The following is a 56831-nucleotide window of genomic DNA, read 5'->3' on the forward strand; positions in this document are numbered from 1 at the left end:
CGCAGGTCCTCCACGACGGAGAGGTGAAGCCTCGGCCGGGCGCTGCCGGAACCGAGCCGCACGAGGAAGAAGCAGGCGACGAAGACCGTGGGCAGGATCCACGGGGTGCGACCGACGAGCGGCAACAACGCCAGCAGCACGACGAGGTCGGACACGGTGAGGGTGACCGCCACGATGTCGGCCCGCCGGAACGGACCCCGACGTGCACCGTGACGGACCTTGGCCAGTTCGACGGAGCGGTGCAGCTGGCCGAGGTCCTGGACGGCGTCGCGGACGTCGGTGACGGTCGTCGCGTGGACGACACCGGTGACGGGTGGGGCGTCGCTGGTGACCCGAGCGCGCCGTTCGTCGACTTCCAACACGGAAATGCATCCCCCAGGAGTGTGTGCGGAAAAGGCCGCGGTGACCGCCTCGACACCGCTGGGGGATGAACGCGGGGGAGTGGAAACCGTGATGGTTCCGGTCGCTGTTGACCGGTGGAAGCGGCGTGGTCATCGCATTCCGTCACACGGACTGTACCCGCACAACGAGGCGAGATGTCACCGTGTTCGTCGAGGTTTTCTCGAACCATGCTTCGAGCAACGACTGACATCTGACGGGGCGCGAACAGCCGAGGTGCCCTCGAACATTCGAAACATCCGACCGACCCGAAACCCGGTCGCGTGTCTTGTTGGAAATGCGCCGATCGATTCGGCGGTGGTGTTTCGGGAATGCGATTCCGGGTAGCCTCCACACGTCGGGCCTCCCCCGGGCCGCCTCGTCCGACCGACCTCTCGAGGGATCCCGCTGTGACCATCCGTGCCTTGACCGTTGCATCATGCATCGGTCTCGTGGCTGTCTTCGCCACGGCCGGATGCGGCGCCGCGCCCGGGGCGCCGCGCACCGTGCCGGCTGCGGCCACCGACCCCGGCACCCTGCTCGCTGCGTGGGCGGCGCGGGCGCTGCCGCCCGGAGCCCGGCTCACGGTCGGCGACACCGCCTCACGGGTCGTGCTCGCGCTGGCAGGGGTGGCCGCGACGGTCTCCCCGCCCGCCGCGGCTCCGCACGGCACCACGCTCTTCCGGGTCTCGGCCGACACCGCACCGAGCCTCGACGTGCGGGCGTTGTCGTCCGCGCTCACCGCGGTACCGGTGGCCCGCTTCGGCAGCGCCGGATCGTCCTACGTGGTCGACGCCGTCGTGACGGGACCCGTCGCACGGGTCGGTGCTGAGGTGGCCGAGGACGCTGCGCGCCGCGCCGCCGCGGGGTCGGGGTTGTTGGCGAACCCCGCGGTCACGGTGTGTGCCGCGTGCACGCCGGGACTGACGGCGGGCGGGCTCGACCTGCGCGCGGCGTCGCTCGTCGCGGTCCTCGCCGCCCTCGGCCCGGTCAGCGTGCGAGCGGTGGTGGCGGACCCGGCGGAGACGCGGGCGGGTCGGCCGGCGCGCACGGTGGTCGTCGGTGCGGTCGCCCCGGGCACCGTGCGAGCTGTCGCGGGTGCGACCGCCGGCACCTACCGGCCCACGATCACCGCAGTCACCACGACGACCACCACCCTCACCTGGCCCCTCACCGCCACTTCCACCCTGACCGGAGTCTGACCCGTGGACCACACCTCGTTCCGTCACCGCCTCGCCAACACTCTCGGGTTCGCGCTCGCCCTGGGAGTCGTGGGCGCCGCGATGGTCGGGCCGGTCGCGGCTCCCGCCGTCGCGACGCCCGCCACCGCCGCCGCGCCCGCGCTCGTGCGCAGTGGGCACTTCTCGCCGGACGTCGCCGCCGTCGACGTCTACCTCACCGCCTTCGGTGGTGGCTCGACGGCGCTGTGGATCTCGGACGAGGCCTACGGCGAGGTGAGCGGGTACCGCCAGGTGGCCGCCGGCGTGTACGTGGTGTCGATGCGTCCGCACGGCGCGGCGGCGGACTCGCCCGCGTCGATCACCTGGACCGTCGACGCCGCTCCGGGCCGGGCGTACACCGCCGCGGCCGTGGGGTCGGCCAGCGCGCTGCAGGCTCGGATCCTCTCCGACGACACCAGTGCGCCGCCCCGCGGTGAGGGGCGGGTCCGGGTGATCCAGGCCGCCAGCCTCGCGCCGACCGCGACCATCACCGCGAACGGCGGCGTCACGGTGGCGGACGCGGTTCCCTTCGGCACCACCACCGGCTACCGGTCCGTCGCCGCCGGCACCTGGGACCTGCGCGCCGTGGCGCCCGCACCGGGCCTGGTCGCCTCGGGCGCCGTGTCGGTGCCGGCGGGCACCGCGTCGACCGTCGTGCTGCTCGACACCACGGCGGGTGGGCTGACCCTGCGGACGGTCGTGGACTCCGCGGGGTCCGCGGTCGTCCCGGTGGGATCCGTCGACGCCGGCGGCGGCGGTACCGCGGTGGCCCGGTCGTCGGGGACCACCCACGCCCCGCTCCCGGCCGTCGTCGTGCTGGGGTCCGTCGCGATCGCCGTGCTCGTCCTGGTGGGCCGGCGCGGACTCCGACGCGCCGGGTGAGGCACCGCTCCGCGGACCGGCGTCGTGGCCACCGGCGGCTGGTGGCCGGGACGTTCGTCGTCACGGCAGCGTTGGCCGTCGCCGGCGTCGCGGCCGTCACCGTGACGGCCCGTCCCCACCCCGCCGCCACCACGGCCGGTTCACCCCCACCGCAGCAGGTGGTGGCCCCGACGCCGACGACACCGTCGCTGCCGCCGCTCGCCGCCACGCCCCGACCGGTGACCCCCTCGGTCACCAGCCGGCCGGTCCACCTCGACGTCCCGGCGATCGGCGTCTCCACCGACCTCGAGGGTCTCGGCGTCCTCGCCGACGGCACCCTCGCGTCTCCCAGCGCCTGGCAGGTCGCGGGCTGGTTCGATGCCGGGGTGCGTCCGGGCGACGTCGGGCCCGCGGTCATCGCGGGTCACGTCGACTCCACAGCGGGTCCCGCGGTCTTCTACCGTCTCCGTGACCTCGCCGTGGGCGACACCGCGACCGTGACGCGGGCCGACGGGTCGGTGGCCACGTTCGCCGTCGACACCGTGGCCCGGTTCCCGAAGGCGGCGTTCCCGACCCAGGCCGTGTACGGCCGGGTCGCCCAACCGGTGCTGCGGCTGATCACCTGTACCGGGGACTTCGACCGGGCCCGGCGCAGCTACGTCGACAACCTCGTGGTGTCGATGCACCTGACCGGCACGACGCGGTCACCCTGACCGCTGCCCGGGTGCGGCCCCGCCGTCCTCGCGGCGCACGGGATCGCCGAACCCGCGGTGCGCCCGGCTGCGGTTGCTGCTGACCGGGGTGCCCTCGACCCGGAGGTCGACCTGCAGCACACCGTCGGACACCGTCGCGACCCAGCGCCGCGAGACCGGCTGCGTGATACCGAAGTGCTTGAGGAACGCGGTGGCGGAGACGACGAACGGGCCGTCCTCCCGCCCGCTGAGCGAGCGCACCGGGTAGGCGTGGTCGGCGGCGCTGTCGACCGCCCGGACGCCGACGATGCGACGGACCGGGTCGTACATCAACTCGACGGTCGCCGGTGACCCGAGCAACTGGTAGGCGGGGACGTTGATCGACAACATCCCCCGCTTCTGCACGGTCACGAACGGCTGGGAGGTCATCGGCACCGCACGGTTGACGAAGATCTGGAAGTCCGGGGATTGGTCTGCCGACATCTGAGGCCCCCTCGAGGGCTCATGAGCGTGGACCCGCCGGCCGCTGGTATCGGCCGTGAAGGGGCGGTCGCACGGCTGGGCGTGCCCGCCACGAGGTGGCTCTGAACCCGTTTCGAACCTCTCCGGGCAGACGGTTCCACCGAAACCTCTCGAACTCCAGAGGTGCTCCGGACAACGTTCAGCGAGCGGACGCCTCGTCGGCGGGACCGACGAGATCGGACGCGACCTCGAGCAGTGCCCGTCCGGTCGCCTGGGCCCGTCCGCGCAGCGCGGTCAGTGCCCCGTCGGCCGCCACGCCGTCGGTCGACATGAGGATGCCGGTCGCCGTGGCGATGATCCGTCGCGACTCGATGCCGTCGCGGGCGTGGTGCAGGCGGATCTCGGCCCACGCGAGACGCAGGAACAGCTCCACCGCAGGCACCAGGGCGGTGAGGCTCTCGGCCACCTCGTCCAGGGCGTGCGGCCGCGTGGCGCCGACCAGCAGCGCGCCGCGGCTCGCGACGTGCAGGGGGAGGACGGCGAGCGCCCGGAGGTCGTGCGTCGAGGCGGACAACTGCTGCCCGAACGCGGGCCAGCGGGGATCGGCGAGCGTGTCGGCGAGGTGCAGCGCGCCCGGGGTCTTCGCACGACACACGTCGCGGACCGGGCCCGCGCGGGCGACGGACTCGGCGGCCAGCGCAGCCGAGAGTGTGCCGCCCGGGTCGCCCTCGGGGAACGGCCGGTCCACCCGACCGCCGCTGCGCAGGACGGGGAACACCACGGCCGCGGCGCTGCAGCCGGGCACGGACTCCGTCACCGCGGCGGCGACCGTCTCGGCCGCGTGGCCGGCGGCTCCGGTGACGAGGTCGGGCGCCGCGCGGACGAGGGTGGACAACAGGGCGTCGAACCAGGGCGGTGGGAGGGACACGCGATCTCGCAGCCGGGGTCGGATGTCTCGGTGCTCCCGGGTGGTGCTCGTGCGCGACGAGGACGTCGTCGACCCGGAACCGCTGCGTGTTCAGCACGGTCAGCCTACCCGCGCCGCGCGCACCACGGCGGGCCGCGACGGACGCGGGTTCTCTAAGCTCCCGCGGGTGACGCATCCACACCGCACGTTCCGCGAACACCTCGTCGAGTTGGCGGAGAGGGGCCACGAACCCGAGTTCCAGCTGGTGTCCCTGCCCCCGCTGGTCGAGTTCGACCGGGTGTTCGCGAGCGTCGACTGGTTCTCCCTCGACGTCACCAAGTCCCTGGACGCGGACGGCCTCACCCGCACGTACCAACTCACCGGCGAGACCGTGGCCGCCGAGGGCGACGAGCCGACGCCGTTCACCGCGGCGTGGACCCCGACGCTGCCGGGGCAGGACCCGTACGACGGGTTCACGCTCGGCACCGCGTCGGTGCTGTGGGGCGGCGTCGCCGAGGTGCCACCGCCGGACGGCCCGGTCACCGAGGCCTGCCTGCTGTTGGTCACCACGGACTTCGTGCACCTGTCGGCCACCCGGGCGCAGACCCCGCCGCTCGTGCGCGGCGCGGTCGAGGGTCCGGGCGACGGCTACGAGTACGTGCAGCTGGCCCGCTGAAACCCCCGGGCGACGGCCGTCAGAGCGCGTCGAGCGCCGTCTGCATGCCACGTTCGGCGTCGTCACCGATGCCCTCGAGCGCGCCGCCCAGGAACGGTGAGGCGAGTTTCGCCGCACCGTGGAAGGTGAACTCGGCGCGGTAGGTCACCTGCGTGCCGCCCTCGGGCGTGGCCGCGAACCGCATGTCCTCCACCACCGACACCGTGCGGTTCTCGCCGTGCAGCACGAACCGCTCGCGCGGCTCGACGTCGGTGACGACGTACTCCAGGTGCGTCGTGCGCTTCCGGAACACCGAGGTGATGGCGTACTTCGAGCCGACCTCACCCTCGCCCTCGACCAGCCGCGAGTCCGGGGTGTTCGGGTCCCACTGCGTGACCGTGGTGAAGTCGGTGAGGTAGGGCCACACGACGTCGAGCGACGAGGTGGTGACGACGGTGCGTTCGACGACGGGCACGTCGCGTGAATTTACGCCTCTGGTGTCGTAACGCGTGGGGTTGACCACCGGGTGTCCGAGGGGCGCCCTTAGTCGGCTCGGTGCCGGCGCGATACGCAGGCACTTCTACTGCGGAGACGCCTCTTTACTTCCAACGGCGGGCGAGCTCACTAACCGAGGCGGTCATTGGCTTCTTCCGTAAGGCCGCCTTCCGCAGCCTTTCTGCTGTCGCAGCCGTCGGTTCGAAGAGCGAGGACAGGGAAATTCCTATCGGCACCAGCACCGCTGCAAGCAATAAGAGAGCGGAGGGGTCCGACCTCGTCCCTACCAACCATACAATCCCGCAGGCAGAGGTAATTGCGCCGCCTACTACAAGGAGGTTCGAGAGCGCCCGCGGGTCAGCAGAGAAGCGGTACTGACGGATTCGGTAGACACTTTTTGGGTTGGCTCTTCCTCGGACTAGCGTCGAGAGAAGGAACGTGAGAACCAGTCCGCCGATTACCGTATAGAATCGCGCAAATTCGTCAGCTCGCAGTCTGCGCGGGTCGATATAGAATGGCAGAACCGCAAGGGCGCTTAGTCCAAGAGCCTGCAGGCGTGCCACCGCTGCACGGCGACCAACGGCATCATTGAGCTTGAAGAGCCTGGAGAGATCCTCGGTGTTTACTTGGCTCGAACGAATGCGGGTGAGCTGCGTGATAAAGCAGTAGGCCCCGAGTAGTATCGAGAGGGTAATTTGCAGGCCGCCATCGATAGCTAATTTTCCGGCACACTGCGCGCCATGCTCCGCTGCCGGCAGTACGGCGCACCCACTTGCTGCCTACCAAAGCCGATGATGCAAATCAGCGATAGCGCAGGCTGTGGCTCTCCGTGGAACGTGAATGCTTGGAAGAGGGCTCGGCCGCCCGCGAGTCCGGCGAGCGCAAAGGACGCGGCTAGGAGGAATGCAACAGCGGCGAGAAGGCGTCCGATTTTGTCGTCTTGATGCTTCGTTGCGTCCAGTACCTCGGCGTATCCGTCTTGCAGAAGATTAAGGCGCGTTGGCTCAGCCATTCTCTGTCCGGAATCGAGAGGTGCTAGGCGCTTTGGTTGTCGGTCTTAAGGTCTCCGCTTGGCACGCCCGGAGCTGGTAGCCAACCTTTAGTACGAATCACGCTTTCAAGCAGGCCGCAACCCGTAGCGACGTATTTGGCCAAGGCTTGACGTCCACTTGGCTCGTCCAGGCCGAGAGTACGGGCCCGTGTGTAGTACATACGCAGCTGCTTGCTCCACCAGCCGTCGTCAGCGAGAGCGTCTTCGAAAGTGTGCTTGTCGTCGAGGTCCGTACCGAACTTGGCAATTTGATAGCTGCGCTCGCGCGAAAGCCATGAGAAGACGGTGACGGCTAAGGCTTCGGAATCCACGGGCTCCCCGGTCTCCGGTCCTGACACGTCCAATGCTGGGAGCGAGACGCCAAAGCGGTCCCAGCCGCGCGCCACAATTTCCGCGTCGGCGGCCGCGCACTCGTCGAGCATGCTTTGGACTGACCGTGGCGAGCCGTCGGCCGCCACCACTTGACGCCCGTGTCGCAGGCCAACCGATATTTCGACTCGGGCCCCGCGGCTGAACGCCCAACCAGGCACGGGTGCGATCGTTGCGGGGAAATTCGTGAGCAGTCGACCCCACAGTGAGTCGTATTCGTCCTGAGTCCAAGCCGGCGAGCCGTGAAATTGTGCGGGGTTCACAACGAGATGGCTGAGTCCGACAGTCTCGCCAAAGACACGGGCGTACTTCGCCGCCTCTGTTTCGTTGGCCTGGAACACCTCGGTGAGCCAGCGGCTCTTGTAATGCGTGTACAACTCTTCACGGTTCGCGACGCCTAGCTCGTCCATGAGTTCGAGCTCTCGGCGCCCGGTGGTGATGGGCGTGCTGACGTAGAACAGCCCGTTGCCGGCGCCCGCCGCTGCGAAGGCTTGGACGGCACTTTCGATCTCAGCGTCGAGCACGACGAGTTCACGCTCCTCGATGACTGTCATGCGCACAGCATGAGGGTCGGGTCTGACACTTTCGGGACGACGATAGGCGCTCGGTGTCCCGCTCGGAGCGCACCAGGGTCACAAGTTCGAGACACAGGTGACCAGGCGGCGGCGGTCGGGCTTGCCGCTGACCAGCAGCGGGATCGCGGCGACGCGTTCCACCCGGCGCGGGGCGGCGGGCGCTCCGAGCGCGGCGCGGACGGCCGCGCGGACGGCCTCGGCGTCGACCTCGCCGACGACCCACGCGGTGACCACCGCGCCCCACTCGGGGTCGGGCACGCCCGCCACGCACACGTCCCGCACGCCCGGCAGGGTGGCGATGACCGCCTCGACGGCGAGCGGGTGGACGTTGACCCCGCCGGAGATGACGACGTCGTCCGCACGGCCGAGCACCTGCAGCCGGCCGTCGTCGAAGCGGCCCAGGTCGGAGGTGACGAAGCGGCCGTCGACGAACGCGGCGGCGGTCAACTCCGGTTCGCCGCGGTACCCGCGCGCCAGCGTCGGGCCGCCGAGCAGGATGCGACCGGTCGGGTCGAGGTCGACCGTGGCCCCGCCGATCGGCCGGCCGTCGTAGAGGCAGCCGCCCGCGGTCTCGCTCATGCCGTAGGTGGTGACCACGGCAGCACCGGCGTCCCTCGCGGCGGCGAGCAGCGACGGTGACGTCGCGGCGCCACCCACGAGCACGGCGTCGTAGCCGACGAGGGCGTGCGTGCCCGCCTCGGAGGCCAGCAACCGACGCAGCTGGGTCGGGACCAACGCGGTGTACCGGCGACTGCCGACGAGCCGGGCGCTGAGGGCCGTGAACGAACCCGGGGTGAACCGGTCCGGGCCGTGCACGACCGGTTCGGTGCCCGCGAGGATCGACCGGATCAGCACCTGCAGACCGGCGATGTGGGTGGTCGGCAACGTGAGCGCCCATTGGCCTGGTCCACCCAAGGCCAATTCCGTTCCGGCCACCGAGGCGCGCGCCGCGTCGGCGGACAGCTCGACCAACTTCGGGGTGCCGGTCGACCCGCTGGTGGGGACGAGCAACGCCACGTCGTCCGCGGGTTCGTCGGGTCGGGCGACGTCGAGCAGGGTCTGGGCGAGCGCGGCCTCGGGCGGCAGCGGCAACACGGCGGGTCCGCCGGCCAGGGCGTCGCGCAACGCGTCGCGCAGTTCGGCGACGGACGCCGGGGTCGCGGCGGCGGCGACGGTTCTCACGGTTCGGGCCCGCTCAGTAGTGGTACGGGTAGCCGGACCAGTCGGGCTCCCGCTTGCCGAGGAAGGCGTCGCGGCCCTCGACCGCCTCGTCGGTCATGTACGCGAGCCGGGTCGCCTCGCCCGCGAACACCTGCTGGCCCATGAGGCCGTCGTCGACGAGGTTGAACGCGAACTTCAGCATCCGCTGCGACGTCGGGGACTTGCCGAGGATGATGCGGCCCCACTCGATCGCGGCCGCTTCCAGCTCGGCGTGCGGGACGGCCCGGTTGACCGTCCCCATGCGGTAGCCGTCCTCGGCGCTGTACGTCTGGCCGAGGAAGAAGATCTCGCGGGCGAACTTCTGGCCGACCTGCCGGGCGAGGTACGCCGAGCCGTAGCCGCCGTCGAACGAGCCGACGTCCGCGTCGGTCTGCTTGAACCGGCCGTGCTCGACCGAGGCCAGCGTGAGGTCGCAGACGACGTGCAGGGAGTGCCCGCCGCCCGCCGCCCACCCGTTCACCACGGCGATGACGACCTTGGGCATCGTGCGGATCAGCCGCTGCACCTCGAGGATGTGCAGGCGTCCGGAGCGGGCCGGGTCGACCGTCTCGGCGGTGTCGCCCTCGGCGTAGCGGTAGCCGTCGCGGCCCCGGATGCGCTGGTCACCACCCGAGCAGAACGCCCACCCGCCGTCCTTCGGTGACGGTCCGTTGCCGGTCAGCAGCACACAGCCGACGTCGGAGCTCATGCGCGCGTGGTCGAGCGCCCGGTACAGCTCGTCGACCGTGCCGGGGCGGAACGCGTTGCGCACCTCGGGCCGGTCGAAGGCGATGCGGACGACGCCGAGCTCGACGTGCCGGTGGTAGGTGACGTCGACCAGCCCCTCGAACCCGGGGACCTCGCGCCACGCGGCCGGGTCGAAGGTCTCGGACACACCGGGCAGGCTGCTCACGCCGACCGACCCTAACCGGCACGGCGTCAGGGCTCCCGCGTGGCGGCGAGCAGCCGGATGAGGACCCCGACGGCGACCATCGCCACGAGCCCCGCGAGCGTGAGGAACAGGGGGTTGTCGGGGGTGTCGCCGAGGGTGAGGTCGACGAGCGCGACGACGGCGGTCAGCGCCACGGCCGGCAGGCACCGCCGGAGCCACCGCCGCACCACGTCGGTGCCGACCCGCGCGGTGACCGGCAACGCGGCCGCGGCCGCCGTCCCCGTGTGCAGCAGGTAGATCCCGGCGGCGGCCAGCAGGACCCGGCCGTCGCCGACGTCGTCCGGCGTCGCCGCGATGAACGCCCACACGGCCGCGGGCACGGCCAACCACACTCCCGCCCGCGCCGGCCGGACGACCGCCAGCACCACACCGAGCAGCAGCACCACGGTCGGACCCGCCTCGGCGGCGCCCGCGGCGACCAGGACGAGGGCGGCGCCCACCGGCACGAGGGCGCGGGCGGCGAGCGGGACGGCCGCGGCCGGGGTCAGCGCCACGGCCGTACCGCCACCCCGACGTCGACGAGCCGGTTCACCGTCGCGTCGCGGTCGAGCAGCAGCAGGCGGCGGGCGGCGAGCAGGGCTCCCCGGTCGACCTCGCCGAGGGTGTCGACCACGGTCGTCGCCACCCCGGCCTGGGCCAGCCGGGCGACGGCCGCACCGACCGCGGGCCGCAGCACCGGGGAGAGGACCACGACCATCGCGCCGGGCGCGGCCCGTTCCACGACCGCGGGCAGTCGGCCGAGGTCGACCGGCACGGTGTGGCGCATCCGCACGAGTCGGTCGACGACCCGCTGCAGCTGGCGCCCGCCCGCGGCCGGGCGCAGCACCCGGGTGGGGTCGCCGAGGTCGACGACCCCCACCCGGTCGCCGTCGCGCAGGTGCCGGCGGGCGAGACCCGCCGCGGCGCGGACCGCGACGTCGAGGGTGGTGGCGTCGAGCGGTCCGAGCTCGGAACTGCTGTCCACCGCGAGCAGGATCGAGGCCTCCCGGTCGGCCGCCGTGGTGGTGACGTGCAGGTCGCCACGGCGCGCCGTCACCCGCCAGTGGACCTGCCGCAACCGGTCGCCCGCGACGAACGGGCGCACGCCGGTGAGCTCGCTGCCGACGCCCGGACGCCGGGAGACCCGCGGGCCGGTCACCCCGGTGCGGCGGGTCGGGACGATCGGGACCGTCGACTCCGGCACCGGTTCGACGACCATCTCCTCGCCCATCGCGATGACCGGTGCACTGCGCAACAGTCCGTGGCCGGCGAACGCGACGGCGTACGTGCGCCCGGCCTGGCCGACGCCCCAGTGCGCGGCGTGGGCGGTCACCCGCCGGGTCGCCGCAGCCGGGGTCTGCGCCACCGGGAACCGCTCGGCCGGCACCTCGAGCAGGGGCTCGGTGCCGGTTTCGGTGAGCACGAGGTCGGCATCGGCGTCCGCCTCGACCGCGAGGTCGAGCTCCAGGACGTCCCCCTCCCGCGCCCGCCCCACCGTCGGTCGGATGTCCACGGCCACCGGCGGTCGGACGACCCGGCGCACGGCCCAGGCGACCTCGGCCAGCAGCGGCGTCGCGAGCAGGACCAACGCCGGTCGGTGGGTCACGCCTGCGAGCACGAGCAGCACCGTCCCGATGCCGGCGGCGCTGGTGAACGCCGTGGTGACCCGCCACCGGCTCCGCGGCCCAGGCGTCGTCACGCGGGGGCGACCGTCGGTGGCGCGGGGACCCGGCCGAGCAGGTCGGTGACGATCGACTCCGGCGACCGTTGCCGCAGCCACGCGTCCGGCGTCAGGGTCAGGCGGTGGGCGAGCGCCGCCACGGCGACGGCCTGGACGTCCTCGGGCAGCAGGAAGTCGCGGCCCGCGATCAACGCCACCGCCCGCCCGACCAGCAGCAGTGCGAGGGCCCCGCGGGGTGACGCCCCGACCGCGACCTCCGGTAGCCGCCGGGTGGCCCGGGCGAGGTCCACGCAGTACCGGCCGACGGTCGGGTCGACGCTCACCCGTTCCACCGCCGCCTGCAGCGCGAGCAGCCCCGCGGCGTCGACGACCTGCCGCACCGGGTTGGCCTCGGTGGCGCGGTCGACCCGTGAGCGCAGCACGTCCCACTCCTGCTCGGCGTCGGGGTAGCCGAACCGCACCCGCAGCAGGAACCGGTCCAGCTGGGCCTCCGGCAGCGGGTAGGTGCCCTCGTACTCGATGGGGTTGGCCGTGGCGAGCACGTGGAACGGCGCCGGTAGACCGAACGTCGTCCCCTCCACCGAGACCTGGCCCTCGGCCATCGCCTCGAGCAGCGCCGACTGCGTCTTCGGCGGCGTGCGGTTGATCTCGTCGGCGAGCAGCAGGCCGGTGAACAGCGGCCCGGGCCGGAACACGAACTCGCTGTCGCGCTGGTCGAAGACGAACGACCCGGTGACGTCCGACGGCAGCAGGTCGGGTGTGAACTGCACCCGCCGGAACTCCAGACCCAGGGCCGCGCCGAACGACCGGGCGGCGAGGGTCTTGCCCAGGCCGGGGTTGTCCTCGATGAGCACGTGCCCGCCGGCGAGGACGGCCGCGAGCACCAACGTCAGGGCGTCGCGTTTGCCGACCACCGCGGTCTCGACGGCGTCGAGGACGGCCCGGGCGGCGGCGCCGGCGTCGGACGGGGAGGCGGCTTCGGGTCGGTCGGTCACACGTGCTCCACTCGGGTCAGCAGCTGCTCGAACTCCCGCAGCGGGAGCTTGGTCGTGATCGGTGGGCCCGTGACGAACGTCCAGAGCGGCTCGCCGACCACCTCGCGGGCCGACGGGTCACCGAGGGCGAGACCCCGGCGGGCGAGACGTTCGACGACCAGCGCCCGCAGCCGCGGTCGCAGCGAGTTCTGCACCTCGGTCGGGTCGTCGAGCTGGCCGAGCAGCCGGGCCTGGGCGATGTCGATCGTGCGTTCGTCGCCACCGGGCAGGAGGCGGCCGTGGACGTCGTGCGGCAGCTCGGCGTCGCGCTCGCGCGGTCCGGCCGCGAGGGCCACGAGCGCGGCGACCGTGAGCGCGAGCAGCCCCAGCCCGATCGGCTCGAGGCGCACGAGGAACGCGACCAGGGCGAGGGCCGCGAGCAGGAGAACGGTGGGCGGGAGTCCGCCGGTCGGGCGTCTCACGTCCGCGTGCCGATCAACGTCGCGAGGGCGGCGCGCGCGTCGGCGCGTTGCCGCTCGGACATGGGGTGGGACGAATAGCGGGCTTCGTGGAACAGCGAGGCCAGGCGGTCGACGGCGGCCCGCTGTTCCCCGCTGCGCGGGTCCCGGTCGTCCTCGAGCCGGTCGTCCTCGAGCCGGTCGTCCTCGAGCCGGTCGTCCTCGAGCCAGCGGCGCGCGACGTCGGTGGCGGTCTCGGCCGGGCGCCGACCCCGGCCCGCAGCCTCGGCGGCGGCCTCGAGCCGGACCCAGCAGGCGACGACGACCTCGCGCGGGTCGCCGCCCGCCTGCAACTGCGTGGCGGCGTCCTCGAGGGCGGCATCGGCCTCGAGCAACCGGCCGCGCGCGACCCGTCTGGTGCCGCCTTCGCGTCGCTCGGCGTCGTGCCCGCGTCGGCGGGCCCGCAGGTGGCGGACGGCGAGCCACACGAACGGGCCGATGACCACGACGATCGCGACGATCCCGAGGACGACCAGCCACCACGGCGTCGCCGCCGGTGTGGGTGCGGCCGTCGTGTCGGTGAGCCGGGTCGGGGCCGTCGCGGTGCTCGTGGGCGAGGCGGTGGTGCCCGTCGGGCGGGGCACGTGCGCGGCGACGGCGGCGACCGCGCCCAGCAGCGCCACCGCGAGGCCCGCGGTGACGGCCGTGCGCACGTCGCGGGCCACTCCGGGACCCTAACGGCGAACCGTGGTGTCGTGGACCCCGGCGGGTCGCGGTCGACCGCGGTGACGATGATGGCGGGGTGCGCCACGTCATCGTGTCGATCCCCATGCGGACGAAGTTCCGCGGCATCACCGTGCGCGAGACGACCCTCATCCACGGCCACGTCGGCTGGGGCGAGTTCGGCCCGTTCGTCGAGTACGGCGCGGCCGAGTCACGCGGGTGGTGGCGCGCGGCGATGGAGGCCGCCACCGTCGGGTTCCCCGACCCGGTGCGCGACCGGGTCCCGGTGAACGTCACCGTGCCCGCCTGCGACGCCGAGACCGCCGCCGCGCGGGTCAGCGCCTCGGGGTGCACGACCGCCAAGGTCAAGGTCGCCGAGCGCGGCCAGGACGAGCGCGAGGACCTCGCCCGGCTCGAGGCGGTGCGCTCCGCGCTCGGCCCGGACGGCCGGGTGCGCATCGACGTCAACGCCGGCTGGGACGTCGACACCGCGCTGACCCGGTTGCCGCGGTACGCGCGGGCCGCGGGCGGCCTGGAGTACGTCGAACAACCCTGCGAGTCCATCGAGGACCTCGCGAAGGTGCGGCGCAAGCAGGACGTCCCGGTCGCGGCCGACGAGTCGATCCGTCGAGGCGAGGACCCGATGCTGGTGGTGCGCCGCGAGGCGGCCGACGTCGTCGTGCTCAAGGTGGCGCCGCTCGGCGGTGTGCGCCGGTGTCTGGAACTGGCGGAGGCGGTCGGGGTGCCGGTCGTGGTGTCCTCCGCGCTCGACACCTCCGTCGGCATCGCCGCGGGCGTCGCGCTCGCCGCCGCCCTGCCCGAACTGCCCTACGCGTGTGGGCTGGGCACGGTGTCGCTGCTGGCCGACGACGTCGCGGCCGACCCTTACCTGCCGGTCGACGGCCACCTGCCGGTGCGCACGGTCGCGCCGGCCGAGGACGCACTGACCCGGTTGGCCGCCGCGCCGGAGCGGCACGCCTGGTGGGAACGACGCCTGGTCGAGGTCACCGGCGACGCCAACTTCGAGAGCGACTTCAGCCGGGCGGCCGGCACCGCGACCGGCCGGCCCGAGGTGGTCCGGTGAGCTCGGCCGAACTGGCTGCCGCGGTCGTCGACGAGCTGGTCCGGCTCGGGGTGCGCGAAGCGGTGCTCTCACCGGGATCGCGCAACGCCCCGCTCTCGTACGCCCTGGTCGAGGCGGAGGCCGCGGGCGGGCTGCGGTTGCACGTGCGGATCGACGAGCGGGCGGCGGGCTTCCTCGCGCTCGGGCTCGCGACGGCCTCGGGGTTGCCGGTGCCGGTGGTGACGACGTCCGGTACCGCCGCCGCGAACCTGCACCCCGCCGTGCTCGAGGCCTCCCACCGGGGGGCACCGCTGCTGGCCCTGACGGCGGACCGGCCGCCGCACCTCGTCGGCACCGGAGCCAACCAGACCACCGACCAGGTGCGGCTGTACGGCGACGCCTGCCGCTGGTACGTCGGCCTGGACTCGCTCGATCCGTCGGCGGCGCGTCCGGCGGTCGACCGTGCGCTCGGGTGGGCCACGGGGGCGATGTCCCGTGACCCGGGGCCGGTGCAGATCGACCTGGCGTTCCGTGAACCGTTGGTGGCTGCAACGGTCGATCTCTCCGACGATCCGCGGATGCCCACCGCGGTCGGCACGATGGACGTGCTCGGCTCGGTCAACGGGCCGGAGCCGGTCCCGCGCACCCTCGTGGTGGCCGGTGGGGCGCCCGGGCCGTGGACGGCCTACGCCGCGCTCGCCGCCGAACGTCGCGGCTGGCCGGTCGTGGCGGAGGCGTCGGCCGGCTTCGGCGTGATCGCCGTGCCCCACGGCGGACTGTTGTTGGATGCAACGGAATGGCTGGACGCGCATGCGCCCGACCAGGTCGTGGTGGTCGGCAACCCGACGCTGCACCGCTCGGTGCAACGGTTGCTGGCCCGGCCCGACGTCGAGGTCATCGTGGTCTCGGCGACCCCGCGGTGGCCCGACGCCGCGCGCGCCGCCACCAAGGTCGTCGCGCCGGGGTGGCTGCGTGCCGTGGCCGATCTGCCCGGTCCGGTCGACGAGCACCTCAAGCAGGACTGGCTCGACGCCGGTGCGGCTGCGGCCGCCGCCGTCGCCTCGGTCACCGCTGCCGACGGTGCGCTGGGGTGGCCGGCCGGTGCCGCCGTCGCCCGGGCCGTCGTCGCCGCGCTGCCGGAACAGGCCGTGCTGCAGGTGGCGTCGTCGAACCCGGTGCGCGACGTCGACTTGGCCGCCGCACCGCGCGCCGACATCGCCGTGCTCACCAACCGCGGCCTCGCGGGCATCGACGGCACGCTGTCGACCGCCTCCGGTGCCGCCCTCGCGCTGGCCCCGCGACCGGCGTACGCCCTCATCGGCGACCTGGCGTTCCTGCACGACCTCAACGGTTTGCTGATCGGGCCGGACGAACCGACCGTCGACCTGACCGTTGTCGTGTGCAACGACGACGGCGGCGGGATCTTCGCCACGCTCGAGCAGGGCGGTCCGAACGCGCCGGCCGGGTTCGAGCGGGTGTTCGGCACGCCGACCCGCGCGTCCGTCGAGTCGTTGGCCGCCGGCGTCAACGCCGCTCACGAACGCATCGGGGACCCCACCGCCCTCGCGGCGGCCCTCGCGAAGCGGCCGTCGGGGGTCACGGTGCTGGAGGTGTCGACCTCCCGTGCCGAACGCGCCGCGCAGTCGAGGGCCCTGGTCGGGGCCGTCCGTGACGCGCTGGGACTGGCAGGCTCGACCCCGTGACCACCGCCCGCACCACCCCGACCCGATTGCGGGAGAAGGCCGTGGGTGACCGCGCCGCTCTCGACGCCCTGCTCGACGAGGCGCTGGTCGGGCACGTCGGCGTCGCCGACCACGCCGGCCGGCCGGTCGTGCTGCCGACCGCGATCGCCCGCGACGGCGACCGGGTCCTGGTCCACGGCTCGACCGGTTCGGGGTGGATGCGCCGGGTCGCGGACGGCGCGCCGGTGAGCCTCGCCGTCACCGTCCCCGACGCCCTCGTGGTCGCGCGCTCGGCCTTCGAGTCGTCGATGCGCTACCGCAGCGCGGTGCTGTTCGGCGTCTGCACCCCGGTCGCGGCGGACGGGCGACGGGCCGCGCTCGACCTCATCACCGAGCACCTGCTGCCCGGCCGCACCCGCGAGGTGCGCCCGGCCACCGACCGCGAACTGGCGGCGACCCTCGTGCTGGCGCTGCCGATAGAGGAGTGGTCGCTCAAGGTCTCCGACGGCTGGCCGGAGGACCCGCCGGAGGACGTTGCGGGTGATGCCTGGGCGGGCGTCGTGCCCCTGCTGTCGGGTCGCGGGCGTCCGCAACCCGCGCCGGACCTGCGACCGGGCATCCCGGTGGCCGCGTCGCTGGCGGCACGCGCGTGAGCGGGCTGGGCGCAGCCTTCACCGGGATCGCCGCGTACGCCGACCAGTGGCTGGCGTTCCGGCAGCGGTACCTGCGGATGCCGGGCGTGCAGGCCGCGGTGTGGGTCGACGGCGAGCTGGTGCTCTCGACCGCGCACGGTCACGCCGACGTCGCCGGTGACGTCGCGTTGACGCCGGCCCACCTGTTCAGGGTGGCCTCGCACTCCAAGACCTTCACCGCGACCGCAGTGGTGCAGCTCGCCGAGGCCGGCAAGCTCCGGCTCGACGACCGCGTCGACCTCCACCTGCCGTGGACCACCGAGGCCGGGGTCGGTGACCGCACGCTCGCGGACCTGCTCGGCCACGGTTCCGGCGTCATCCGCGACGGCCGCAACGCCGACCACTGGCAGCTCGCCCGCCCGTTCCCCGACGACGACGCCCTCCGCGCGCTCACCGCCGCCGGAGGGATCATCCCGGCCGACGAGCGGTTCAAGTACTCCAACATCGCCTTCGGTCTGCTGGGTGCGGTGGTGGCCGCGGTGTCGGGCCGGTCGTACCGCGAGTACGTCGCCGCCGAGGTGGTCGCGAGGGCGGGGCTCGCCGACACCGCGCCGGACCTGGTGACCGACCGGCTCGGCGACTACGCGCTGGGCTACAGCTCGCTCGCCTACGCCGACCACCGGGTGCCGATCGAGCACATCGACACCGGTGCCCTCGACGCCGCCACCGGCTTCACCTCGACCGCGGCGGACCTCGTGCGCTGGGGTGCCGCTCACCTGCCGGATGACGAGCGGTTGCTGGGTGCAACGTTCCAGCGCCGGATGCGACGGCCGTCGTTCGACGTCGACGTCCACGACGACGCCGCCGGCCGCTACGGTCTGGGCTTCGACCTCCGCGAGGTGCACGGCTACCAGACCTTCGGCCACGGCGGCGGCTACCCCGGCCACAGCACCCGGCTGACCGTCGTCCCTGAGGAGCGGGTGGCGGTCTCCGTGTGCACCAACGCCATCGACGGCGCGGCCGGTCCGCTCACCAACGGCCTGCTGGCGTTGGCACATCTCGCCGCGGGCGATCCCGACGGCGCACCGGTCGACGCCTCCGCGGACCGTGTCTGCGGCCGCTACGCCTCGCTGTGGTCCGTGGTCGACGTCGTCCGCCTGGGTCGTCGGTTGCTCATGGTCAACCCCGCCGCCGACGACCCCGCCGCCGCCGTGGTCGCCCTGGAACCCGACGGCGACGAGGCCTTCCGCGTCGTCCGCGCGCCCGGCTACGCCTCCTTCGGGGAGCGGCTCAGCGTCACCCTCGACGACGCCGGCGCGGTGCGGTCGGTGCAGGGCCCCGGCGGCATCACGATGTGGCCGGTGGATCAGATGGCGGCCTTCGTCGAGGATCGCGACCTCGTGCGGGTCGGCGACCTCGCCGACGGCCCCGCCTGAGCGGTCGTCAGCGGGCTCAGGACGGGTGCGGCAGCCGACCGAGGACGGCCGTCACGACGAGGATCCCGACGCCGAGCGCGGTGATCGTGACGCCGGCTCCGACGACGTCGGCGACGGCTCCGGCCAGCACGGGGCCGAGGCCCTGCACGCCCATGATCCCGGTGCTCACGAGCCCGAAGGCCAGCCCCTGGCGTTCGGCGGGGACGGCGGCGAGGAAGGCCTGCTGGCCGCCCAGCTGGTACGCGCTGCCGGCGCTGGCTGCGGCGAGACACGCGACGGCGACCGCGACCGGCGGGTGCCACGCGAGGGGCAGCAGCCCCACGCCGACCAGCGCGAGCAGCCACGGCACCGAACGCCGGCGCCACCGGGCCGGTAGCCACCGCCCGACGAGGAGGTCGCCCACCGCTGCACCGGCGGGGAACGCGGCGAGCAGCAGCCCGACGTCGGACGCCGGACGACCCTGCTCGCCCACGTAGGCGACGATGAGCGATTCCGCCGCCACGAGCAGCATCACCGGCAACCACCAGGACAACAGGATCCGGCGGATGCGGGAGTCGGCGAGGAGTCCGGCGTTGCCGCGCCAGGTGTCGCGCGGGTGCCACCGGGCCGTCGTGGGTGCCACGGCGCCGGTGGCCGGCAGCAGTGCCACGGCGACGAGTCCGAGGGCCTGGATGCCGGCGGAGACCCCGAACGCGGCCGGCACGCCGAGCGCCGCGACCACCGTGCCGCCGACCGCGAGCCCGGCGAGCTGCGCCGCGGAGCCGAGCACCGTGAACACGGACCGGCCGAGCACGTAGAGCTCGCCGGTGAGCAGGCGGGCCACGAGCGCGGACTGCGTCGCCGACGGGACCGGTTGCACCACCGCGGCCGCGGCGACGACGGTGATCGCGACGGCGGGTGGCAGGTCCGTGAGCGCCAAGGCCGCGACCACAGTGGTGCGGAGCACGGCGCCACCGACGAGCACCGGCCGCGCCGGCCACCGGTCGGCCAGGGACGTGAGCACCGCGCCGCCGAGTAGTTGTGGCAGGAACCCGGCGGCGAACGCGACGCTCGACCACAGCGCCGACCCGGTGCTGGCGTACACCGCCACCGACAGCGCGAGGATCTGCAACGAGGTTCCGAGGGTGTTGGCGAGCGTCGCCCCGTACAACTGCGGCACGCCTCGCGTCGTGAACAGCGCGCGATAGGTCGCCGGTGCCACCGCGGGGTGGTCGGTCGTCGTCACGTCGGGAACCCTGCCGCCCGGTCCGCGACGCCGGTACTGTTTCGCCGAGGGACGAAAGGTGGCGACGGGTGCTGCGCATCGAGGTGGGCCCGGACGACCTGGCCGCGAGTCGGTTCGCCCTCGCCCCGCTCATGGAACTCGAGCACCTGCTGCGCAAGCTCGACCGGGGCGGCTCGCAGGCCGGGGTCGCGGTCCGCCGTACGCGGTGGGGTCGGCGGGAGGCGGCTCTCCGGCCGGACTTCCGGGCCCGGGTGCTGCGCGCGCTGCGACCGACCGGCTGGGGTGTCGACTTCCTCGCGCCGCCGCCGACGGGGATGGCCCGCGACGTCGAGCAGGATCTCGCCGCCGTGCGGGCCACCCCGCTGCCGCTCGCCCGCGCCCAGATCCGCCGGGCGCTCACCTCCGACGTCGACCCCGAGATCCGTGCCTACCTCCGCGCGCCCGACGTGTCCGCTCGACTGGCCGACCTGCTGGCGTGGGCGTGGGAGGCACTCGTGGCTCCGGACTGGCCGCAGTTGCTGGCGATCGCCGAACGTGACGTCCTGCACCGCGCCGACCGGCTGGCCCGCGCCGGCTGGGCCGGGGTGCTGGAGGACATGCACCCGTCGTTGCGGTGGGCCGGGGGAGCGGTGACGGTGCGAGCCCGCGCCACGCAGCACACCGCCCTCGACGGGCGCGGGTTGTTGTTCGTGCCGTCGGTCTTCCTGCACCCGGGCCTCGCGACCTACCTCGAACCGCCGTGGCAGCCGACCATCGCCTACCCGGCCCGCGGCAGCGCGGCGTTGTGGGAGGGCAACACCGCCACCCCGGCGGCCCTGGCCCGACTGCTCGGACCCGCCCGTGCCGAACTGCTGCTGCGGTTGGACACCCCGGCGTCGACGACGCAGCTGGTCGGTCTCACCGGCTTCAGCCTGGGCGCTGTCGGAGATCACCTCAAGGTCCTGCGCGACGCCGGCTTCGTCGACCGTGGCCGCGCCGGCCGTTCGGTCGTCTACCACCGCACCGCCGTCGGTGACGCTGTGGTCGCCGGCGCCGCCGGAGACTGAGGGACCGGGTGATGCATCACCGTTTGCATCACTGTTGCAGCACGCAACGGTGCGCGTCAGAACGGCGGGTCGCCCAGAACGTCAGGAGTCGCCGGTGCTGCTGGCGGTTCGACCGGGCGGGGCGTGGGCAGGCGGGTCGCCGCTTTGACGTGCTCGGTCCCGCTCGGGTCGGTCCAGATGCTGTCGCCGGTGTCGGCCTCGCGCTGATGAGTCCAACCCGCCTCGTGTTTCAGGCGGTGGTGGTTGCGGCAGAGCGGGTCGAGGTTGGTGTCGCAGGTGCACCCACCGCGTTCCCAGTCGAGCCGGTGGTCCAGATCGCACATGACCGCGGGTTTGTCGCACGTCGGGAACCGGCACTGCTGGTCGCGGGCGATGCAGAAGTCCTGCAGGTGTTGCGGCGGCGCGTAGGTGCGACGGCCGTAGTCGAGCAACTGGCCGGATTCGGGGTCGACGAGGAGCCGTCGCCAGGTGCTGGTCGGGTCGAACGCGATCCGGCGGGCGGTGGCGGCGTCGATCGGGCCGTAGCCGGTGAGGTCGGCGGGGGCGTCGTCGGCGCCGATCAGCGTGGACCAGGCGACGGTCACGTGGATCTCGGCGCGGCGGCCGTGCGCGGTCGGTTCACTCGTGGCGTCGGTGGCCGCGGAGTCGTCGCCCGTCGACCCGCAGTCGCAGGCGTCCCCGTCAGACGTCGGAACACCGACGGCGGGCGCGCCGGGGCGGCGGGTGACGAGGTCCACCAGCGCATCGGTGCGGCGTTCGTCGAGCGTGCGGTCGTCACCGGGGACGTTGCGGGCCTTCGAGGAACGGGCGTACGCGTCGAGGGTCTTGTGCACGAGTTGGCCCTGCTCGGCGCTCAGCAGCGCCCAGAGGCAGCTCATGCCGTCGGGCTCGGCGCGGAGGGACACCCGCCGGCCTCGGCGGGCCCGCTCGTGGCGCCGCGCCGCTCTCTCGGGGTCGACCTCGTGCACGACCCGTGCGAACGCCCGCTCGAGCTGGCTCGGGGTACGCCAGGCGGGGTCGGACATGACGGCGGCCTCGACGGCGTGGGCCACCTCGTCGTCGAGGACCGCTGCGTCACGGGCGACGACCCGGGCGTGGTGCGACGTGATCGCGCCGACCCGCAGCGCCCCGGTGACGGTGGGCAACTTCTCGACGAGCGTGACGGCCGTGTGCATCCGGCGGTGCGCGGCCGACCCGGTGACGCCGAGCGCGAGTCCGACCTGTTCGGCGCGCCACCGCGCGGAGCTCTGCTGGTGCCAGCCGGGCCCGAGGAGCTCGTCGTCCTGCTCGATCGCGGCCAACAGGTCGTTCTGCTCCGCGGTGAGCCACGACAGCATCCGCTCGTACGCCGCGACCGCCGCCAGTTGCTCGTCGAACTGCAGGTCGCACGGCACGAGCGAGGTCAGCGTGCGCAGCAGGTCGAGCGACGGCACCATCTCGTCCAGCTCGACCATGCGTTCTAATCTATCACCAACAAGACGTCACGTCGAGAGAATCCCCAAATTTCGTCGAGTGATTCTTGCCGGCGAACCCGGCACTGGCCATCGCACGCGACCGCAAAGCGCACTCATCTGAACGCGCGACCGCCGGAGCGGGTCCTTGCTCAGCGGGACGGCCAGGCGCGCACTAGGCCCGCCGTGTACGACACCCGCGCGCCGTAGGAGCCGGCTGTTGCTGCGCGGGACCGTCACCCGCGGACCCGCTGCCTGGCCCCACACCCTTGCGCGGCAGAAGCAGGTTCTTGATCAGCGAAACGGCCAGGCGCGCACCGGGCCCGCCGTGTGCGACACCCGCGCGCCGCAGGAGCCGGCTCTTGCTCAGCGGGACGGCCAGGCGCGGACCGGGGCCGCCGTGTATGACACCCGCGCGCCGCAGGAGGCTGTTCTTGCTTAGCGGAACGGCCAGGCGCGGACCAGGGCCGCCGTGTACGACGCTCGCGCGCCGGAGGAGAAGGCCCTTGCTCAGCGGGACGGCCAGGCGCGGACCAGGGCCGCCGTGCACGACACCCGCGCGCCGCAGGAGGCTGTTCTTGCTCAGCGGAACGGCCAGGGCTGCCCGCTCGCTCGGCGGAGCGGGGTCCCACCGCGCGGCGCGCCCCGGGTTCACGCCGCCGCGCGGAGCTCGCCGACGTCGGTGGCCGAGCGGAGGAACAGCAGACCGGCGGAGGTGGTGAGCGCCGTGATGGCGAAGGCCAGCAGGAGAGTGAGGATGAGCGTCAACCACGAGAGGCCGACCGTCACCGTCGCGGTGGACGAGACGCGGCCTGCGGCATCGACGACCTCGTACCCGGCGACGGTCCGGCCGAAGAAGCCCACAGCAGCAGCGGTTCCGACGATCGTTGCCAGGAACAACGAAGGAATCAGGGGGAGCAGCATCTCGGCCAGGACGGCGCGGGCCACGACACGGCGCGGGGTGCCGGCGGCGACAACCGCGCTGTAGGTGCGGCGGCGGGCGACGATCCCCTCGGCCGTGGCGACCAGCAGTCCGAGCGCGGCGAGCACGGCGCCGATGACCAGCACGAGGTCGACGAGGTCGTAGGCGTTCGTGTAGAACACGTCGCCGCTGCCGTGCTGGTCGGCGACGGTCACGTTGCGCAGGTGCCGAGCCCCAGCTGCCATCAGCACGGTGACCGAGAGGACCGATGTGGCGCGCGCCGCGTTGAACGGGTCGGCGATCATCCGGCGGCCGGCCAACAACAACGCCGGCCGCGACGTCCTCCTGACCAGCAGCCGCCCGACGGCCTGGGTGATCGCGCCCTGACCGCCGAGCAGACCCACCGAGGCGACGAGGAATCCCCCGAGCAGCAGGGCGATGAGCACCGACGACGGCAGGCTAGCGACTGATTCGGCCAGCCCGGCCGCGAGGAAGAACATGCCGACGCCCACGACGATGAGCACCAGCGGAACCACCCGGGGCGGTTGGGTGCGGACCCGGCGGCTGACGCCGAACGGCGTGAACGCGACGCGTCGTAGTGCCAGGAGCGTTGCACCCGACACCAGTACCGGGACCAGCACGACGATGACCGCCATCGCCCACCACGGCGGCAAGACGTCAGTGGGCACCCGCAACGCGCTGGGGACGGGGACATCGGTCTGGTAGACGCCGTTGGCGTCGGAGACCAGTTCCGACCGCGAGAAGTTGCCGTGCACCGGTGTCGAGAACAGGGCGCGGAGCAGGAAGAACACACCGAGACCGAGCAGCGCGCCCAGACCGGAGCCCGCGGCCGCTTCCGCGGTGGTGACGCGGGCGACCTCGCCGGGGGTGGCGCCCCCGAGCCGCATCGCGGCCAGCCGTCGGTCGCGCGCCGGCGCACCGATCCGGCTGCACTGAGCGAGGAGGACGAGCACCGGCACGCACAACCCCAGCAGGGCGACCACCACCCCGGGGTGCAGACCGCTCTGGTTCAACAGCTCCGAGGTGTACGGGCCGTCGCCCGGGCCGACCGCGGCCACGGTGGCGGCCGAGAGCAGCGCCAGCGTCGCGAGCAGCGCACCGAACGCCGTCAACGTCATCCGGACCCGGTCGACCCGTGATCCGGCGATGGCCAGCCGCAGGACTGTTGCAGAACGCACCGGTCAGACCCCGACCGGGAGCTCGTACCCGGCCACGACACCGTCACGCACGACCACCTCGCGGTCACCGTGGGCTGCGACCCGCGCGTCGTGCGTCACGAGCACGACCGAGGTGCCCGCCTCGCGCACCACCCGGACCGACTGCCCCAGCACGCGATCTCCGGAAACGGTGTCGAGTGCACCGGTGGGCTCGTCGGCGAACAGCACCTCGGGCTCGGTGACCATGGCCCGGGCGACGGCGACCCGCTGGGCCTGCCCGCCCGACATCTCCGACGGCCGGGTTCCGGCCAGGTCGGCGACCTCGAACCGGTCGAGCCAGTCGGTGGCCACGGCCAGAGCCGGTCGGCGCTTCGAACCCTCCAGGAGCAGCGGCATCGCGACGTTCTCCGCGGCCGTCAGCTCCGGCACCAGTTGACCGAACTGGAACAGCACCCCGAAGCGGGTGCGCCGCAGGCGCGACCGGAGCGTCTCGGACTCCTCGCTCACCGTCCGCGACGCACCGTCGGCCCCTCGCAGCACCACCGATCCGGCGTCGGGGCGCAGCACGCCCGCGAGGCAGAGCAGCAGCGTCGACTTGCCCGAGCCGGACGGCCCGGTGACCGTGAGGATCTCGCCGCGCTCGACGTGCACCGACACCCCACGCACGGCCGGGGTCCCGCCGTAGGCCTTCACCACCGACCGGGCGACGAGCACCGGGTCGCGCATCTCGGTCGGGTCGGTCTCGGCGGCGTGCCTCATGGTGTCTCCTCCAGTTCGCGAGCAAGATCGCCCACGCGGGTCTCGGCGGCCTCGAGCCAGCGCAGGTCGGCCTCGAGGTGGGTCAGGGCGTAGTCGGCGGCGAGGACCTCGGCCAGGGGCGCGTCCGGGTCGGACGTCAACCGCACGAAGTGCCGCATGCGCGCGAGGTGCGCCGAACGTTGGGCGCGCAGGTAGCTCGCGGCCACCGCCTCGTCGGCGGCGAGCAGCGCGAGCGTGACCTTGAGCTGGAACGGGTTGCCCGCGTGCTGCGCCGGCGGCTCGACCTCGGCCAGCCAGCGGTCGAGCTCGGCCCGCCCGCCCGCGGTCATGCGGAACGACGTCCGCTCCGCGGCGCCGGCCTTCTCGACGACCGCGGCCTCGACCAGTCCGCGCCGGGCCAGGGCGTCGAGCGCCGCGTAGACTTGCCCGAACGCCAACGGTTTCGCGGCCGGGAAGCGGGAGTCGTACTGCCGCTTCAGCTCGTACCCGTGCCGCTCACCCCGGGCGAGCAGCCCGAGCAGCACGTGTCCGGTCGCCACGGGACGGGAGTATTCACACTGTGAACACTCCGCGTCAAGCGGTGAGGACCAGGGCGGTCAGGGTGCGAACGCCGTGGTGGCGTCGAACCAGGACATCCCGCTGTCGATCGAGGACGACAGCACGAGCGACCCGGCGATCGCCTCGAGGTCGGCCGACGTCACGGCCGGATAACCGGACTCCCCCGCGGCCAGCGAGTTCCCGATCCGGATCGAGCGGTCCGGCCCACGCCAGGTGAGTGTGCCGGCGGCGGTGTCCAGCAGCCAGGTCCGGCCGTCGATCTGGACCGGCGTCCCGCGGTACGTGAACCGGTTCGCCCACGCCGCGCCGACGCACTCGACGGCCGCGCCGGGCGTGCCACCCGAGCCCGCTGGGGTGTCGAAGGTGGCGGTCACGTCGATCTGGCCCTCGGTCATCGCAACGCAGCAGTACACCGACTCGGTCGTCACCCCGGCGAACGTCCACCCGCTCGGCAGGCTCGTGACCCGCATCGGCACGAAGCTGGGCGTGGCATCGGCGAGGTGGGTGGCCGCCGCGATCGCAAGCAGCAGCTTCACGTTCGGGTTGGTGGCTGCGACCGTGAAGACGAGGCCGGACGGATCCGTCCACTGCACCGCGTCGAGCGCTTCGGGTGGCGTGGTCGAGTGCGGCGTGTTCGACAGGTACCGGACCATCACCCACCGCGCCGGCGTGCCGCCGGTCAACGTCACCGGCGCACGACCGGCGATCAGCGGGTCGTGGCGCGTGCCGGGCGTCGACACGACGAGCCGTGCCACCGGGATGGGCACCGCTGAGTCCTTCGAGAACACCGCCAGTTCCTCCGCGGTCGTCGAGGAGTCCTCGCCGGAGAGCGAGTAGGGCGTCCCGGGATCGACGGCCGCGACGAACGCGCCGGCCGGTAGGGCGGCGGCCGTGGGCGTCGGGCTCGTGGTGGCCGACGAGGTGGGCGCCACCGGCGGCTGCGGTGCGGAACGCCCGCCCGGACGGTCGTTCACGACGGCCAGCACGACACCGACCACGAGCACCAGCGCGAGGGCGGCGACGGCCGCCACGACCAGGGGTCGACGACGACCCGCCGGGCGCCGATCGCCAGCGCCGGCCCGGTCCAGCACGCGGTCGACGACCGAAGGATCGACCGGTGCACGGAGCAACGTTCGCAGATCGTGCTCACTGCGTGTCATGGTGATTCCTCCGCGGAAGCTGCGAGTTCGGGACTGACCCGGAGCGCGGCCAGCGCGCGCGAGGCGTGCACGCGCACGGTGGCGGGCGCGCACCCGAGGTCGGCGGCGATCTGCTCGTCGGACAGGTCAGCGAAGTACCTCAAAGCGATCACGACCCGTTGCCGGGCGGGCAGCTTGCGGATCTCGGCGAGCAGCGCGTCGAGTTGCGCGTGACGATCGGTGGTGTCCGCGACGGCCGGCAGCACGGGATCGGCGTGCGGCACCGACCGCGCCCACTTGCGGCGCCACGAGACCACCTCGTTGACCACCATCCGGCGCACGTACGCGTCGGGGCGTCGAGCAGGGAGATGCGGTCCCAGCGGGCGTAGGCCTTGGCCAGGACGTCCTGGACCACGTCCTCGGCGGTGCCGAGGTCACCGCACATCGCGCGGGCGGCGCCGAGCAGGGCGGGGACGTGCCCCGCGGCCCAGCTCTCGAACGTCACACCCTCCACAACGCACCAGAACCGCGGTGTGTGTACCCGGACGTCAGCGCCGCAGCAGCGCGCTCACCCGTTGGCGCGACACCCCGAAGAGCCCGGCGATGGCCTCCATCGACAGGCCTTCGTCGTGCAGGGCCTGCGCCTCGCGGCGGCGCCACTCCCCGCCGGCCTGGTTGAGCCGGTCGTTCACGCGGGCGAGCAGCGACACGATCATCGGGGGCTCCTCGGCCGAGACCAGGGCGGTGTAGCCGACGCCCGCAGCGCGCTGCTGCTGGATGTGGGCGGCTCGCACCTTGATGGCGGTGAGGTCGCGTTCGGTCTCCTCGACCGCGACCAGCAGGTCGGCGAGGGCGTCCAGCGACGGGTCGGGGGCGGACATGCGCACATCATGCCGCAACCCCCCTTTCCGCAACAGCCATTGCCCCGCGAGGGGGTTGACCTGCAGGTGTGGCAACGGCGGTTGCTGCAACTGGGGTTGCAGCAACGGCAGTTGCCGCCTATGGTCTGTCTCGCGGTCGGTCTGACGCCCCTCGTCCAGCAACGTGCGCGGGATGGTGCCCTCGGGCTCCGACGTCACGCCGTCCGCGTGGACGACGGGTCTCGTACCCCCCGAACGGGACCCGTCGTCCGCTCACGTCCGGGAACGGGCGAGCCCCGGGACCAGCCTCAGTCCGAGGCGAGCGCGTCCAGCATCGGCAACAACTTGGCGTTGCTCTCGGCCAACTCCGCCGCGGGCACGGAGTCCGCGACCACGCCGCAGCCGGCGAAGATCCGGACGTGGCGCGGGTCCTGCGGATCCAACTGACCGCTGCGCAGTGCGATGCCGAACTCGCCGTCGCCGGAGGCCCCGACCCACCCGACGGGCCCCGCGTACCGGCCGCGGTCCATGTGCTCGAGGTCGGCGATGACCGACTCGGCGACGTCTCGCGGAGTGCCGCAGACCGCCGCGCTCGGGTGCAGCGCCGCCGCGAGTGACAGCGCCGAGGACCCGTTGGCCACGACGCCCGTGACGTCCGTGGCGAGGTGCATGACGTTGGGCAGGTGCAGCACGAACGGGGCGTCGGGGACGTTCATGCCGGTGCAGTGCGGGGCGAGCGCGCCGGCGACCGACGCCACCGCGTACTCGTGCTCCTCGAGGTCCTTCGACGACCGCGCCAGCGAGCCGGCCAGGGCCTCGTCACGGGCGCGGGAGCCGGTGCGGCGGATCGTCCCGGCCAGCACCCGCGAGGTCGCGAGTCGGCCGTCGAGGCGCACGAGCAGTTCGGGGGTGGCGCCGAGCAGGCCGTCGACGGCGAAGGTGAACGTCGAGTCGTAGCGGGACGCGAGGCGGCGCAACGGCCAGCGCAGGTCGACGGGCTCGGTCGCGCGGACGTCGACGTCGCGGGCGAGCACGACCTTGTCGAGGCCACCGGCGCGGATGCGGGCCACGGCGGCGGCCACGGCGTGCGTCCACTCCGTCTCCGACAGCGCGCCGTCGGCGGCGTCGAGGTCACCGGGCGTGGAGGGGGCGGGGGCCGCGACGAGCTCCGGCGGCAGCGGTGGCAGGTCGCCGTCGACCCCGACGGTCGTCACCCACCAGTGGTCGCCGCGGTGTCCCACGACCACCGACGGCACCACGAGCACCGAGTCGGACCCCGAGGCGAAGCCGAACGAGGCGAAGGCGACCAGGCCCGAGCCCGGACGTCCGACCTCGTCGCGCACCGCGGCGCGGCCGGCGATGTCGGCCCACCAGGCCTGCGCCTCGGCGAACCGGTCCGGACCCGAGGGGCGCAGCACGGCGGCCTCGCCCCACCCGATCAGGCCCTCGCCGCGACGCGACCACACCAGGCCGTCGGACGACGGCAGCAGGTCGACGAGCGCGACACCGGGATCCGGGACGGCCACGGTCCGGACCGCGAGCGCGCCCGCGGTCTGGCCCAGCAACGCCCCGGTCACAACTCTCACAGTAGGACGCGAGGGAGGCAGGACTGCCCGCGAACCCCGTGACGGACCCGACAGGCCGGGCGGGCGGGGAGTAGACAGTGCGCATGGACGCGGTCGACCGGGCCCTGCTCGACGCCCTCCGCGCGAACGGACGCGCGACCTTCACCGAACTCGCCCGGGAGGTCGGGCTCTCGGCCCCGACGGTGCACGAACGGGTCGGCAAGCTCGAGGCGGCCGGGGTCATCACCGGCTACCACGCAGCCGTCGCGCCGGAGTCCCTCGGCTACTCGATGGGCGCCATCATCTCGGTGTTCGTCAACGGCGCGCCCCCCGGGCAGACCCCGCTGCAGAGCAACGACACCGTCGAGGACGCGGTGGCCGCGATCGACGCCGTCGAGGACTGCTGGTTCGTCGCCGGCGAGGAGAGCCTCATCATCAAGGTGCGGGTGCCCGACGTCGGCGCGCTGGAGCGGGTCATCCGTCAGCTCAACGACATCCCGGGTGTCGGCCACACCCGCACCACCGTCGTGCTGTCGACCCGGTTCGAGGGCCGGGTGCGTTCGGCCCACATGCCCGACGAGGACGCCGACGTACCCTCGTGACCGTGAGCGACGACCGTCCCGCCGGCAGCACCTGGCTGCAGGGTTACCGGGCCTTCTGGATCTACACGCTCGCGCGTTTCGCCCTCTTCGGCGTGCTGTGGCTGATCCTGTGGGTCGTCGGGGTGCCGTGGCTGTTCGCCGCGCTCATCGCGATCGTCGTCTCCGTGCCGTTGTCGTGGTTCCTGCTGGCGAAACCCCGCCAGGCGTTCGCGGCGACGATCGAGGCGCGGGTCGGACAGCGGCACGAACGGCAGGTCGACCTCGGCAAGCGCCTCGACGACGACGGTGACGCCGGAGACACCGGCAGCGCGCTGCCGCCCGGGGTCCGGGAGATGCCGGCGAAGGGCCGCACCAAGCGGCGCTGAGCCGTCATGCGGATTGGGTAGGTTCCGGGCATGCCCACGAGTTCCGACGCCAAGCCGACCGCCTTCGTCCTCTACGGCGCGACCGGGGACCTCGCGAAGCGCATGGTGCTCCCGGCGTTCTTCCAGCTGGCGCAGCACGACCTGCTCCCGGAGAAGTGGTTGCTGATCGGCAACGGCCGCGGCGACGTCTCCCACGAGGACTTCCAGCAGCACGTCCACGACGCGCTCGAGGAGTTCGGGCCGAAGCCCGAGGACGGCCCGTGGGACGACTTCCGCCAGCACCTGCGCTTCGCCGGTGGCGGGTTCAAGGAGGACGACCCGGGCTCGCTGCTCGACGTCATCGAAGAGGGCAAGAAGCACCTCGGCGGGGACGACGCGCAGTACATCCACTACCTCGCGATCCCCCCGACCGCGTTCATCGAGACCACCAAGGCGCTCGGGGCGCACGGTCTGGCCGAGAACGCACGGGTCGTCTACGAGAAGCCGTTCGGCACGTCGCCGTCGAACTTCCGGGAACTCGACGAGGCCGTGCACGCCGTCCTGGACGAGTCCCAGGTGTTCCGCATCGACCACTTCCTCGGCAAGGAGGGCACGCAGAACCTGCACGCGCTGCGCTTCGGCAACGGCCTGTTCGACCACGTGTGGTCGCGCGAGCACGTCCGCGCCGTGCAGATCGACGTCCCCGAGACCCTCGACATCGACGACCGCGCCGAGTTCTACGACGGCACCGGCGCGTTCCTCGACATGATCGTCACGCACCTGTTCCAGGTCGCCGCCGAGGTCGCGATGGAGCCGCCGGCGTCGATGGCGGCCGACGACCTGCAGGCCGCGCGCGAGGCCGTCATCGGCGCGTTCCGTCCGCTGTCTAAGGACGACGTCGTGTTCGGCCAGTTCGAGGGCTACCGGGACACCGAGGGCATCGCCGACGACTCCACCACCGACACGTTCGTGGCCGCCCGGCTGTGGATCGACACCCCCCGATGGCGCGGGGTGCCGTTCCTGCTGCGCACCGGCAAGCAGATGGCCCAGAGCGAGCAGCAGGTCTCGCTGATCTTCCACCGCCCGGACGACGGCCCGTTGCACGGCGAGACGCCCGACCTCGGCAACGTGCTGACGGTCAAGTTGTCGGGATCGGGCGCGATCGACCTGCGGATGGTCGTCAAGGAACCCGGTCCGGAGTTCACGCTGACCTGTGCCACCACCGACCTGCCGCTCGCCGACGTCCACGACGCCGACCCGCTGCCGCCCTACGTCAAGCTCATCAACGACGTGGTGCTCGGCGACCGGTCGTTGTTCACCCGGCCCGACGGCCTCGGTCACGCCTGGGACGCGATCGCGGGGATCCTCGACGACCGTCCGAAGCCGTTGCCCTACGCGCGCGGCTCGTGGGGTCCGGAGTCGGCCGCCCTGCTCGCCGGCCCGGACGGCTGGCTGCTCGGGGAGTGACCGGGCGGCTGCACTGACGTTGTCGGTGGGGTGCGGGAGGGTGGCGCCTCACCGACGAACCAGGAGGATCCGGACATGACCGAGATCGTGCTGTTCCACCACGCCCAGGGCCTGACGACCGGGGTGCTCGAGCTCGCCCGGTCCTGGCGCGAGGCCGGGCACACCGTCCACACGCCCGACCTCTACGAGGGCAAGACCTACGCCACCCTCGACGAGGGCATGGCCCACGTCCGTGGCGTCGGGTTCGCCGAGATCACGCAGGCCGGGGTCGGCTCGGCCGCCGACCTGCCGTCGGAGCTCGTGTACGCCGGCATCTCCCTCGGCGCGCTGCCCGCGATGGCGCTGGCGCAGAACCGGCCCGGGGCGAAGGGCGCAGTGCTCATCTCCGGGTTCGTGCCGCCGGAGGAGTTCGGGACCTGGCCCGAGGGGCTGCCGGCGCAGGTCCACGGGATGGACGCCGACCCCGAGTTCGCGGAGTCCGGCGACCTCGCCGCCGCCCAGGAGTTCGCCGCGTCCGAACCGGCCGTCGAGGTGTTCACCTACCCCGGCGCGACCCACCTGTTCGTGGACTCCTCGCTGCCCGACTTCGACGCCGCCGCGGCGTCGGCGTTCAGCGAGCGCGTCCTGACGTTCCTCCAGCAGCGCGGCTGAGCGCACCGCCCGGCCCGGGCCGGCGCCCTCAGCGCCGGACCCGGGCGAGGCCGGCCTCGACGGTGCGGAGCACCAGGTCGACGGCCACGCCGTAGGTGACGTGCGAACCGCCCTCCCAGATCCACCACGCCTTCGGCAGCCGGGTCGGCGGCTCCTGCAACCCGGCGGCGGGCAACGTGCTGCCGTGGGTGGCGGCGAACAGGACCGCGCCGAACGCCGCGCCGTGGCCCGCCCGGACCACCGGGTAGCGGCGCGCCAACACCGCGTAGGCCACACCGGCGCCGAGGCCCATACCCCAGTGCAGAGGGCCGGCGACCTGCTGGCGTTGCTCGTCGGACAGTTCGCCGCCGGTCACGGTGTGCTGGACGCGGTCGGCCACCTCCGAGGGCGGCATGTTCTCCGGGTGGCCGCCGGGGTCCGCGCCGAGTCCGCGCTTGTCGGCGGGAGACGGTGGCAGCAGCTTCTCGGCCCACGGCTGCAGCACCCCCTCGGCCTTGGTCTTGACGACGGTGCCGACGGCGGCCGCGGCGGCTCCGGCGAGCAGGGTCAGGGGCAGCGCGGTCTGGTTCACCTGGTTGCCCTACCCGCCGCGGGGGAGGCCGGACCCCCCACGTGACGCGGTCAGGACCAGTCGACGGTGGCGAGCTCGGCCAGCAGCCGTCGTCCGCGGACCGGGTCGAGCGCGGCCAGCCAGGCGACGCGCCCGGTGAGCCGTTCGCGGAACCCCTCGGCCGGTTGGCCGCGGAGCTGGGTCCGCCAACCGTGGGTCCGGCAGTTGTGCACCGTGGCCCTGAGGGCGTCGCGTTCGGCGCGGGTGAGTGTCTGGTGGTCGTTGACGACCGCGCCGAGAACCAGCTGCCGACCGGACGACCGTTGCACCCGGGTCTTCGCCGCGGCCAGCCGGAACCCCTCGTCGGCCACGATGGTCCGCGCGTGGGCGATCAGGGCCGCTACCGGCACCGAACGTGGGCCGCTGAAGGTGAGGTCGTCGACGTACCGGGTGTAGGTGGTGCCGAGGCGGGCGGCCAGGGCGGCCAGGCGCAGGTCCAGGACCCGGCAGATCCGGTCGGCGAGGGCCGGTGAGGTCGGGGCGCCCTGGGGCAGGTGGCGGGTCGCGAGGTCCCGGTCACGGCGCCAGGTGCGATCGATGCCCTGTGCACCGGTCAGTGGTGGCAGCCCGGCGCGGACGTCGATCGGTACGGCGTTCGTGACCAGGCGCCCGAGCAGTCGGGCCGGCTCGTCGGCCACGCCCTGGTGCGCGAACCAGCCGACCACGCGGGCCACGGTGAGGGTGGTGAAGAACCTCTCGATGTCGAGAGACACCACGACGTCACACGCGGTGTGCTGCCCGATCGCCGCCACAACTCCTCGCCCGGGACTCGTGCCGTACGCAGCCGGGTTCACCGGCGCGGCGTCGAGGATCCGCCGTAGCACTCGACGTTGTACCTCCTTCAGTCGTTCCTTCGGCACCTCGAGGACCCGGACCCCACCGCCGCGGGTCGGCCGCACCAGGTAGCGGTAGTGCCTCGCCCGGTCCGGCCCGGTGTCGGCGGCGGGACGCTGCCAGCGGGCCAGGTGCTCGAGTTCGTCGGGGAGCACGTCGAGCCGCACGGCCAGGGCGGCGAGGTCGGTGAGATCGGCCAGCGCTCCGGGCGACCGGGTGACCGGTCGGTGATCCGGTTCGAACGCGACCGACTGCCACCAGTGCACGAAGACCGGCGTGCTCAGCAACGCGCGGATCTCGTCCTCGTCGGCGCCGTCCGGGAAGGCCTCCACCAGGGCACGGGTGAGCCGTCGGTCGGCCTCGGTGGCCAGCAACCGACCGCGGTGCTGCGCGAGCCGGATGGCCATCGGCTCGACGCGCCACGGACCGTTGCAGAGGACAACGACCAGGTCGGGGTCGACCGGGTCGGCCGGGTGGGTCATGCGGGCGACGGGTGACGACGGCCCTGCCGTGCTGGGCGCGCCGTCGTCTGCGACGTGTCGCAGGGCTCAGGCGCGCCGCGGGATGCCGTGCTCGGTGCACTGCCCCCGGGGTGACCCCGGAGGGACCGGGTCGACCCGATCGTCCCGTCGCCCACCCGTCGCCGCACGGCCGGACGTTACGTCACCGCCCTCCCGTGCGTCACCCTCGCGCGACGACGGGTTCCTCAGCCCCGTCCGGGGTCGCTACGGTCGGGTGATCCCCACGGCCATCGGAGGTCTTCCGTGATCCACCGCCTGCTCGCCCAGGCCACCGTGTCCGACCTGCCGGCAGCGAGGGCCTGGTACACCGCGCTGTTCGGCGCCGAGCCGGACGCGAACCCGATGCCGGGACTGCTCGAGTGGCACCTCGCCGACACCTTCGGGGTGCAGGTGTGGTCCGAGGCCGGGCGGGCGGGACACGGTTCGATCGTCCTCGACGACACCGATCTCGACGCCGCCGCCGCGAGGCTCACCGCCGCCGGCGTCGACCACGACGGCATCACGCAGGCGACGTCGTCGCGGATCCTGCAGCTCACCGATCCCGACGGCAACCGCGTGGTGCTGACGGGCGCCTGACGCGGCGCTACGGCGCACCCGGGTCGAGGCCCGCGAGGTAGCGCTTCGCCCCACGGGTGGTGACGACCTGCAGGACGAGGAACCCGGCGAACAGCACGGCGGTGGCGAGGTGGAAGACCACCCCAGCCGTCGTGCGGGCGTCGAAGACGGCCAGCGCGAGTGACAGCACCAGCAGCACACCGAACACCAGGTAGCCGAACGTCGACTGCCGCACGGCGCGTCGCGCGGTCCGGACCTCGACCTCGCGCACCAGCGGGTCAGGGCTCGGTGGGCCGCCGCGGCGCAGAGTCCGGCCGATGCCCCGGCGGGTCGTTCGCGGCAGACCTCCCACGAGTGGCGGGGCGAACACCCCACGACGGCGGGTCAGCAGCCACGCCACCACAGCGATGCCGACCACGATGATCCCGACCGGGACGGCGACCGCCACCCAGGTCGGCGCGCCACCGTGGTGGACCGACCGGTGCGGGCGGCGGCCGTCGAGCAGCGGTTGCAGCACCGGCACCACGACCGCCACCACGACGACGACGGCGCCCATCGTCACGAGCCAGCGTCGCCGGGCGCGGGCGTCCACCGCCGCGAGCCGGCGGTCCAGCTCGGGATCGCCGCTCGGCACCCCCTGGTGCGTGTCGTCCACGAGCCCCCTCGTACCCCCTGGCACCCCGCTGGTCTCCGCGCCGCTCCCGATCCGGATGCACCGCGGGCGACCTCGAACACGACCCTGATGTGACACCTCGTCGTCAGGTGGTCACACCACTGCACGTGAACCACGACCAGGTGTCAGCCGTGACCCACGCGGTCGCGGGCTGTCTGGCCCTGGCCGGTTTCGTCGTCATCTGCGGGGCGGTGGGGTGGGCTTGGCGCACCGCCAGGTACCGACGGTCGCAGACCACCGCGCTGCGAAGCCTGGACCGGCCGCAGCGGCGCGCCCTGATGCGGGCGATCCGCGCCGGCCGCTTGGTCGACCCGCGGCACCGCGAGGTCGCGGTGGTCACGGCCCGGGCCATGATCGAACGGCGGTGGACGATCCTCCCCGGGGTGGGAGTCGCTCTCACGACCGTCGACGTGTTCGTGAGTCCGCACGTGCTGCTGGCGCGGCTGTCGGTGGCGGTCGCCGATGTGTTCCTCGTTGCGGGAGCCGTGCAGACGCTGGCCGACGACCGCCGGGCCCGGCGCTTCCTCGACCGGATCGGAGCGGCGGCGACGGCGAGCCGCACGGGTGGGGCCGCGTGACCGACGCCCGGACCACCCGGCGCGGGCGCGAGCGCGAGCCGTGGGCCACGCCGCTGTCGGTGACGCGGCCGGTGTTCGTGGCCCTCGCGGGCCTCGTCGTCCTGGGCATGGCCGCGGTGCTCGGCGGTGCCGCGGTGCGAACTCACCTGCACCCGGGGTTCCGGCCGGACTGGGCGGTCTGGGTGCCCGCGACCCTCGCGGTCGGCGTCGGCGTGCTGGGCCTCGGTGCGCTCGCGCTGCTCGCCCAACGGCGCACGCCCGGCCCGATGACGCCCGCGGGGCCGCTGCCCCAGCCGATCGCGCCGGGCACCGTGCGAGCGCTCCGACGCGGCGAGCCGCTCACGCCGGAGCAGGCGGCGAGCGCACAGCAGGTGGTCGACGGACTCGGGAGCCGCCGTCAGTTCCTCTCGCTCGGCCTCGGCCCGTTCTACCTGCTGCTCGGTCTGTTCGGCGTACTCAGCGACAGCGGACCGGGCTGGGGCTACGTGGTCCTCGGTGGCGCCCTGACGGTTCTGGGCGCGTTCGCCGTGGTCATCCGCCGCCGCACGCTGCGGGCCGCCGCCGCCCGTGGCATCCGCCCCACGCGGTCCACGCCGTCCCGTCGCGACACGCCGTCCCGTCGCGACACGCCGTCCCGTCGCGACACGCCGTAGCTGCGTTCACGTGAACGCGGCCACGCGGCGTGATCGCCAGGGTCACCGCCACATCGCGAGGTTGGCGGCGACGGCGGCGAGGTAGTTGCCGTGGGCGGTGCCGGCCGCGGCGCGCATGGCGGCGAGGCCCTCGCGCATGTCCGTGGCACCGGCGGAGCAGGCCCACGGCGTCGTCGAGGCGGTCGAGGTCGACGGCGAAGGCGGGCATCAGGCGATCCCGCCCAACCTGGAGTGCAGCCGCGCCGCGAGCGGGCCCTGCCGGTCGGCCACGCCCGCGTCGGTACCGAGGTAGGCGCGGCGGGAGTCGTCGAGAGCGCCGCCGAGGTCGGCCAGCGCCGCGACCACCCGCCCTGCCCCGCGCTCCCACTCCTCGTAGCCCGCGAGGAAGGTGCTGGCCGCCTGACCCCGCCACCCGGACCCGACCAGTGCGGTCAGCTCGGCGCGGACGTCACCGAGCGCCGCGACCAGTGACGTGTGGGCGCGGTCGACGTCGACGCTGCCGGCCGTGAGGGCTTCGGGGTCGAGGTCGAATCCGGCTGCCATGCCTCGACGGTCGCACCGCACGACAAACCACGTCAACCAGCGTCAAACGTCTGTGGACGACCGTCCACAGCTCAGTGGGCGGCGAGCACCCGCACCGCTTCGGCGACGGCCGTCGCCGGGCCGGCCGCGCGCCAGACGTGACCGCCGACCTCGATCTCCGCCGTCGTCCCCCCGGCCGCGCGCACCAGGGCGGAGCCGGGCAGCCAGTCCCACGAGAGCGAGTCGTGCTGGATCCAGCACCCGAGCCGGCCCGCGGCGACGGCGGCGAGTTCGACCGAGCCCGAACCCAGCATGCGCACGGTGGCCGCGCGGCTGATCACGTCGACCCACGCCGCCTGCAACCCGGCGTCGGCCATGGTCGACGGGTGCAGGTAGGACGCCACCGACAACGACGCCAGCGGAGCGTCGGTCACGGCCGGCACCTCGACGCCGTTGCGGGTCGTCGGCAGGTCGCGGCCGCCGAGCCACAGCTCGTCCGACGCCGGGTGGTAGACCGCCCCGACCAGGACGTCGCCCGAGGCGTCGTCGACGAGCGCCGCCGCCGAGCACCAGACCGGGATGCCGGCGACGAAGTTGTACGTGCCGTCGACCGGGTCGAGGTGCCAGGTCCGGCCCGACGACGACGGCCGTGACGCCCCCTCCTCGCCGATGATGCCGTCGGCCGGGCGGGCGTCGTCCAGCCGCGAGACCACCAGCTCCTCGGCTGCGTGGTCCGCGGCCGACACGATGTCGGACACGGAGGTCTTGCGCGCCACCTCGAGGTCGTCACCGGCCCGCATACGCGCGGCGAGCACCCCGGCCTCACGCACCAACGACGCGGCGAGCGCTGCATCCGACACCGTTTCCACCACACAGGGAGCCTATGGGAGCGTGCCGACGTGCTCGCACTGTCGTTGACCCTCGGCGTGCTGTCCGCCGTGGCGTACGGCTGCTCGACCGCGGTGCAGCACGCCGCGGTCCACGACGAGAGCGGTCGCACCGACGCCCGCGGCCTGCTCGCGCTGCTGCGCAACCCGCGCTGGTTGCTCTCGGTCGGCGGCGACGCCATCGGGTTGCTGTTGCAGGTCGTGGCCCTCTCGACCGGCCCGGTGGTGCTGATCCAGCCGCTGCAGGTGCTCTCGTTGCCGGTGGCCATGCCGATCCGGGCGCGGCTCGGCGGCCCACGGCCGACGGCGCGGGACTGGGGAGCGGTGGTCGCGGTCGTCCTGGGGCTCGCGCTGTTCCTGCTCCTCGTCGGCGATCCGGGCGAGCCCACCCGGCACCGCGCGGGTGCGACGCTGCTGGTCGCCGCCGGCGGCACCGGCCTCGCGGTCGTCGTCGCACTGGCGGCGCTCGCGGCCGTGCCCCGCGTGCGCGCCGTGGTGTTCGGTGCCCTCGGCGGCATGCTCTTCGCGGTCGTCGCCGTGCTCATCGACGAGACGTCGGCGGTGGTCGGCGACGACGGTGTCCACGCCCTGTGGCACTCCCGCGGACTGCTGCTGGTGGTCGCGGTCGTCGTCGCGGGCGGACTCGGGATGACCCTGACCCAGGCGGCGTTCCAGATCGGCGGCCTCGGCGCGGCCTACCCGACCAACGTCGTCGTCGACCCGGTGCTGTCGGTCGTCTTGGGCGCGGCGCTGCTCGGGGAACGGCTGCCGCTCGACCCGCTGCACGTCGTCGGCTACCTGCTCGCGCTCGCGGTGGTCGCGACTGGAACCATCGGTCTGGCCAACCCGCGCGGTGCTCCCACCGCGACGCCGACGAGAGGCCTCCCGACGTGAGCACCACACCGCCCGAGGCGACGGCCCCGCGCCGCGCCGGGCTGGACAAGAGCCCGCACGAGGTCGCGGCGATGTTCGACGCCGTGGCCGCGAGGTACGACACGACCAACACCGTGCTGTCCGGCGGTCTGGACAAGCTCTGGCGCCGCCGGACCCGCCGGCTCATCGACCCGCGTCCGGGCGAGCGGGTGCTCGACCTCGCCGCCGGCACGGCCGTCTCCAGCATCGAACTGGCCCGGTCCGGCGCCGACGTCGTCGGCAGCGACTTCAGCACCGGGATGCTGTTCGCCGGCGCGACGAAGGCCCGCGCCGCCGCGGTGCCGCTCGTGGCCGGTGACGCCCTCGCGCTGCCGTTCGCCGACGGCGTGTTCGACGCCGTGACCATCAGCTTCGGCCTGCGCAACGTCCACGACGTCGACCTGGCGTTGCGTGAGCTGCTCCGGGTCACCAAGCCCGGGGGACGGCTCGTGGTGTGCGAGTTCAGCCGTCCGGTGGTGCCGGTGTTCAGCACCGTCTACACCGAGTACCTCATGCGCGCGCTGCCCGCGATCGCGCGGAAGGTGTCGAGCAACGGCGAGGCGTACGCGTACCTCGCCGAGTCGATCCGCGCCTGGCCGGACCAGCGGCGTCTCGCGGACAAGATCACCCGGGCCGGGTGGACCGGCGTCGCGTGGCACAACCTCACCGGCGGCGCCGTCGCGCTGCACCGGGCCGTCCGCGCCTGAGGACCCCCCGGCCGACCCCGGTTAGGGGGGCCCCGGGGGTGGGCACCAGAGTGTGGAGGGCGGCGTCGGATCACCGGCGTCCACCTGCGACGAAGGGACACCACATGCTCGACGACGACGACATGACCACTGACGCTGACGGCGGCGCGGACGGCGGCGCCGACTCCGGTGCCGAGGGCCCCGCTGACGGCGGTGCCTCGGGCACCCCGGGCGTGCAGGACGGTGGCGCCGACGGTGGCGCGGAGGGCCCCGCCGACGGCGGTGCCTCCGGCACCCCGGGCGTCCACGACGGCGGCGCAGACGGCGGTGCCGACTCCGGCGCCGAGGGTCCGGCCGACGGCGGCGCCTCGGGCACGCCGGGCGTCCACGACGGTGGGGCCGACGGCGGCGCCTGATCGACGCCGCCAGCACGACCAGCACCACCAGCACGACCTGAACCACGGAACGACCGGCTGCGGGCGGCGGGACCACACGGTCCCGCCGCCCGCGCTGTCTGTCCGTGTGGAGGTGGGTTCGAGGCGCGAGGAGGATGAACACGTGGACGTCGATCCGTTGACCCGGGCCACCGGCCTGCACGCCGAGGACTTCGCCGCGCGGCACTGGGCGAAGGCGCCTCTGCTCGCGCGCGCGGGCGACCTGCCCGGCGACGGGTTCGAGGACCTGCTCTCGCTCGCCGCGGTCGACGAACTGGTCTCGCGCCGCGGCCTGCGCACGCCCTTCCTGCGGATGGCCAGGGAGGGTGACGTCCTGCCCGCCCGCCGCTTCACCCGCGGCGGTGGCGCCGGCGCCGACATCACCGACCAGGCCGCCGACGACAAGGTCCTCGCCGAGTTCGCGGGCGGGGCCACGCTCGTGCTCCAGGGGCTGCACCGCATGTGGCCCCCGATGGTCCGGTTCGCGTCGGCGCTCTCGGAGCAACTCGGTCACCCGGTGCAGGTGAACGCCTACATCACCCCGGCGCAGAACCGCGGGTTCTCGCCGCACTACGACGTCCACGACGTGTTCGTGCTGCAGTTCGCCGGCCGCAAGCACTGGACGATCCACGAGCCCGTCTTCGAGGCACCGCTGCGCAGCCAGCCGTGGGACGACCGCAAGCCGCAGGTCGCCGCCGCCGCCGAGGGCGAGCCGGTCATCGACACCGTCCTCGAACCCGGCGACGCGCTCTACCTGCCGCGGGGGTACCTCCACTCGGCCGCGGCGCTCGGTGAGGTCTCCGGTCACCTCACGATCGGCGTGCACCCGATCACGCGGTCGCTGCTGGCCGAGCAGGTCGTCGCCACGCTCGGCGACGACTTCGAACTGCGGCGATCGCTGCCGATGGGCGTCGACCTCGCCGATCCGGCCGTCCTCGACGCCGAGCTGAAGTCGACCCGCGAGGCGTTGCACGCGGCCATCGACCGGCTCGACGTCGCGACCGTCGCCGCGGCCGTCGGCCGGCACCTGTCGCGTTCGACCCGACCCCAGCCGATCGCGCCGCTGGAACAGCTGGCCGCGGCCGGATCGCTGACCGCGGACGACCAGGTGGTCCGGCGCGCGGGTCTGCGTTGCGTGGTGCAACGTTCCGACGCCGATCTCAAGCTGCTGGTCTTCGACAAGACGATCACGCTTCCCGCTCAGACGGCCGACGCCGTGGAACGACTGTTGTCGGGTGCAACGGTCACCGCCGGTGCCCTGCCCGGACTCGACGACGCCGACGCGCTGACACTCACCGGTCGGCTGCTGCGGGAGGGCGTCGTGGTCCCGGTGGCACCGGGCTCGTGACCGCCGCGGAGTTGCCGGTCTCGGCACGCAGCGGGCACCGTCCGGTTCCGCGCGAGTCGGCCAGCCGGTGCGCGTTGCAGGCGCAGCTGCGCGGTGACCCGATGCTCGGCACCGCGCCACCGTCGTCGCGGCTGCTGCTGGTCGAGCAGCCCGGCCCGTGGGGTCCGCGTGGTCTCGCGGACAGCCGCGCCGACCCGGACGTCGCCGTGCGGATCGACCGCCTGGCCGCCGCGGCCGGTCTGCGGCTGCAGACGATCCGGCGCCCGGGCCGTCACGTCGACCGCGGCGAGCGAGGCCACGTCGTCGCCCTCGCCGACGCCCGGATCGGCGTGACGGCGACGTCGTGGTGGCGGGTGGCCGACCTCGCGGACCTCGCGGAGCAGTTGGCGGCCGACACCCGGGCGGGGGAGTTCCGCCCGCCCACCAACGCCGTCGTCGACGCCGACCCGCTCTACCTGGTCTGCACGCACGGCCGTCACGACGCCTGCTGCGCCCTGCGCGGACGCCCCCTCGCCCTCGAGCTCGACCAGGTCCGGCCCGGGCGGGTGTGGGAGACCAGCCACGTCGGCGGTGACCGGTTCGCCGCCAACCTGCTGGTGCTGCCCACCGGCGAGGTCTACGGGCGCGTGCTGCCGTTCGCCGCACCCGACCTGGTCCGCCGCATCGAGGCGGGTGAGGTCGTCCCCGGGCTCATGCGTGGACGCCTCGGCCTCGCCCCCATCGCCCAGGCGGCGTTGGTCATCGCCCACGACCGGCTGGCGGTGACCGCCCGCGATGCGTTGCAGGTCGGCACGGTCGACCGGATCGCGGACGACTTCGCCAACGTCACCGTCCTGTCGCCTGCCGGCACCGTGGTGGTCGGCGTCGCGATCGAGACGTCGTCACCGCACCGGCTCACGTGTCGCGGCCCGGCCGAGGCCACCGCCCGGGTCTACCGCGGGGTGTCGGTCACCGCGGTCAGGTGAGCGCGCGTCGCCCGGGTGGGTGACGTCGGTCAGCGCGGATGGGGCGGGCGTACGACTCAGTGCTGGCCGAGGTCCGCGAGCCGCTGCTGCGAGCGGCGGATCTCCGCCTCGGCCTCGGCGCGGCCGACCCAGGACGCACCCTCGACGCTCTTTCCGGGCTCGAGGTCCTTGTAGACCTCGAAGAAGTGCTGGATCTCGAGCCGGTCGAACTCCGGCACGTGGTGGATGTCGCGCAGGTGCTCCAGGCGGGGGTCGCCGACCGGGACCGTCAGCAGCTTGTCGTCCGGGCCCTTCTCGTCGGTCATCCGGAACATTCCGATGGCGCGGCAGTTGACCAGGACACCGGGGAACAGCGGGTCGCCGTGGATGAGCACCATGGCGTCCAGCGGGTCGCCGTCCTGGCCGAGCGTGCCCTCCAGGTACCCGTAGTCGAGCGGGTACTGGGTCGCGGTGAACAGGGTGCGGTCGAGCCGGATGCGGCCGGACTCGTGGTCGACCTCGTACTTGTTGCGGCTGCCCCGGGGCACCTCGATGAGGACGTCGAACTCCACGAGCCGTTCCTTCCGGTCGTCGTCCGGTGACAGGGAGCGCACCGGAACGCCACCTAGTCTGACGGATCGTGGCGGACGTCGTGCGGGGGAGAGCCGCGGGTGTGGCCCTCGTCCTGTCCGCCGTGGTGCTGCTCGCCGCCGGAGCACTCGTCGGGCTGCTCGCCGGGCGCGAGGCCCGACACGCCCAGGTGCCGCTGCCGCCGCTCGCCCTGCCGACCGGTCGGCCCACCCCCGCGGACGTCGCCGCCGCGACCTCCTCGCCCTCCGCCGTCCCCACCACCGGCACCGGATCCGCCCCCACCGCGGCCCAGGTCGCCGCCGCGCTCGCCGGTCCGCTCGCCGACCCGCGGCTCGGCGGTCGCACGCTCGGGTCGGTGGTCGACCTCGCCTCCGGGACGGCGCTCTACCGCTCCGGCCAGGACGTCCCCGTCGCGCCCGCCTCGACGGCCAAGATCGCGACGGCCGCGGCGGCGCTCACCGTCCACGGCGCCGAGGACCGGATCACCACGCGGGTCGTCGCCGGGCCCACGCCCGGTTCGGTGGTCCTGGTCGGTGCCGGTGACCCGACGCTGTCCGCCGCCGCGGTCGGCGTGCCCACCACCTACGCGGGTGCGGCCCGGATGACCGATCTCGCCGCGCGGGTGACGACGAAGCTGGCCGGGACGGCCGTCACCACCGTGTACGTCGACGGCTCCGCGTTCACCGGCCCCACGACCGCCACCGGGTGGGCCCCCGAGGACGCCCCCAGCGAGTACGGCGCGCCGATCACCGCCGCCATGGTCGACGGCGGCCGCGACACCCCCACCGCCGACGTCCGGTCCGGCACCCCCGACCTCGCCGCCGGCCAGGCTCTCGCCGACGCGCTCGGCGCCCCCGACGCGACCGTGCAGCAGGGGCGGGCACCCGCCGGTGCGGCCGAGCTGGGATCGGTGCAGTCGGCACCGGTCGGCGAGATCGTCGACGAGATGCTCAAGGAGTCCGACAACGTGCTGGCCGAGGTGCTCGCGCGCCTCGTCGCGATCGAGCGTGGCCAGCCGGCGAGCTTCACCGGCGGGGCCGCGGCGGTCCGGGCCGTGGTCCCGGCCGTCGGCACCGGCATGGTCGACGGCAGCGGGCTCTCGGTCGACGACCGGTTGACCGCGGGCGACCTCACCTCGGTGCTCACCACCATCGCCCGCACCGACGACCTGCGGTCGATCGTCACGATGCTGCCGGTCGCGGGCTGGGACGGCACGTTGCGCGACCGCTACCTCACCGCGCCCGAGAGCAGCGGTGCCGGCCGGGTCCGGGCCAAGACCGGGACGCTCACGGGGGTGTCGTGCCTGTCCGGCGTGGTGGTCACCGCTTCCGGGCGGCTGCTCGGCTTCGCGGTGCTGGCCGACCGGGTCGACCCCACGTACGGCGGGACCCTCGACGCCGAGGCGGCCCTCGACGAGGTCGCGGCGACCCTCGCCGGTCTGCCCTGACGCGTCCCAGCAGTGGGGTGGGGCATCAGCGCCCCCGTCACCGTCACCGGCTCCCGTACCGTGACGCCATGGCGTCGCTCGTGGACTGGGACCTCGCGGCGCGTACCGCGCAGCGGATCGGGGCGGTCGGCACCGACGACCCGCAGATCTCCCCGCGGGAGGCCGACCACGCGGTGTCCGAGCTCTACCGCAGCGCCGCCCTGGCCGCGGACCACGTCGCCGAGATCACCCGCCTCACCGAGCCGCCGGTCACCGCGGCCACCCGCGTCGTCGACCGCAAGGCGTGGATCGAGACCAACACGGCCGGGATGTCGGCGATCATGGACCCGTTGGTCGGCAAGCTCACCGAGCAGCGCCAGCCCGGCCGGATCGCCCAGACCGTCGGCAGCCGGGTCACCGGCACCCAGGTCGGGGCGTTGCTCGCGTTCCTCTCCGGCAAGGTCCTCGGCCAGTTCGAGTTCTTCGCCGAGCCCGGCGGCCAGCTCATGCTCGTCGCCCCCAACGTCGTCGCCATCGAGCGCAGCCTCGGGGTGCTGCCGGTCGACTTCCGCCTCTGGGTCTGCCTGCACGAGGTCACGCACCGGGTGCAGTTCACGGCCGTCCCGTGGATGAAGCAGCACATGCGCTCGGAGGTCGACGCCCTCGGCGCGACCCTCGACACCGACCCCGGCGCGCTCCGGCAGCGCTTCTCCGACACCCTCGGCGTGCTCACCGACACCGCCCGCGGCAAGCAGACCGACGACGCCGGCGCCGGGATCATGGGGCTGCTCGCCACACCGGAGCAGCGGGCCGTGCTCGAGCGGGTGACGGCCTTCATGTCACTGGTCGAGGGCCACGCCGAGTGGGTCATGAACGCGGTCGACGACTCGGTCATCCCCACCCAGAGCGCCATCGAGGGCCGGTTCGCCAGCCGCCGCAAGAAGGGCGGCAACCCGCTGGACCGCCTGCTGCGGAAGCTGCTCGGCCTGGACGCCAAGACCCGGCAGTACGTCGACGGCGCCAAGTTCGTCCGGACCGTCGTCGACCTGGTCGGCGTCGAGTCCTTCAACACCGTGTGGACCTCGCCGGAGACACTCCCGACCAAGGCCGAGATCGCCGACCCGACGCGGTGGGTCGGGCGCGTCCTGGCCTGAGCCCGGTGCCCGGTCCGCACCCGGCGGTCGCGGCGACCCGGCTCGCGGTCCGGCGCACGCTCGCCGACGTGCCGGGCGAGGTGGTCGTCGCGGTCTCCGGGGGCGCGGACTCCCTGGCCCTGGCCGCCGCGGTCGCCTTCGAGGCGCCCGGGCGCGGCGTGGTCGTCACCGTCGACCACGGGCTGCAGCCGCGTTCAGCTGAACGCGCCGCGGCCGTCGTCGAGAGGTTGAGGGCCTGGCCGTTCGCCCGGTGCGAGGCCGTCCGCGTTCACGTGAACGCGGTGCCGGGCGGTCCCGGGCCCGAAGCCGCGGCCCGCGACGCCCGGTACGACGCCCTCGACGCCTCCGGGTCGCCGGTCCTCCTCGGCCACACCCTCGACGACCAGGCCGAGACCGTGCTGCTGGCCCTCGGCCGCGGGTCCGGGCCGTCCGCCCTGCGGGGGATGCGGTCGGGCGGGCGGCGGGTGCGCCCGTTCCTCGGGCTGCGCCGGGCCACGACCCGGGCCGCGTGCGCGGCGCAGGACCTCGAGCCCTGGGACGACCCCCAGAACGACGACCCCCGGTTCCGGCGGGTCCGGGTGCGCCACGAACTGCTGCCGCTGGCCGAGGACGTCCTCGGCGGCGGGGTCGCGGAGGCGCTGGCGCGGACGGCTGAGCAGGTCGCCGACGACACCGACCTGCTCGACGCGCTCGCGGCGCAGGCGGTGTCCGACCGGGTCTCGCAACTCGAGGTGCTGCCGCCGGCCCTGCGCCGACGGGCGTTGAAGCTGCTCGCCGAACGGGCCGGTGCCGGGCCGCTCACCCGCGTTCACGTGAACGCACTCGACCGGCTGCTCACCGAGTGGCACGGGCAGGGACCGGTCGACCTGCCCGGGGGGTTCGGTGCGCTGCGGGTCTCTGGCAGGGTGGAGGTCATGCCGACCGCCCGCCCCGACGAGCAGGCCCGCTGATGGCCAAGAACTCCGAACTCGACGCCGACGTCGAGGAGGTCCTCATCACCGAGGCCGCCATCGCCGCCCGCATCGAGGAACTGGCCGCCGAGGTCGACACCGACTACGCCGGCCGCGAGCCGCTGCTGGTCGGGGTGCTCAAGGGCGCGGCGATGTTCATGTCCGACTTCGCGCGGGCGATGACCCGGCCGACGACCATGGAGTTCATGGCCGTGAGCTCCTACGGTTCGGCCACGACGTCCTCGGGTGTGGTGCGGATCCTCAAGGACCTGGACCGCGACGTCGCGGGCACCGACATCCTCATCGTCGAGGACATCATCGACTCCGGTCTGACGCTCTCGTGGCTGCTGAAGAACCTCCGCGCCCGCAACCCGCGCTCGATCGAGATCGTCACCCTGCTGCGCAAGCCCGACGCCGTGAAGGTCCACGTCCCGGTGAAGTACGTCGGCTTCGACATCCCGAACGAGTTCGTCGTCGGCTACGGCCTGGACTACGCCGAGCGCTACCGCGACCTGCCCTACATCGGCCGGTTGCGACCGTCGGTCTACAGCTGAGCCCACCGCCGGGGTGACCCCGGCCACCACCGAGCGACGCTCGGGCCTGTCCGCCCGGGGCGAACGCGGGCGCCCACGCGGAACCCGCGGGGCCGGCCGGCCGTTGCCGGGGTGGACGTTTCGTCGACAGGTGGTGGCAACACCTGCCGTGTACCGTCCGAGCCAGCTTCCGGGCCCGGCATTTCGGGCCTCCCGTGCCGAGAACGAGGGACTCACCGACGCCGATGAACAGCAAGCGCGTCTTCCGCTCACCCTGGCTGCTCGTGCTCGTGGTGGTGCTGCTCATCGCCATCATCGCGGGCCCACTGTCGGGGTCCGGCGGCGACAAGAAGGTCAACCTGTCGACCGCGTTGATGCTCATCAACGGCGACAAGGTCGACAAGGCCCTCCAGAACGACTCGAAGCAGACCATCGAGCTCACCCTCGACAAGGGCCAGGAGTACGACGGTGCGAGCAAGGTCGTCGCCACCTACCCGGCCGAGTACAGCAACGCGCTCACCCAGGCGATCCAGAACCCCGACAACAAGATCGCGCAGTACGCGGCGCGCGTCGACACCGGCAACATCTGGCTGTCGCTGCTGACGTCGTTCCTGCCGATCCTGCTCATCCTCGGCCTCGTCTTCTTCATGATGAGCCAGGTCCAGGGCGGCGGGAACAAGGTCATGGGCTTCGGCAAGTCCAAGGCCAAGCTGGTCAGCAAGGACACCCCGAAGACCACCTTCGCCGACGTCGCGGGTGCCGACGAGGCCATCGAGGAACTCGACGAGATCAAGGAGTTCCTCGCCAACCCGAGCAAGTTCCAGGCGATCGGGGCGAAGATCCCCAAGGGCGTCCTGCTCTACGGCCCGCCCGGAACCGGTAAGACGCTGCTCGCGCGGGCCGTCGCGGGCGAGGCGGGCGTGCCGTTCTACTCGATCTCCGGCTCGGACTTCGTCGAGATGTTCGTCGGTGTCGGTGCCTCCCGCGTGCGTGACCTGTTCGAGCAAGCCAAGAGCAACGCACCGGCGATCATCTTCGTCGACGAGATCGACGCCGTCGGTCGTCACCGCGGCGCCGGCATGGGCGGCGGCCACGACGAGCGCGAGCAGACCCTCAACCAGATGCTGGTCGAGATGGACGGCTTCGACGTCAAGGGCGGCGTCATCATGATCGCCGCCACCAACCGCCCCGACATCCTCGACCCGGCGCTGCTGCGCCCCGGCCGCTTCGACCGCCAGATCGCGGTCGGCCCGCCCGACGTCGAGGGCCGCAAGGCCGTCCTGCGCGTGCACGCCAAGGGCAAGCCGTTCGACCGCGACGTCGACCTCGACGTCATCGCGCGCCGCACCCCGGGCTTCACCGGTGCGGACCTCGCCAACGTCATCAACGAGGCGGCGCTGCTCACCGCGCGCGGCAACGAGCGGCTGATCACCAACAAGAACCTCGAAGAGGCCATCGACCGCGTCATCGCCGGGCCGGAGCGCAAGACCCGCGCCATGAGCGAGAAGGAACGGCGCACGACGGCCTACCACGAGTCCGGTCACGCCCTGGCCGCGTGGGTCATGCCGAACCTGGACCCGGTCCACAAGGTGACGATCCTGCCGCGCGGGCGCTCGCTCGGGCACACGCTCGTGCTGCCGCTCGAGGACAAGTACACCCAGACCCGGTCGGAGATCCTCGACCAGCTGGTGTACGCGCTCGGTGGCCGCGCCGCCGAGGAGCTGGTCTTCCACGAGCCCACGACGGGTGCGAGCAACGACATCGAGAAGGCCACCGGGCTCGCCCGCGCCATGATCGTCGAGTACGGCATGAGCGCGAAGCTCGGTGCGGTCAAGTACGGCACCGGTGACGCCGAGCCGTTCATGGGCCGCGACTACGGCCACCAGCGCGACTACTCCGAGACGATTGCGAGCAGCATCGACTCCGAGGTGCGTGAGCTGATCGAGATGGCGCACGACGAGGCGTGGGAGATCCTGCAGCAGAACCGGGACCACCTCGACGCCATGGTCGTGGAGCTGATGGAGAAGGAGACGCTCACCAAGGAGGACCTCGAGCGGATCCTGGTCGGTGTCCGCAAGCGCCCGCCGCACAACGTGTTCCGCGGCTTCGGCAAGCGCACCCCGAGCGACCGGCCGCCGGTCGACTTCCCGCGGCACGTCGACGTCACCAAGAACGGTCACGCGAACGGTGTGAACGGCAACGGTGCCAACGGCAACGGTCACGCGAACGGTGTCAACGGCAACGGTTCGGGTCAGGTGCCCGAGGACGACCGCGCCCAGCCGGGCATGGTCCCGACTCCGGACTTCCCGACCCCGCCGTACACCAACGGACAACCGTAGGAGCTCGTCGCACGTGACCGCTTCAGAACCGCAGGCGGGCGTCGACCAGGAGCGGATCGCAGCCGCGGTCCGCGAGATCCTGGTGGCGATCGGGGAGGATCCCGACCGTTCCGGCCTGGTCGACACCCCCGCTCGGGTCGCGCGGGCGTACGCCGAGATCTTCGCCGGGGTCGACGTCGACCCCGGCGAAGTGCTGGCGACGACCTTCGACGAGCACCACAACGAGTTGGTGCTGGTGAAGGACATCCCGATCTACTCGGTGTGCGAGCACCACCTGCTGCCGTGGCACGGCACCGCCGCGGTCGGCTACATCCCCGGTGAGGACGGCCGGATCACCGGGTTGTCGAAGCTCGCCCGGGTGGTCGAGCTCTACGCCCGCCGGCCCCAGGTGCAGGAACGGCTGACCTCCCAGGTCGCCGACGCCCTCGTCGAGCGGCTGCACCCCCGTGGCGCGATCGTCGTGGTGCAGGCCGAGCACATGTGCATGGCGATGCGCGGCGTCCGTAAGGCCGGCACGGTCACCATGACCTCCGCCGTCCGCGGCATCTTCCAGTCCGACCCCCGCACCCGCGCCGAGGCGCTCTCGCTGGTCCTCGGCCGCTGACCCGCCCGGCGGCTCAGTCGGCGCCGACCAGGTCGTAGACGAGGACGACGTCGCCGCGGGTCAGCGTCAGCCGGTCGTCCGCTCGCTCGACAGTGGTGGCGCCGTCCTGGAAGACCGCGTCGACCGCGCTCTGCAGGGCGGACGCGTCGGTGCACAGAACGTCGGTCGTGTGCATCCCGTTCCAGGTCAGCGTGCCGGTGTCCACGGCGTAGCCGCCGGACAGGGTGTTGCAGCCGTCCCACACCTGCACCTGGTTCGGCCCGCCGTAGCCGAAACGGAGCTCGGTGGAACGGGTGGCGCTCGCCGGCACCGGCGCCCCGCCGTCGACGACAGTCACCAGCTGCCACGAGGTGCGCTCGAGTCCCGTCGCACTCGGCGCCGAGCCCGGCACCTCTGTGAAGGTCGCCGTGGTCGGGCCCCGCCGTAGGTGCAGGTCGGCGCCGTCGATCGACCACGTCACCGGTGCGGCGAGAAGCGACCCCGCCGCGGCAGCGGCCGGATCGTCAGGTCGCGAGCAGTCGACGAGCGTCGTGGAGTCCGGTCCGGTGGGCCGGATGTTGTCAGGCTCGATGTCGACCGGGACGTTGGTCGCGTTGCAGCTGTCGTCCAGACGCAGCACGTCCCCGCCCGGACCGGGGGCTACCACGAGCGTGTAGCGGACCTCCGGCTGCAGCGCCGGGCCCGACCCCGTCTCGACCGAGGCCAACCGCCACACGCCGGTGGTCAGCGCGACCAGCGGATCGACCGGTGCAGCGGGCGTCGTCGCCGCGGGCCGGGGGGCGTGGTCGGGGCGGGTGGACCCCAGCCACGCGACCACACCGACGGTGAGCGCGACGACGACGGCCGCGGCCAGCGCGATGCCGACGAACCGTCGTCGGTGGTGCGGCCTGCGACCCGGCTGACGTGCGTCGGCAGGCGCGGTGAGGTGGACCGGGGCCGGCTCGGGGTGGGTCGCGCGGAAGTGCTCCCCGGCGCGGGTCAGGCGGTCGTCGATCGTCATGCGTCGTCGCTCCCGTTCTCCTCGTCCAGGACCCGGCGCAGGGCCTGGCGGGCGTCGTGCAGCGTGGACTTGACCGTGCCGACCGAGCAGCCCATGACCTGGGCGGCCTCGGCGACCGGCACGTCGAGGAAGTAGAAGAGGTGCACCGCGAGCCGCTGCCGCCGCGGCAGCGTGACCACGGCGCGCTCGAGGTCGACGTCCACGCCGCTGTCGGTCACCGCCTCGGACGCGGTGAGGGCCTCGGCGACCCGGCGGCGTCGGAACGTGCCGCGGTGGGCGTCGCGGGCCGCGGTCACCGTGATGGTCAGCAGCCAGGTCGTCGGGCTGCTGCGGGCCGGGTCGTAGCGCTCGCGGGCCCGCCAGGCCCGCTCGGCCGCGTCCTGCACGACGTCGTCGACGTCGTGCGCCGGGACGAGACGGGCGGCCAGCCGGGTCATCGCGAGCAGCGACGGCCGGATCCAGTCGACGAACGCGTCCTCGTCCGCGGCCGTCTGCGCCTGCACCATGTGAGTGTCTACGTCCCGGACCCCTCGGTGGGTTGGGTCGGCACGGCGGACTGGGAGGATCTGCCCCGTGTCCACCCCTGCCTCCGGGACGAGCCTGCCGGTCGGTGCCCCCGTCCGCGGCGGTGCGGTCGTCATGGGCGTCCTCAACGTCACCCCGGACTCCTTCAGCGACGGCGGCCGCTGGGCCTCGCTCGAGGCGGCCGTGGCGCACGGCGTCGCGATGCACCGGCGCGGCGCCGACCTGATCGACGTCGGCGGCGAGTCGACCCGGCCGGGTGCCGAGCGGGTCGACGCCGAGACCGAGACGGCCCGGGTGGTCCCCGTCGTCCGGGAACTCGTCGCCGCGGGGGTGACGGTCAGCGTCGACACCACGCGCGCGGCGGTCGCGGCGGCGGCGGTCGAGGCCGGTGCCGCCGTCGTCAACGACGTGTCGGGCGGGCTCGCCGATCCCGACATGGCGCGGGTGGTCGCGGACGCCCGGGTCCCGTGGATCCTCATGCACTGGCGCGGGCACAGCGACCGGATGGCCGACCTCGCGGTCTACGACGACGTGGTCGCCGACGTCCGCACCGAGCTCGTCCAGCGCGCCGACGCCGCCCTCGCCGCGGGCGTCGACCCCCGCCGGCTCGTCCTCGACCCCGGGCTCGGGTTCGCCAAGACGGCCGAGCACAACTGGGAGCTGCTGGCGAACCTCGACCAGCTGCTCGAGATCGGGCTGCCGGTGCTGGTCGGGGCGTCGCGCAAGGCGTTCCTCGGCCGGCTGCTCGCGGACCCCGACGGCCGTCCCCGCCCGGTCGAGCAGCGCGAGGACGCCACCACGGCCGTCACCACGTACGCCGTGCTCGCGGGCGCGTGGGGCGTGCGGGTGCACGAGGTCGGCGCCGCGCTGGACGCCGCGGCCGTCGCCGCCCGGATCAGCGGCGCGGTCGACGACCTCACCGGAACGGAGCCGGGCCCGGCGTGAACCTGCTCCACGCGGTCCTGCTCGGAGCGGTCGAGGGCGTCACCGAGTTCCTGCCCGTCTCCAGCACCGGGCACCTCACCGTGCTGGAGAAGCTGCTCGGCTACTCCATCGGCGACCCCGACATCACCGCGTTCACCGCGATCATCCAGGCCGGCGCGGTGTTCGCGACGCTGCTGTTCCTGCGCCGCGACATCGTGCGGTTGATCCGGGCGCTGGTGGTCGGACTCCGCCGCCCGGAGCACCGGTCCGACCCCGACTTCCGCATGGCCGTCGCGGTGATCATCGGGTCGATCCCGATCGGCATCGTCGGGTTGCTGTTCCAGGACGTCATCGAGACGACCCTGCGCAGCCTCTGGGTGGTGGGCATCGCCTTGATCGCGTGGTCGGGGCCGATGCTCTACGCCGACCGGCACGGGCGCCAGGACCGGCACGAGGCCGACGTGACCTGGCGCGACACGCTCGTCATCGGGCTGGTGCAGTGCCTGGCCCTGGTGCCCGGCGTCTCCCGCTCGGGCGCGACGATGTCGATCGGGCTGCTGCGCGGCATCGACCGGGTGACGGTGACCCGGCTGTCGTTCCTGCTCTCGATCCCGGCGCTGACCGGCGCGGCGATCCTGCAGACCGTCACCGAGTACGACGCCATCGGCGCGGGCGTCGGCTGGCCCGCCACCCTGCTCGCGACCGCCGTCAGCTTCGCCGTGGCCTACGTGGCGGTCGCCTGGCTGCTGCGGTTCATCGCCCGGCACAGCTACGCCGTGTTCATCGGCTACCGGGTCGTCCTGGGGCTAGTGGTCATCGCGCTCGTCGCCACCGGGGTCGTCGCGTCCAGCTGAGCGCGCGCAGTGGCAAACCGGTGCGCGGGGTGCCCGTAACCTTGGCTCCCGTGCTGCTGAGAATGTCGACCCTGTTCCTGCGGACCCTGCGTGACGACCCGGCCGACGCCGAGGTCCCGAGCGCCAAGGTGCTCGTGCGCGCGGGCTACGTGCGGCGGGTCGCGCCCGGCATCTACAGCTGGTTGCCGCTCGGCATGGCCGTGCTCGGGCGCATCGAGGCGATCGTCCGGGAGGAGATGGCGTCGATCGGCTCGCAGGAGGTCCACTTCCCCGCACTGATCCCGCGCGAGATCTTCGAGGAGAGCGGGCGCTGGGCCGCGTACGGCGACGGCATCTTCAAGCTGCGTGACCGCAAGCAGAACGAGTACCTGCTCGCCCCGACGCACGAGGAACTGTTCACGCTGCTGGTGAAGAGCGAGTACTCGTCCTACAAGGACCTGCCGCTCTCGCTCTACCAGATCCAGACCAAGTACCGCGACGAAGCGCGTCCGCGCGCGGGCGTCCTGCGTGGGCGCGAGTTCATCATGAAGGACAGTTACTCCTTCGACCTGGACGACGCCGGGCTCGAGGTCTCCTACCGCGCTCACCGCGACGCCTACGAGCGGATCTTCACGCGGCTCGGTATGACGTACCGCATCGTCTTCGCGGTGTCGGGCGCGATGGGCGGCTCGGCGTCGGAGGAGTTCCTGGCGCCGGCGGCCGCGGGCGAGGACACGTTCGTCCAGTGCACGAACTGCGACTACGCGGCCAACGTCGAGGCGGTCGAGATCGCCCTGCCCGAGGCGTCCGCGACGGTCGACCACCCGGCCGCGCAGGTCCTCGACACCCCTGACACCCCGACCATCGACACCCTGGTCGAGGTCGTGAACGGCGTCGTGCCGGACCGCGGGTTCACCGCCGCCGACACCCTCAAGAACGTCGTGCTCAAGACCCTCGAACCCGGTGCCACCGAGTGGCGGCTGCTCGTGGTCGGCGTGCCGGGCGACCGCGAGGTCGACCTCAAACGGGTGAGCGGGCAGCTCGAGCCGACCCAGGTCGAGATCGCGACTCCGGACGAGATCGCCGCGGCCGGTCTGGTCAAGGGCTACATCGGCCCGCAGGTGCTGCGGGAGCGCAAGGTCCGCTACGTGGTCGACCCGCTCGTGACCGAGGGGTCGGCGTGGGTGACCGGCGCCAACGCCGAGGGCAAGCACGCGGTCGACGTCGTGCGCGGGCGCGACTTCGAGGTCGACGGCGAACTCGGCGCGGTCGAGATCCGCGACGGTGACCTGTGCCCGAAGTGTCGGCACCGACTGGAGATCGCGCGCGGCATCGAGATGGGCCACGTGTTCGCGCTCGGCCGTCTCTACGCGGAGAAGTTCGGCCTGCAGGTGCTCGGCCCGCAGGGCAAGCCCGTCACGGTGACGATGGGGTCGTACGGCTTCGGTGTCACCCGCGCCGTGGCGGCGATCGCCGAGCAGACCCTGGACGAGAAGGGTCTGTGCTGGCCGCGTTCGGTGGCTCCCGCCGACGTGCACGTGGTGGCCACCGGCAAGGGCGACGACGTGTTCGACGCCGCCGAGGCCCTCGCGGCGTCGCTCACGGCGTCCGGCGTGCGGGTCCTGCTCGACGACCGCCGCGGGGTCTCGCCGGGTGTGAAGTTCAAGGACTCGGAACTGCTCGGTGTGCCGACGGCCGTCATCATCGGCCGCGGCCTGGCCGAGGGTGTGGTCGAGCTGCGCGACCGGCGGAGCGGTGACAGCGAGAACGTGCCGGTCGACGAGGCCGCCTCGCGCCTCGTGGACATCGTCCTCGGCTGAGCCGGTCCCACCCCGCCCGACTCCGCGCCCGCCCGCGTTCAGCTGAACGCGGGCAGGGCGCTCAGCCGGCCGTGCCGCTGCGTACCGCGACGATCTCGGCCACGATCGACAGGGCGATCTCGGCCGGGCCGAAGCCGCCGATGTCGAGTCCGGCCGGGCCGTGGATGCGGGCGAGGCCCGCGACGACGCCGTTCGCGGCGAACCAGTCGGCCCGCGCCTGCTGGGTGTGGCGCGATCCCATCGCCCCGATGTAGCCGACCGGTGACGCGATCGCTGCACTGAGCAACGGTCCGTCGACGTCGCGGTCGTGCGACAACACGATCACGGCGTCGGCACCGGCCAGCATCCGCAGGCCGTCGGTGGCGGTCGCAAGGTCCTCGGCCACCACGGTCGACCAGCCGAGCAGTTCGGTCTGCTTGGTCAGCGCCGCCGCGACCGGGCCGCCACCGACCACGAGCACGCGGGTCCGGGGCCAGTAGGTCGTCACCGTCTCGTCGCCGACCTCGCTGACCTGCGACACCCCGCGCCCGAACAGCCTGGCGAAGCGTTCCGGCACGTCGGCGGCGTCGAAGGCCCAGGTGCCGGCGGCGGGGTCGGTGGTGTCGACCAGGCCGACCGGTTCGCCGCGTTGCAGGGCGGACCAGAACGTCTGCGGCAGGTCCGTTGCATGCTGCACCAGAACCGTCGCCGAACCGCCACACGAGAGGCCCATGTCCTGTGCGTCGTCGTCGGTCACCGACACCGCCACCCGCCCCACGGATCCTTGCGCCCGAAGGGCCAGCTGCGACCCCACCGGTTCGTACCCGGTGCGGTTGCCGAAGTACGCGCCTTCGTGGAGTTCCCCGAAGCGCGACCCCGGCCCGGCCCACGCGGCCACGCCCGCGGCCTCCCGCCCGGCCAGACCGCTGGCCGCCACGACGCGGGCGAGAGTCACATCGACTCCGTCGGAGAGCCAGCTCAGGACCGTGGGCGCGATGTCGAACACGCCGCCATCGTCACAGGTGCGGCGGGCCGGGTCGAGGGCGTCAGTCGTGGTGTTTCTTCTTCGCGAGCCGCTTCTTGCGTCGCCGGGCCTTGGTGTCGGCCAGACAGCTCACGGCGTAACCGCGGTCGAGGCGGGTTCCGTCCCACCGCGACTCAGCGGCCGTGGCGGCGACGTCGAGATGGTCGGTGTCGGCCGGGGCGGGGTTCGCTGCGAGCGTCGAGGGGTCGACGTGGGGGACCAGTTCGCCGCCGTCGGACCGGAACCACCGGAACCGTCCGGGTGACACGGCCCGCACGTCGATCTCGCCGTCGTGGATCTTGCGGTGGTGTACCTCGCACACGAGCACCTCGTTGTCGGGGTCGGTGAGCCCGCCGAACAACCAGTGGATGACGTGGTGGACGTGCAGCCGGCGGGTCGACTCGCACCCGGGAACCGTGCACCGGTGGCCGTCGCGGACCACGAGGGCGCGGAACTGCTTGCGGGTGACCAGGCGCTGGCACCGGCCGACGTCGAGCACACGCCGGCGCCCGTCGGGTTCGGTCTCGTAGACGATGGTCCGCAGCCGCCCGTCGCAGAGCAGCCGGAGGGCGACGGCGTCGGGCAGGCCCGGCCCGCCCGCGAGGCGCGCGAACGGTCGACGCCGGGGCTCGGCCCCGGGCGACTCGTCCTCGGGCTCGACCTCCTCCGCCCCGGGCGGCGGAGGCACGTCGGCGGCGTCGAGGTGCACGACGACCGCCGCCCGCTCGTCACCGCGCAGCTCCCGCGGCATCCGCCCGGT

At 73.3% G+C, this 56831-nt stretch carries 61 protein-coding genes (2 of these 61 cut by a window edge); 30 read left to right on the forward strand and 31 right to left on the reverse strand.

The window, feature by feature from the left end:
* Positions 1-362: the beginning of a sugar transferase gene (locus ACXR2U_RS05175; RefSeq protein WP_458823865.1), read on the reverse strand. The gene continues 1144 nt to the left of window position 1, outside the view; the window shows 362 of its 1506 coding nt (coding positions 1-362); its start codon is at positions 360-362; the stop codon falls past the left edge of the window.
* Positions 363-788: 426 nt separating this feature from the next.
* Between ACXR2U_RS05175 and ACXR2U_RS05180 the strand changes: the two genes are divergently transcribed.
* Genes ACXR2U_RS05180 through ACXR2U_RS05190 form a run of 3 tightly spaced genes read left to right on the forward strand, consistent with a single transcriptional unit; the run spans position 789 to position 3172 of the window.
* The gene (locus tag ACXR2U_RS05180) at positions 789-1580 is read left to right on the forward strand and encodes a hypothetical protein (protein ID WP_458823866.1); all 792 of its coding nucleotides are present in this window, start codon (positions 789-791) and stop codon (positions 1578-1580) included.
* Positions 1581-1583: 3 nt separating this feature from the next.
* Positions 1584-2480, forward strand: a complete 897-nt coding sequence (locus ACXR2U_RS05185; protein ID WP_458823867.1) for a DUF4397 domain-containing protein — start codon at positions 1584-1586, stop codon at positions 2478-2480.
* Positions 2481-2521: 41 nt separating this feature from the next.
* Positions 2522-3172, forward strand: a complete 651-nt coding sequence (locus ACXR2U_RS05190; protein ID WP_458823868.1) for a class F sortase — start codon at positions 2522-2524, stop codon at positions 3170-3172.
* On the opposite strand, the gene ACXR2U_RS05195 is transcribed toward ACXR2U_RS05190, so the two are convergent.
* Both ACXR2U_RS05195 and ACXR2U_RS05200 read right to left on the reverse strand, forming a co-directional pair.
* The gene (locus ACXR2U_RS05195) at positions 3164-3634 is read right to left on the reverse strand and encodes a hypothetical protein (protein WP_458823869.1); all 471 of its coding nucleotides are present in this window, start codon (positions 3632-3634) and stop codon (positions 3164-3166) included. The genes ACXR2U_RS05190 and ACXR2U_RS05195 overlap by 9 nt on opposite strands.
* A gap of 178 nt (positions 3635-3812) precedes the next feature.
* The gene (locus tag ACXR2U_RS05200; RefSeq protein WP_458823870.1) at positions 3813-4541 is read right to left on the reverse strand and encodes an ANTAR domain-containing protein; all 729 of its coding nucleotides are present in this window, start codon (positions 4539-4541) and stop codon (positions 3813-3815) included.
* 166 nt (positions 4542-4707) lie between these two features.
* Between ACXR2U_RS05200 and ACXR2U_RS05205 the strand changes: the two genes are divergently transcribed.
* On the forward strand, positions 4708-5196 hold the full coding sequence (locus tag ACXR2U_RS05205) for a hypothetical protein (RefSeq protein ID WP_458823871.1): 489 nt from the start codon (positions 4708-4710) through the stop codon (positions 5194-5196).
* A gap of 19 nt (positions 5197-5215) precedes the next feature.
* On the opposite strand, the gene ACXR2U_RS05210 is transcribed toward ACXR2U_RS05205, so the two are convergent.
* The 9 genes from ACXR2U_RS05210 to ACXR2U_RS05250 all read right to left on the reverse strand — a co-directional run bounded on the left by ACXR2U_RS05210 (position 5216) and on the right by ACXR2U_RS05250 (position 13634).
* Positions 5216-5650 (reverse strand): SRPBCC family protein, encoded by a 435-nt coding sequence (locus ACXR2U_RS05210; RefSeq protein WP_458823872.1) that lies wholly within the window; start codon positions 5648-5650, stop codon positions 5216-5218.
* 1055 nt (positions 5651-6705) lie between these two features.
* Positions 6706-7644 (reverse strand): hypothetical protein, encoded by a 939-nt coding sequence (locus ACXR2U_RS05215; RefSeq protein ID WP_458823873.1) that lies wholly within the window; start codon positions 7642-7644, stop codon positions 6706-6708.
* A gap of 78 nt (positions 7645-7722) precedes the next feature.
* Positions 7723-8847: an o-succinylbenzoate--CoA ligase gene (gene menE / locus ACXR2U_RS05220; protein ID WP_458823874.1), complete on the reverse strand. Its 1125-nt coding sequence runs from the start codon at positions 8845-8847 to the stop codon at positions 7723-7725.
* 13 nt (positions 8848-8860) lie between these two features.
* Complete coding sequence (locus ACXR2U_RS05225; RefSeq protein WP_458823875.1) at positions 8861-9778, reverse strand: 1,4-dihydroxy-2-naphthoyl-CoA synthase; 918 nt, start codon at positions 9776-9778, stop codon at positions 8861-8863.
* A gap of 26 nt (positions 9779-9804) precedes the next feature.
* Positions 9805-10311, reverse strand: a complete 507-nt coding sequence (locus ACXR2U_RS05230; protein WP_458823876.1) for a hypothetical protein — start codon at positions 10309-10311, stop codon at positions 9805-9807.
* Positions 10302-11495 carry a DUF58 domain-containing protein gene (locus ACXR2U_RS05235; protein WP_458823877.1) on the reverse strand — a complete coding sequence of 398 codons (1194 nt, stop codon included), beginning with the start codon at positions 11493-11495 and terminating at the stop codon, positions 10302-10304. Before ACXR2U_RS05235 ends, ACXR2U_RS05230 begins: the two co-directional genes overlap by 10 nt.
* The gene (locus tag ACXR2U_RS05240) at positions 11492-12472 is read right to left on the reverse strand and encodes an AAA family ATPase (RefSeq protein ID WP_458823878.1); all 981 of its coding nucleotides are present in this window, start codon (positions 12470-12472) and stop codon (positions 11492-11494) included. Before ACXR2U_RS05240 ends, ACXR2U_RS05235 begins: the two co-directional genes overlap by 4 nt.
* On the reverse strand, positions 12469-12933 hold the full coding sequence (locus tag ACXR2U_RS05245) for a hypothetical protein (protein ID WP_458823879.1): 465 nt from the start codon (positions 12931-12933) through the stop codon (positions 12469-12471). Before ACXR2U_RS05245 ends, ACXR2U_RS05240 begins: the two co-directional genes overlap by 4 nt.
* The gene (locus ACXR2U_RS05250) at positions 12930-13634 is read right to left on the reverse strand and encodes a DUF4129 domain-containing protein (RefSeq protein WP_458823880.1); all 705 of its coding nucleotides are present in this window, start codon (positions 13632-13634) and stop codon (positions 12930-12932) included. The genes ACXR2U_RS05245 and ACXR2U_RS05250 overlap by 4 nt, the downstream gene beginning before the upstream one ends.
* Positions 13635-13711: 77 nt before the next feature.
* On the opposite strand from ACXR2U_RS05250, the gene ACXR2U_RS05255 reads away from it, so the two are divergent.
* Genes ACXR2U_RS05255 through ACXR2U_RS05270 form a run of 4 tightly spaced genes read left to right on the forward strand, consistent with a single transcriptional unit; the run spans position 13712 to position 18445 of the window.
* Positions 13712-14716, forward strand: a complete 1005-nt coding sequence (locus tag ACXR2U_RS05255) for an o-succinylbenzoate synthase (RefSeq protein ID WP_458823881.1) — start codon at positions 13712-13714, stop codon at positions 14714-14716.
* On the forward strand, positions 14713-16398 hold the full coding sequence (menD, locus tag ACXR2U_RS05260) for a 2-succinyl-5-enolpyruvyl-6-hydroxy-3-cyclohexene-1-carboxylic-acid synthase (protein WP_458823882.1): 1686 nt from the start codon (positions 14713-14715) through the stop codon (positions 16396-16398). Before ACXR2U_RS05255 ends, menD begins: the two co-directional genes overlap by 4 nt.
* Positions 16395-17030, forward strand: a complete 636-nt coding sequence (locus ACXR2U_RS05265; RefSeq protein WP_458823883.1) for a pyridoxamine 5'-phosphate oxidase family protein — start codon at positions 16395-16397, stop codon at positions 17028-17030. The genes menD and ACXR2U_RS05265 overlap by 4 nt, the downstream gene beginning before the upstream one ends.
* On the forward strand, positions 17027-18445 hold the full coding sequence (locus ACXR2U_RS05270) for a serine hydrolase domain-containing protein (protein ID WP_458823884.1): 1419 nt from the start codon (positions 17027-17029) through the stop codon (positions 18443-18445). Before ACXR2U_RS05265 ends, ACXR2U_RS05270 begins: the two co-directional genes overlap by 4 nt.
* A 16-nt stretch (positions 18446-18461) precedes the next feature.
* Here ACXR2U_RS05270 and ACXR2U_RS05275 read toward each other — a convergent pair whose 3' ends face one another.
* Complete coding sequence (locus ACXR2U_RS05275; protein WP_458823885.1) at positions 18462-19670, reverse strand: MFS transporter; 1209 nt, start codon at positions 19668-19670, stop codon at positions 18462-18464.
* A 68-nt stretch (positions 19671-19738) separates the two neighbouring features.
* Here ACXR2U_RS05275 and ACXR2U_RS05280 point away from each other — a divergent pair, with 68 nt between their 5' ends.
* Positions 19739-20716 carry an ArsR/SmtB family transcription factor gene (locus ACXR2U_RS05280; RefSeq protein ID WP_458823886.1) on the forward strand — a complete coding sequence of 326 codons (978 nt, stop codon included), beginning with the start codon at positions 19739-19741 and terminating at the stop codon, positions 20714-20716.
* A gap of 56 nt (positions 20717-20772) precedes the next feature.
* On the opposite strand, the gene ACXR2U_RS05285 is transcribed toward ACXR2U_RS05280, so the two are convergent.
* The 8 genes from ACXR2U_RS05285 to ACXR2U_RS05320 all read right to left on the reverse strand — a co-directional run bounded on the left by ACXR2U_RS05285 (position 20773) and on the right by ACXR2U_RS05320 (position 29160).
* Positions 20773-22170, reverse strand: a complete 1398-nt coding sequence (locus ACXR2U_RS05285) for an HNH endonuclease signature motif containing protein (RefSeq protein ID WP_458823887.1) — start codon at positions 22168-22170, stop codon at positions 20773-20775.
* 648 nt (positions 22171-22818) lie between these two features.
* On the reverse strand, positions 22819-24288 hold the full coding sequence (locus ACXR2U_RS05290) for an FtsX-like permease family protein (protein WP_458823888.1): 1470 nt from the start codon (positions 24286-24288) through the stop codon (positions 22819-22821).
* A 3-nt stretch (positions 24289-24291) separates the two neighbouring features.
* Positions 24292-25026: an ABC transporter ATP-binding protein gene (locus ACXR2U_RS05295; RefSeq protein ID WP_458823889.1), complete on the reverse strand. Its 735-nt coding sequence runs from the start codon at positions 25024-25026 to the stop codon at positions 24292-24294.
* Positions 25023-25565: a PadR family transcriptional regulator gene (locus tag ACXR2U_RS05300; protein ID WP_458823890.1), complete on the reverse strand. Its 543-nt coding sequence runs from the start codon at positions 25563-25565 to the stop codon at positions 25023-25025. The genes ACXR2U_RS05295 and ACXR2U_RS05300 overlap by 4 nt, the downstream gene beginning before the upstream one ends.
* A gap of 57 nt (positions 25566-25622) precedes the next feature.
* Positions 25623-26744: a hypothetical protein gene (locus ACXR2U_RS05305; protein WP_458823891.1), complete on the reverse strand. Its 1122-nt coding sequence runs from the start codon at positions 26742-26744 to the stop codon at positions 25623-25625.
* Complete coding sequence (locus ACXR2U_RS05310) at positions 26741-27055, reverse strand: sigma-70 family RNA polymerase sigma factor (RefSeq protein WP_458823892.1); 315 nt, start codon at positions 27053-27055, stop codon at positions 26741-26743. Before ACXR2U_RS05310 ends, ACXR2U_RS05305 begins: the two co-directional genes overlap by 4 nt.
* Before the next feature lie 216 nt (positions 27056-27271).
* Positions 27272-27802: a hypothetical protein gene (locus ACXR2U_RS05315; protein WP_458823893.1), complete on the reverse strand. Its 531-nt coding sequence runs from the start codon at positions 27800-27802 to the stop codon at positions 27272-27274.
* Positions 27803-27891: 89 nt separating this feature from the next.
* Complete coding sequence (locus ACXR2U_RS05320) at positions 27892-29160, reverse strand: isochorismate synthase (RefSeq protein WP_458823894.1); 1269 nt, start codon at positions 29158-29160, stop codon at positions 27892-27894.
* Positions 29161-29252: 92 nt separating this feature from the next.
* Here ACXR2U_RS05320 and ACXR2U_RS05325 point away from each other — a divergent pair, with 92 nt between their 5' ends.
* The 4 genes from ACXR2U_RS05325 to ACXR2U_RS05340 all read left to right on the forward strand — a co-directional run bounded on the left by ACXR2U_RS05325 (position 29253) and on the right by ACXR2U_RS05340 (position 32212).
* Entirely contained in the window at positions 29253-29750 is a 498-nt protein-coding gene (locus ACXR2U_RS05325; protein ID WP_458823895.1) for an Lrp/AsnC family transcriptional regulator, read from the forward strand.
* A gap of 2 nt (positions 29751-29752) precedes the next feature.
* A complete protein-coding gene (locus ACXR2U_RS05330; RefSeq protein ID WP_458823896.1) occupies positions 29753-30115 on the forward strand; it encodes a DUF4229 domain-containing protein in 363 nt (120 codons plus the stop codon).
* 30 nt (positions 30116-30145) lie between these two features.
* A complete protein-coding gene (locus tag ACXR2U_RS05335; RefSeq protein ID WP_458823897.1) occupies positions 30146-31561 on the forward strand; it encodes a glucose-6-phosphate dehydrogenase in 1416 nt (471 codons plus the stop codon).
* 75 nt (positions 31562-31636) lie between these two features.
* A complete protein-coding gene (locus ACXR2U_RS05340) occupies positions 31637-32212 on the forward strand; it encodes a dienelactone hydrolase family protein (RefSeq protein WP_458823898.1) in 576 nt (191 codons plus the stop codon).
* A 28-nt stretch (positions 32213-32240) separates the two neighbouring features.
* On the opposite strand, the gene ACXR2U_RS05345 is transcribed toward ACXR2U_RS05340, so the two are convergent.
* Together ACXR2U_RS05345 and ACXR2U_RS05350 are read right to left on the reverse strand one after the other, a co-directional pair.
* Positions 32241-32783, reverse strand: coding sequence for a DUF1440 domain-containing protein (locus ACXR2U_RS05345; RefSeq protein ID WP_458823899.1), 543 nt, complete (start codon positions 32781-32783; stop codon positions 32241-32243).
* A gap of 50 nt (positions 32784-32833) precedes the next feature.
* On the reverse strand, positions 32834-34138 hold the full coding sequence (locus ACXR2U_RS05350; protein ID WP_458823900.1) for a reverse transcriptase family protein: 1305 nt from the start codon (positions 34136-34138) through the stop codon (positions 32834-32836).
* 282 nt (positions 34139-34420) lie between these two features.
* Here ACXR2U_RS05350 and ACXR2U_RS05355 point away from each other — a divergent pair, with 282 nt between their 5' ends.
* Positions 34421-34753: a VOC family protein gene (locus ACXR2U_RS05355; protein WP_458823901.1), complete on the forward strand. Its 333-nt coding sequence runs from the start codon at positions 34421-34423 to the stop codon at positions 34751-34753.
* 7 nt (positions 34754-34760) lie between these two features.
* Here ACXR2U_RS05355 and ACXR2U_RS05360 read toward each other — a convergent pair whose 3' ends face one another.
* A complete protein-coding gene (locus ACXR2U_RS05360; protein ID WP_458823902.1) occupies positions 34761-35387 on the reverse strand; it encodes a hypothetical protein in 627 nt (208 codons plus the stop codon).
* A 149-nt stretch (positions 35388-35536) separates the two neighbouring features.
* On the opposite strand from ACXR2U_RS05360, the gene ACXR2U_RS05365 reads away from it, so the two are divergent.
* Both ACXR2U_RS05365 and ACXR2U_RS05370 read left to right on the forward strand, forming a co-directional pair.
* On the forward strand, positions 35537-35983 hold the full coding sequence (locus ACXR2U_RS05365) for a hypothetical protein (protein WP_458823903.1): 447 nt from the start codon (positions 35537-35539) through the stop codon (positions 35981-35983).
* Complete coding sequence (locus tag ACXR2U_RS05370; protein WP_458823904.1) at positions 35980-36636, forward strand: hypothetical protein; 657 nt, start codon at positions 35980-35982, stop codon at positions 36634-36636. The genes ACXR2U_RS05365 and ACXR2U_RS05370 overlap by 4 nt, the downstream gene beginning before the upstream one ends.
* Positions 36637-36843: 207 nt before the next feature.
* On the opposite strand, the gene ACXR2U_RS05375 is transcribed toward ACXR2U_RS05370, so the two are convergent.
* Together ACXR2U_RS05375 and ACXR2U_RS05380 are read right to left on the reverse strand one after the other, a co-directional pair.
* Entirely contained in the window at positions 36844-37179 is a 336-nt protein-coding gene (locus ACXR2U_RS05375) for a WXG100 family type VII secretion target (RefSeq protein WP_458823905.1), read from the reverse strand.
* A gap of 71 nt (positions 37180-37250) precedes the next feature.
* A complete protein-coding gene (locus ACXR2U_RS05380) occupies positions 37251-38030 on the reverse strand; it encodes an inositol monophosphatase family protein (protein WP_458823906.1) in 780 nt (259 codons plus the stop codon).
* Between the two features lie 27 nt (positions 38031-38057).
* On the opposite strand from ACXR2U_RS05380, the gene ACXR2U_RS05385 reads away from it, so the two are divergent.
* The 5 genes from ACXR2U_RS05385 to ACXR2U_RS05405 all read left to right on the forward strand — a co-directional run bounded on the left by ACXR2U_RS05385 (position 38058) and on the right by ACXR2U_RS05405 (position 42390).
* Positions 38058-38939: a DMT family transporter gene (locus ACXR2U_RS05385; RefSeq protein WP_458823907.1), complete on the forward strand. Its 882-nt coding sequence runs from the start codon at positions 38058-38060 to the stop codon at positions 38937-38939.
* Entirely contained in the window at positions 38936-39664 is a 729-nt protein-coding gene (locus ACXR2U_RS05390) for a demethylmenaquinone methyltransferase (RefSeq protein ID WP_458823908.1), read from the forward strand. Before ACXR2U_RS05385 ends, ACXR2U_RS05390 begins: the two co-directional genes overlap by 4 nt.
* A 122-nt stretch (positions 39665-39786) precedes the next feature.
* Positions 39787-40059 (forward strand): BatC protein, encoded by a 273-nt coding sequence (locus tag ACXR2U_RS05395; protein WP_458823909.1) that lies wholly within the window; start codon positions 39787-39789, stop codon positions 40057-40059.
* A gap of 142 nt (positions 40060-40201) precedes the next feature.
* A complete protein-coding gene (locus ACXR2U_RS05400; RefSeq protein ID WP_458823910.1) occupies positions 40202-41425 on the forward strand; it encodes a cupin domain-containing protein in 1224 nt (407 codons plus the stop codon).
* The gene (locus tag ACXR2U_RS05405) at positions 41422-42390 is read left to right on the forward strand and encodes a sucrase ferredoxin (RefSeq protein WP_458823911.1); all 969 of its coding nucleotides are present in this window, start codon (positions 41422-41424) and stop codon (positions 42388-42390) included. The genes ACXR2U_RS05400 and ACXR2U_RS05405 overlap by 4 nt, the downstream gene beginning before the upstream one ends.
* 56 nt (positions 42391-42446) lie before the next feature.
* Here the strand turns inward: ACXR2U_RS05405 and ACXR2U_RS05410 are convergent, their stop codons facing one another.
* A complete protein-coding gene (locus ACXR2U_RS05410) occupies positions 42447-42941 on the reverse strand; it encodes an inorganic diphosphatase (RefSeq protein WP_458823941.1) in 495 nt (164 codons plus the stop codon).
* A gap of 68 nt (positions 42942-43009) precedes the next feature.
* On the opposite strand from ACXR2U_RS05410, the gene dacB reads away from it, so the two are divergent.
* From dacB to folE, 6 genes are all read left to right on the forward strand, one after another.
* The gene (gene dacB, locus ACXR2U_RS05415) at positions 43010-44407 is read left to right on the forward strand and encodes a D-alanyl-D-alanine carboxypeptidase/D-alanyl-D-alanine endopeptidase (RefSeq protein ID WP_458823912.1); all 1398 of its coding nucleotides are present in this window, start codon (positions 43010-43012) and stop codon (positions 44405-44407) included.
* A 68-nt stretch (positions 44408-44475) separates the two neighbouring features.
* Positions 44476-45540, forward strand: coding sequence for a zinc-dependent metalloprotease (locus ACXR2U_RS05420; protein ID WP_458823913.1), 1065 nt, complete (start codon positions 44476-44478; stop codon positions 45538-45540).
* A gap of 5 nt (positions 45541-45545) precedes the next feature.
* Positions 45546-46490, forward strand: coding sequence for a tRNA lysidine(34) synthetase TilS (gene tilS, locus ACXR2U_RS05425; RefSeq protein WP_458823914.1), 945 nt, complete (start codon positions 45546-45548; stop codon positions 46488-46490).
* Complete coding sequence (gene hpt, locus ACXR2U_RS05430) at positions 46490-47044, forward strand: hypoxanthine phosphoribosyltransferase (RefSeq protein ID WP_458823915.1); 555 nt, start codon at positions 46490-46492, stop codon at positions 47042-47044. Before tilS ends, hpt begins: the two co-directional genes overlap by 1 nt.
* Positions 47045-47268: 224 nt before the next feature.
* Positions 47269-49362: an ATP-dependent zinc metalloprotease FtsH gene (gene ftsH, locus ACXR2U_RS05435; protein ID WP_458823916.1), complete on the forward strand. Its 2094-nt coding sequence runs from the start codon at positions 47269-47271 to the stop codon at positions 49360-49362.
* A gap of 13 nt (positions 49363-49375) precedes the next feature.
* Positions 49376-49966, forward strand: a complete 591-nt coding sequence (gene folE, locus ACXR2U_RS05440) for a GTP cyclohydrolase I FolE (RefSeq protein WP_458823917.1) — start codon at positions 49376-49378, stop codon at positions 49964-49966.
* Positions 49967-49979: 13 nt separating this feature from the next.
* On the opposite strand, the gene ACXR2U_RS05445 is transcribed toward folE, so the two are convergent.
* Positions 49980-50966 (reverse strand): META domain-containing protein, encoded by a 987-nt coding sequence (locus ACXR2U_RS05445; protein ID WP_458823918.1) that lies wholly within the window; start codon positions 50964-50966, stop codon positions 49980-49982.
* Positions 50963-51469 (reverse strand): RNA polymerase sigma factor, encoded by a 507-nt coding sequence (locus ACXR2U_RS05450; RefSeq protein WP_458823919.1) that lies wholly within the window; start codon positions 51467-51469, stop codon positions 50963-50965. Before ACXR2U_RS05450 ends, ACXR2U_RS05445 begins: the two co-directional genes overlap by 4 nt.
* A 97-nt stretch (positions 51470-51566) precedes the next feature.
* Here ACXR2U_RS05450 and folP point away from each other — a divergent pair, with 97 nt between their 5' ends.
* The 3 genes from folP to ACXR2U_RS05465 are packed head-to-tail and all read left to right on the forward strand — an operon-like array spanning position 51567 to position 55068.
* Entirely contained in the window at positions 51567-52436 is an 870-nt protein-coding gene (folP, locus tag ACXR2U_RS05455; protein ID WP_458823942.1) for a dihydropteroate synthase, read from the forward strand.
* Positions 52433-53269 (forward strand): undecaprenyl-diphosphate phosphatase, encoded by an 837-nt coding sequence (locus ACXR2U_RS05460; protein ID WP_458823920.1) that lies wholly within the window; start codon positions 52433-52435, stop codon positions 53267-53269. The genes folP and ACXR2U_RS05460 overlap by 4 nt, the downstream gene beginning before the upstream one ends.
* A gap of 50 nt (positions 53270-53319) precedes the next feature.
* A complete protein-coding gene (locus ACXR2U_RS05465) occupies positions 53320-55068 on the forward strand; it encodes a proline--tRNA ligase (protein WP_458823921.1) in 1749 nt (582 codons plus the stop codon).
* 61 nt (positions 55069-55129) lie between these two features.
* Here the strand turns inward: ACXR2U_RS05465 and ACXR2U_RS05470 are convergent, their stop codons facing one another.
* A complete protein-coding gene (locus ACXR2U_RS05470; RefSeq protein ID WP_458823922.1) occupies positions 55130-56053 on the reverse strand; it encodes an XdhC family protein in 924 nt (307 codons plus the stop codon).
* A gap of 40 nt (positions 56054-56093) precedes the next feature.
* Positions 56094-56831 carry the 3' portion of an HNH endonuclease signature motif containing protein gene (locus tag ACXR2U_RS05475; RefSeq protein WP_458823923.1) on the reverse strand. Its footprint extends 711 nt past the window's final position, so the window shows 738 of its 1449 coding nt (coding positions 712-1449); its start codon lies beyond the right edge, outside the window; it ends in the stop codon at positions 56094-56096.

The sequence above is a fragment of the Jatrophihabitans sp. YIM 134969 genome, from assembly GCF_054456675.1.

Coding starts and splice junctions, on each gene's coding strand:
- ACXR2U_RS05195 (WP_458823869.1), bottom strand. CDS start 3,634: ATGTCGGCAGACCAATCCCCGGACTTCCAGATCTTCGTCAACCGTGCG.
- ACXR2U_RS05295 (WP_458823889.1), bottom strand. CDS start 25,026: ATGAGGCACGCCGCCGAGACCGACCCGACCGAGATGCGCGACCCGGTG.
- ACXR2U_RS05350 (WP_458823900.1), bottom strand. CDS start 34,138: ATGACCCACCCGGCCGACCCGGTCGACCCCGACCTGGTCGTTGTCCTC.
- ACXR2U_RS05445 (WP_458823918.1), bottom strand. CDS start 50,966: ATGACGATCGACGACCGCCTGACCCGCGCCGGGGAGCACTTCCGCGCG.
- hpt (WP_458823915.1), top strand. CDS start 46,490: ATGGCCAAGAACTCCGAACTCGACGCCGACGTCGAGGAGGTCCTCATC.
- ACXR2U_RS05285 (WP_458823887.1), bottom strand. CDS start 22,170: ATGGTCGAGCTGGACGAGATGGTGCCGTCGCTCGACCTGCTGCGCACG.
- ACXR2U_RS05395 (WP_458823909.1), top strand. CDS start 39,787: ATGACCACTGACGCTGACGGCGGCGCGGACGGCGGCGCCGACTCCGGT.
- ACXR2U_RS05325 (WP_458823895.1), top strand. CDS start 29,253: ATGGACGCGGTCGACCGGGCCCTGCTCGACGCCCTCCGCGCGAACGGA.
- ACXR2U_RS05335 (WP_458823897.1), top strand. CDS start 30,146: ATGCCCACGAGTTCCGACGCCAAGCCGACCGCCTTCGTCCTCTACGGC.
- ACXR2U_RS05310 (WP_458823892.1), bottom strand. CDS start 27,055: ATGGTGGTCAACGAGGTGGTCTCGTGGCGCCGCAAGTGGGCGCGGTCG.
- ACXR2U_RS05340 (WP_458823898.1), top strand. CDS start 31,637: ATGACCGAGATCGTGCTGTTCCACCACGCCCAGGGCCTGACGACCGGG.
- ACXR2U_RS05375 (WP_458823905.1), bottom strand. CDS start 37,179: ATGGCAGCCGGATTCGACCTCGACCCCGAAGCCCTCACGGCCGGCAGC.
- ACXR2U_RS05420 (WP_458823913.1), top strand. CDS start 44,476: ATGGCGTCGCTCGTGGACTGGGACCTCGCGGCGCGTACCGCGCAGCGG.
- ACXR2U_RS05215 (WP_458823873.1), bottom strand. CDS start 7,644: ATGACAGTCATCGAGGAGCGTGAACTCGTCGTGCTCGACGCTGAGATC.
- ACXR2U_RS05305 (WP_458823891.1), bottom strand. CDS start 26,744: ATGACACGCAGTGAGCACGATCTGCGAACGTTGCTCCGTGCACCGGTC.
- ftsH (WP_458823916.1), top strand. CDS start 47,269: ATGAACAGCAAGCGCGTCTTCCGCTCACCCTGGCTGCTCGTGCTCGTG.